Source organism: Novosphingobium album (ex Hu et al. 2023) (assembly GCF_022832385.1).
GTDB lineage: Bacteria > Pseudomonadota > Alphaproteobacteria > Sphingomonadales > Sphingomonadaceae > Novosphingobium > Novosphingobium album.
The window spans coordinates 1-56,118 of the sequence record NZ_JALHLE010000001.1; the positions used below are offsets into that span (position 1 = coordinate 1).

General features: G+C 62.9%; 58 protein-coding genes, 1 tRNA gene and 1 pseudogene (1 of these 60 only partly in view). 39 read left to right on the forward strand and 21 right to left on the reverse strand.

The window, feature by feature from the left end:
- Together MTR64_RS00005 and MTR64_RS00010 are read right to left on the reverse strand one after the other, a co-directional pair.
- On the reverse strand, positions 1–496 hold a 496-nt coding region (locus MTR64_RS00005; RefSeq protein ID WP_243989592.1), incomplete at its 3' end, for a biotin/lipoyl-binding protein.
- A 35-nt stretch (positions 497–531) separates the two neighbouring features.
- A complete protein-coding gene (locus MTR64_RS00010; RefSeq protein ID WP_243989594.1) occupies positions 532–867 on the reverse strand; it encodes a rhodanese-like domain-containing protein in 336 nt (111 codons plus the stop codon).
- A gap of 174 nt (positions 868–1,041) precedes the next feature.
- Between MTR64_RS00010 and MTR64_RS00015 the strand changes: the two genes are divergently transcribed.
- The 5 genes from MTR64_RS00015 to MTR64_RS00035 are packed head-to-tail and all read left to right on the forward strand — an operon-like array spanning position 1,042 to position 5,528.
- Positions 1,042–2,322, forward strand: a complete 1,281-nt coding sequence (locus MTR64_RS00015) for an NAD(P)/FAD-dependent oxidoreductase (RefSeq protein ID WP_243989597.1) — start codon at positions 1,042–1,044, stop codon at positions 2,320–2,322.
- Between the two features lie 12 nt (positions 2,323–2,334).
- Positions 2,335–2,538 carry a YgaP family membrane protein gene (locus MTR64_RS00020; RefSeq protein WP_243989599.1) on the forward strand — a complete coding sequence of 68 codons (204 nt, stop codon included), beginning with the start codon at positions 2,335–2,337 and terminating at the stop codon, positions 2,536–2,538.
- A gap of 12 nt (positions 2,539–2,550) precedes the next feature.
- The gene (locus MTR64_RS00025; protein WP_243989601.1) at positions 2,551–3,813 is read left to right on the forward strand and encodes a TolC family protein; all 1,263 of its coding nucleotides are present in this window, start codon (positions 2,551–2,553) and stop codon (positions 3,811–3,813) included.
- A complete protein-coding gene (locus MTR64_RS00030) occupies positions 3,813–4,736 on the forward strand; it encodes an MBL fold metallo-hydrolase (RefSeq protein WP_243989603.1) in 924 nt (307 codons plus the stop codon). Before MTR64_RS00025 ends, MTR64_RS00030 begins: the two co-directional genes overlap by 1 nt.
- Positions 4,737–4,745: 9 nt before the next feature.
- Entirely contained in the window at positions 4,746–5,528 is a 783-nt protein-coding gene (locus MTR64_RS00035; RefSeq protein ID WP_243989605.1) for a sulfite exporter TauE/SafE family protein, read from the forward strand.
- Positions 5,529–5,607: 79 nt separating this feature from the next.
- On the opposite strand, the gene MTR64_RS00040 is transcribed toward MTR64_RS00035, so the two are convergent.
- Positions 5,608–6,876: an amidohydrolase family protein gene (locus tag MTR64_RS00040; protein ID WP_243989606.1), complete on the reverse strand. Its 1,269-nt coding sequence runs from the start codon at positions 6,874–6,876 to the stop codon at positions 5,608–5,610.
- Between the two features lie 175 nt (positions 6,877–7,051).
- Complete coding sequence (locus MTR64_RS00045) at positions 7,052–7,990, reverse strand: LysR family transcriptional regulator (RefSeq protein WP_243989609.1); 939 nt, start codon at positions 7,988–7,990, stop codon at positions 7,052–7,054.
- A 141-nt stretch (positions 7,991–8,131) separates the two neighbouring features.
- Here MTR64_RS00045 and MTR64_RS00050 point away from each other — a divergent pair, with 141 nt between their 5' ends.
- The 4 genes from MTR64_RS00050 to MTR64_RS00065 all read left to right on the forward strand — a co-directional run bounded on the left by MTR64_RS00050 (position 8,132) and on the right by MTR64_RS00065 (position 12,207).
- On the forward strand, positions 8,132–9,355 hold the full coding sequence (locus MTR64_RS00050) for a CaiB/BaiF CoA transferase family protein (protein WP_243989611.1): 1,224 nt from the start codon (positions 8,132–8,134) through the stop codon (positions 9,353–9,355).
- Positions 9,352–10,119 (forward strand): enoyl-CoA hydratase/isomerase family protein, encoded by a 768-nt coding sequence (locus MTR64_RS00055; protein ID WP_243989613.1) that lies wholly within the window; start codon positions 9,352–9,354, stop codon positions 10,117–10,119. The genes MTR64_RS00050 and MTR64_RS00055 overlap by 4 nt, the downstream gene beginning before the upstream one ends.
- Before the next feature lie 113 nt (positions 10,120–10,232).
- Entirely contained in the window at positions 10,233–11,216 is a 984-nt protein-coding gene (locus tag MTR64_RS00060) for an LLM class flavin-dependent oxidoreductase (protein WP_243989615.1), read from the forward strand.
- 43 nt (positions 11,217–11,259) lie between these two features.
- Complete coding sequence (locus MTR64_RS00065) at positions 11,260–12,207, forward strand: SDR family NAD(P)-dependent oxidoreductase (protein WP_243989617.1); 948 nt, start codon at positions 11,260–11,262, stop codon at positions 12,205–12,207.
- Between the two features lie 64 nt (positions 12,208–12,271).
- On the opposite strand, the gene MTR64_RS00070 is transcribed toward MTR64_RS00065, so the two are convergent.
- The 5 genes from MTR64_RS00070 to MTR64_RS00090 form a co-directional block, all read right to left on the reverse strand.
- Complete coding sequence (locus tag MTR64_RS00070) at positions 12,272–12,649, reverse strand: SgcJ/EcaC family oxidoreductase (RefSeq protein ID WP_243989619.1); 378 nt, start codon at positions 12,647–12,649, stop codon at positions 12,272–12,274.
- A 34-nt stretch (positions 12,650–12,683) separates the two neighbouring features.
- Entirely contained in the window at positions 12,684–13,424 is a 741-nt protein-coding gene (locus MTR64_RS00075; RefSeq protein WP_243989621.1) for an SDR family NAD(P)-dependent oxidoreductase, read from the reverse strand.
- Between the two features lie 24 nt (positions 13,425–13,448).
- Positions 13,449–14,666, reverse strand: coding sequence for a cytochrome P450 (locus MTR64_RS00080; RefSeq protein WP_243989623.1), 1,218 nt, complete (start codon positions 14,664–14,666; stop codon positions 13,449–13,451).
- A gap of 114 nt (positions 14,667–14,780) precedes the next feature.
- The gene (locus MTR64_RS00085; RefSeq protein WP_243989625.1) at positions 14,781–15,167 is read right to left on the reverse strand and encodes a transcriptional regulator; all 387 of its coding nucleotides are present in this window, start codon (positions 15,165–15,167) and stop codon (positions 14,781–14,783) included.
- Complete coding sequence (locus tag MTR64_RS00090) at positions 15,160–15,771, reverse strand: hypothetical protein (RefSeq protein ID WP_243989627.1); 612 nt, start codon at positions 15,769–15,771, stop codon at positions 15,160–15,162. Before MTR64_RS00090 ends, MTR64_RS00085 begins: the two co-directional genes overlap by 8 nt.
- 313 nt (positions 15,772–16,084) lie before the next feature.
- Between MTR64_RS00090 and MTR64_RS00095 the strand changes: the two genes are divergently transcribed.
- The 6 genes from MTR64_RS00095 (at position 16,085) to MTR64_RS00120 (ending at position 20,943) form a co-directional block, all read left to right on the forward strand.
- Positions 16,085–16,161: transfer RNA gene (locus MTR64_RS00095), tRNA-Met, on the forward strand.
- A gap of 165 nt (positions 16,162–16,326) precedes the next feature.
- Positions 16,327–17,523 (forward strand): tyrosine-type recombinase/integrase, encoded by a 1,197-nt coding sequence (locus tag MTR64_RS00100; protein WP_243989629.1) that lies wholly within the window; start codon positions 16,327–16,329, stop codon positions 17,521–17,523.
- Between the two features lie 447 nt (positions 17,524–17,970).
- The gene (locus MTR64_RS00105) at positions 17,971–18,342 is read left to right on the forward strand and encodes a hypothetical protein (protein WP_243989630.1); all 372 of its coding nucleotides are present in this window, start codon (positions 17,971–17,973) and stop codon (positions 18,340–18,342) included.
- Positions 18,343–18,363: 21 nt separating this feature from the next.
- Positions 18,364–19,428 carry an alpha/beta fold hydrolase gene (locus MTR64_RS00110; protein ID WP_243989632.1) on the forward strand — a complete coding sequence of 355 codons (1,065 nt, stop codon included), beginning with the start codon at positions 18,364–18,366 and terminating at the stop codon, positions 19,426–19,428.
- Positions 19,425–20,009 (forward strand): GNAT family N-acetyltransferase, encoded by a 585-nt coding sequence (locus MTR64_RS00115; protein WP_243989634.1) that lies wholly within the window; start codon positions 19,425–19,427, stop codon positions 20,007–20,009. Before MTR64_RS00110 ends, MTR64_RS00115 begins: the two co-directional genes overlap by 4 nt.
- 163 nt (positions 20,010–20,172) lie before the next feature.
- Positions 20,173–20,943: an esterase/lipase family protein gene (locus MTR64_RS00120; RefSeq protein WP_243989950.1), complete on the forward strand. Its 771-nt coding sequence runs from the start codon at positions 20,173–20,175 to the stop codon at positions 20,941–20,943.
- Between the two features lie 98 nt (positions 20,944–21,041).
- Here MTR64_RS00120 and MTR64_RS00125 read toward each other — a convergent pair.
- Together MTR64_RS00125 and MTR64_RS00130 are read right to left on the reverse strand one after the other, a co-directional pair.
- Positions 21,042–21,262: pseudogene (locus MTR64_RS00125) on the reverse strand (transposase); the annotation flags it as partial.
- 48 nt (positions 21,263–21,310) lie between these two features.
- Positions 21,311–22,210, reverse strand: coding sequence for a LysR family transcriptional regulator (locus MTR64_RS00130; RefSeq protein WP_243989636.1), 900 nt, complete (start codon positions 22,208–22,210; stop codon positions 21,311–21,313).
- A 196-nt stretch (positions 22,211–22,406) separates the two neighbouring features.
- On the opposite strand from MTR64_RS00130, the gene MTR64_RS00135 reads away from it, so the two are divergent.
- The 4 genes from MTR64_RS00135 to MTR64_RS00150 are packed head-to-tail and all read left to right on the forward strand — an operon-like array spanning position 22,407 to position 26,909.
- The gene (locus tag MTR64_RS00135) at positions 22,407–24,317 is read left to right on the forward strand and encodes an FUSC family protein (RefSeq protein ID WP_243989638.1); all 1,911 of its coding nucleotides are present in this window, start codon (positions 22,407–22,409) and stop codon (positions 24,315–24,317) included.
- Positions 24,314–24,535, forward strand: coding sequence for a DUF1656 domain-containing protein (locus tag MTR64_RS00140; RefSeq protein WP_243989640.1), 222 nt, complete (start codon positions 24,314–24,316; stop codon positions 24,533–24,535). Before MTR64_RS00135 ends, MTR64_RS00140 begins: the two co-directional genes overlap by 4 nt.
- Positions 24,532–25,503: an HlyD family secretion protein gene (locus tag MTR64_RS00145; protein ID WP_243989643.1), complete on the forward strand. Its 972-nt coding sequence runs from the start codon at positions 24,532–24,534 to the stop codon at positions 25,501–25,503. Before MTR64_RS00140 ends, MTR64_RS00145 begins: the two co-directional genes overlap by 4 nt.
- Positions 25,500–26,909 (forward strand): efflux transporter outer membrane subunit, encoded by a 1,410-nt coding sequence (locus MTR64_RS00150; protein WP_243989645.1) that lies wholly within the window; start codon positions 25,500–25,502, stop codon positions 26,907–26,909. Before MTR64_RS00145 ends, MTR64_RS00150 begins: the two co-directional genes overlap by 4 nt.
- Before the next feature lie 43 nt (positions 26,910–26,952).
- Here MTR64_RS00150 and MTR64_RS00155 read toward each other — a convergent pair whose 3' ends face one another.
- Positions 26,953–27,801, reverse strand: coding sequence for a LysR family transcriptional regulator (locus MTR64_RS00155; RefSeq protein WP_243989646.1), 849 nt, complete (start codon positions 27,799–27,801; stop codon positions 26,953–26,955).
- A 178-nt stretch (positions 27,802–27,979) separates the two neighbouring features.
- Complete coding sequence (locus MTR64_RS00160) at positions 27,980–28,369, reverse strand: hypothetical protein (RefSeq protein WP_243989648.1); 390 nt, start codon at positions 28,367–28,369, stop codon at positions 27,980–27,982.
- A 362-nt stretch (positions 28,370–28,731) separates the two neighbouring features.
- Here MTR64_RS00160 and MTR64_RS00165 point away from each other — a divergent pair, with 362 nt between their 5' ends.
- The 10 genes from MTR64_RS00165 to MTR64_RS00210 all read left to right on the forward strand — a co-directional run bounded on the left by MTR64_RS00165 (position 28,732) and on the right by MTR64_RS00210 (position 39,005).
- Positions 28,732–29,166 carry a UrcA family protein gene (locus MTR64_RS00165; protein WP_243989650.1) on the forward strand — a complete coding sequence of 145 codons (435 nt, stop codon included), beginning with the start codon at positions 28,732–28,734 and terminating at the stop codon, positions 29,164–29,166.
- 811 nt (positions 29,167–29,977) lie between these two features.
- Complete coding sequence (locus MTR64_RS00170; protein WP_243989652.1) at positions 29,978–30,331, forward strand: PilZ domain-containing protein; 354 nt, start codon at positions 29,978–29,980, stop codon at positions 30,329–30,331.
- 684 nt (positions 30,332–31,015) lie between these two features.
- Positions 31,016–31,297: a hypothetical protein gene (locus tag MTR64_RS00175; protein ID WP_243989654.1), complete on the forward strand. Its 282-nt coding sequence runs from the start codon at positions 31,016–31,018 to the stop codon at positions 31,295–31,297.
- On the forward strand, positions 31,294–31,920 hold the full coding sequence (locus MTR64_RS00180) for a hypothetical protein (RefSeq protein ID WP_243989655.1): 627 nt from the start codon (positions 31,294–31,296) through the stop codon (positions 31,918–31,920). Before MTR64_RS00175 ends, MTR64_RS00180 begins: the two co-directional genes overlap by 4 nt.
- A gap of 129 nt (positions 31,921–32,049) precedes the next feature.
- Positions 32,050–32,775 (forward strand): response regulator transcription factor, encoded by a 726-nt coding sequence (locus tag MTR64_RS00185; protein ID WP_243989952.1) that lies wholly within the window; start codon positions 32,050–32,052, stop codon positions 32,773–32,775.
- Positions 32,775–34,100 (forward strand): ATP-binding protein, encoded by a 1,326-nt coding sequence (locus MTR64_RS00190; RefSeq protein ID WP_243989656.1) that lies wholly within the window; start codon positions 32,775–32,777, stop codon positions 34,098–34,100. Before MTR64_RS00185 ends, MTR64_RS00190 begins: the two co-directional genes overlap by 1 nt.
- A 131-nt stretch (positions 34,101–34,231) precedes the next feature.
- Positions 34,232–34,921 (forward strand): carbonic anhydrase, encoded by a 690-nt coding sequence (locus MTR64_RS00195; RefSeq protein ID WP_243989657.1) that lies wholly within the window; start codon positions 34,232–34,234, stop codon positions 34,919–34,921.
- A complete protein-coding gene (locus tag MTR64_RS00200) occupies positions 34,918–36,459 on the forward strand; it encodes a SulP family inorganic anion transporter (protein WP_243989658.1) in 1,542 nt (513 codons plus the stop codon). The genes MTR64_RS00195 and MTR64_RS00200 overlap by 4 nt, the downstream gene beginning before the upstream one ends.
- Positions 36,460–36,722: 263 nt before the next feature.
- Positions 36,723–37,562 carry a TorF family putative porin gene (locus tag MTR64_RS00205; protein ID WP_243989659.1) on the forward strand — a complete coding sequence of 280 codons (840 nt, stop codon included), beginning with the start codon at positions 36,723–36,725 and terminating at the stop codon, positions 37,560–37,562.
- Positions 37,563–37,889: 327 nt separating this feature from the next.
- Positions 37,890–39,005, forward strand: coding sequence for an acyltransferase family protein (locus MTR64_RS00210; protein ID WP_243989660.1), 1,116 nt, complete (start codon positions 37,890–37,892; stop codon positions 39,003–39,005).
- Positions 39,006–39,025: 20 nt separating this feature from the next.
- Here the strand turns inward: MTR64_RS00210 and MTR64_RS00215 are convergent, their stop codons facing one another.
- The 5 genes from MTR64_RS00215 to aspS form a co-directional block, all read right to left on the reverse strand.
- On the reverse strand, positions 39,026–39,574 hold the full coding sequence (locus MTR64_RS00215) for a 2'-5' RNA ligase family protein (protein WP_243989661.1): 549 nt from the start codon (positions 39,572–39,574) through the stop codon (positions 39,026–39,028).
- Positions 39,571–40,545 (reverse strand): endolytic transglycosylase MltG, encoded by a 975-nt coding sequence (gene mltG / locus MTR64_RS00220; RefSeq protein WP_243989663.1) that lies wholly within the window; start codon positions 40,543–40,545, stop codon positions 39,571–39,573. The genes MTR64_RS00215 and mltG overlap by 4 nt, the downstream gene beginning before the upstream one ends.
- A gap of 16 nt (positions 40,546–40,561) precedes the next feature.
- Positions 40,562–41,821 (reverse strand): beta-ketoacyl-ACP synthase II, encoded by a 1,260-nt coding sequence (fabF, locus tag MTR64_RS00225; RefSeq protein ID WP_243989664.1) that lies wholly within the window; start codon positions 41,819–41,821, stop codon positions 40,562–40,564.
- A 157-nt stretch (positions 41,822–41,978) separates the two neighbouring features.
- Entirely contained in the window at positions 41,979–42,215 is a 237-nt protein-coding gene (locus tag MTR64_RS00230) for an acyl carrier protein (protein WP_007013838.1), read from the reverse strand.
- Between the two features lie 101 nt (positions 42,216–42,316).
- Positions 42,317–44,101: an aspartate--tRNA ligase gene (gene aspS / locus MTR64_RS00235; RefSeq protein WP_243989665.1), complete on the reverse strand. Its 1,785-nt coding sequence runs from the start codon at positions 44,099–44,101 to the stop codon at positions 42,317–42,319.
- A gap of 192 nt (positions 44,102–44,293) precedes the next feature.
- Between aspS and MTR64_RS00240 the strand changes: the two genes are divergently transcribed.
- From MTR64_RS00240 to MTR64_RS00250, 3 genes are all read left to right on the forward strand, one after another.
- Complete coding sequence (locus tag MTR64_RS00240) at positions 44,294–44,518, forward strand: hypothetical protein (RefSeq protein ID WP_243989666.1); 225 nt, start codon at positions 44,294–44,296, stop codon at positions 44,516–44,518.
- Between the two features lie 70 nt (positions 44,519–44,588).
- Complete coding sequence (gene rnd / locus MTR64_RS00245; protein WP_243989667.1) at positions 44,589–45,809, forward strand: ribonuclease D; 1,221 nt, start codon at positions 44,589–44,591, stop codon at positions 45,807–45,809.
- Entirely contained in the window at positions 45,806–46,702 is an 897-nt protein-coding gene (locus MTR64_RS00250) for a hydrogen peroxide-inducible genes activator (RefSeq protein WP_243989668.1), read from the forward strand. Before rnd ends, MTR64_RS00250 begins: the two co-directional genes overlap by 4 nt.
- A 13-nt stretch (positions 46,703–46,715) precedes the next feature.
- On the opposite strand, the gene pgsA is transcribed toward MTR64_RS00250, so the two are convergent.
- Positions 46,716–47,309 carry a CDP-diacylglycerol--glycerol-3-phosphate 3-phosphatidyltransferase gene (gene pgsA, locus MTR64_RS00255; RefSeq protein ID WP_243989669.1) on the reverse strand — a complete coding sequence of 198 codons (594 nt, stop codon included), beginning with the start codon at positions 47,307–47,309 and terminating at the stop codon, positions 46,716–46,718.
- A gap of 122 nt (positions 47,310–47,431) precedes the next feature.
- Here pgsA and MTR64_RS00260 point away from each other — a divergent pair, with 122 nt between their 5' ends.
- Positions 47,432–48,745 (forward strand): MFS transporter, encoded by a 1,314-nt coding sequence (locus tag MTR64_RS00260; RefSeq protein WP_243989670.1) that lies wholly within the window; start codon positions 47,432–47,434, stop codon positions 48,743–48,745.
- 7 nt (positions 48,746–48,752) lie between these two features.
- Here MTR64_RS00260 and MTR64_RS00265 read toward each other — a convergent pair whose 3' ends face one another.
- Positions 48,753–48,980: a hypothetical protein gene (locus tag MTR64_RS00265; RefSeq protein WP_243989671.1), complete on the reverse strand. Its 228-nt coding sequence runs from the start codon at positions 48,978–48,980 to the stop codon at positions 48,753–48,755.
- Positions 48,981–49,236: 256 nt separating this feature from the next.
- On the reverse strand, positions 49,237–49,650 hold the full coding sequence (locus tag MTR64_RS00270) for an EVE domain-containing protein (RefSeq protein ID WP_243989672.1): 414 nt from the start codon (positions 49,648–49,650) through the stop codon (positions 49,237–49,239).
- Positions 49,651–49,714: 64 nt separating this feature from the next.
- On the opposite strand from MTR64_RS00270, the gene MTR64_RS00275 reads away from it, so the two are divergent.
- From MTR64_RS00275 to MTR64_RS00300, 6 genes are all read left to right on the forward strand, one after another.
- Positions 49,715–50,650, forward strand: a complete 936-nt coding sequence (locus MTR64_RS00275) for an isopenicillin N synthase family dioxygenase (protein ID WP_243989673.1) — start codon at positions 49,715–49,717, stop codon at positions 50,648–50,650.
- Positions 50,651–50,772: 122 nt separating this feature from the next.
- Complete coding sequence (locus MTR64_RS00280) at positions 50,773–52,491, forward strand: putative bifunctional diguanylate cyclase/phosphodiesterase (RefSeq protein ID WP_243989674.1); 1,719 nt, start codon at positions 50,773–50,775, stop codon at positions 52,489–52,491.
- A gap of 53 nt (positions 52,492–52,544) precedes the next feature.
- Positions 52,545–53,387 (forward strand): diaminopimelate epimerase, encoded by an 843-nt coding sequence (gene dapF, locus MTR64_RS00285; RefSeq protein ID WP_243989675.1) that lies wholly within the window; start codon positions 52,545–52,547, stop codon positions 53,385–53,387.
- Entirely contained in the window at positions 53,384–54,562 is a 1,179-nt protein-coding gene (locus MTR64_RS00290) for a MiaB/RimO family radical SAM methylthiotransferase (RefSeq protein WP_243989677.1), read from the forward strand. The genes dapF and MTR64_RS00290 overlap by 4 nt, the downstream gene beginning before the upstream one ends.
- A complete protein-coding gene (gene ftsY / locus MTR64_RS00295) occupies positions 54,559–55,509 on the forward strand; it encodes a signal recognition particle-docking protein FtsY (RefSeq protein ID WP_243989679.1) in 951 nt (316 codons plus the stop codon). Before MTR64_RS00290 ends, ftsY begins: the two co-directional genes overlap by 4 nt.
- Positions 55,509–56,118 carry the 5' portion of an inner membrane-spanning protein YciB gene (locus MTR64_RS00300; RefSeq protein ID WP_243989681.1) on the forward strand. 38 nt of this gene lie beyond the right edge of the window, so only the first 610 of its 648 coding nucleotides appear in the window; its start codon is at positions 55,509–55,511; its stop codon lies beyond the right edge, outside the window. Before ftsY ends, MTR64_RS00300 begins: the two co-directional genes overlap by 1 nt.

Sequence of the window (56,118 nt, forward strand, 5' to 3'; positions counted from 1 at the left end):
TCGCAGGCGCCACGACAGCGCCCTGCCCGGCCACAGCCGTCGCAGCAGCGTATTGCGCGCGCGAGGCGGCAGCCGCGGCCTGCGCCTGCTCCAGCCGCGCATCGGCATAGACGCCGTTGTCATGCAGGAACTTCACGCGCTTCAACTCGGACTGGGCCTGCGCCATCTGCGCCTGCGCGGCCGCGGCCTGCGGGCCAAGCTGGCTGTCGACGATTCGTCCGATCGCCTGACCCTTGCGGACCATGTCGCCCTCATGCACCGAGAGCGACGTGAGGATGCCGGGGATACGCGCCATGACCTGCGCCTGATCGACGGTCGCGATCTCGGCACTAACGTCCTGCCAGTCGGCCGTATCGCTGGCCTGCAGCACGAGTCGCGGGCCCGAAGGCGCCTTGGCTTCCTGCGCCACTTCCTCGCTGCTGCCGCAGCCTGCCAGCGGCAGGCCCAGCACCGACAGTCCGATGGCGGACAGGACCAGGACTTTTGCGCGCATCATGACATCCCCTGCTTGTAGTTCTTCTGTCGAACGACTCAGCGCTCAACCGGCAACCGCGCCGCCGTCCACGCACCGAAACCACCAGCAAGGTGCGTATCCACCTCGGCCTGCGCAACACCGCACTTGTCCAGCGCCATGCCCGAGCGCTTTCCGCCCAGACAATTGAGAATCAGCGTCTTGCCTTCCGGATGCGGAAGCTTCGACGGCTGGAAGCTCGAAAGCGGCATGTTCACGGCACCGGGTATGTGCCCCGCAGCAAACTCGTCCACTTCGCGAACATCGACCACCAGCGCTTCTCCGGCCTTCAGCATCGTATCGAGCTGTTCAGCCGAGATTTCCTTGTGACGCGGCTTTCCGAAACCGAACACCATTTGATTCACCTCATTGCCATCACGGGATACGCGCCGGAACATCCGGCCGTACATTGCCACTTGCATATATTCTAATGTACTTATATTAGTCAAGTCAGATGCAGCCTATTCTATCGGGGCGCTCCCGGTGAAAGACTCACCAGATGCGGGCACCTGACAACGGGAGAGCTAGAGATGTCTTTGCCCCAGATCATAATCCTAGGTGCTGGCCTTGGCGGCACCATTGCAGCCTACGAGATTCGCGATGCCGTGAAGGGCAAGGCGGAAGTGACCGTGGTGAACGACCAGGACGATTACTGGTTCGTCCCCAGCAACCCCTGGGTGGCCGTGCGCTGGCGCGAACCCGAGGCAATCAAGGTCCACCTGCCCCCGATCATGAAGAAAAAGGGCATCGGCTTCACCTCCATTGGCGCGAAGAAAGTCCACCCGTCTGAAAACCGCGTCGAGCTCAACGACGGCACGTCGTTGAACTACGATTATCTGGTCATCGCGACCGGCCCTGAACTCGCCTTCGACGAGATCGAGGGCCTCGGCCCCCATGGCCACACCGTATCGGTGTGCAAGACGGATCACTCGGCCGAAGCGGCGGATGCGTTCGATCGCTTCTGCGCCGATCCCAAGCCGATCGTAGTCGGCGCCGTTCAGGGCGCCTCCTGCTATGGTCCAGCCTACGAATTCGCGCTGATCCTCGACACCGAGCTCAAGCGCCGCAAGATTCGCGACAAGGTGCCAATGACTTTCGTCACCGCCGAACCCTATATCGGCCACCTCGGCCTGGACGGCGTGGGCGACACCAAAGGCCTGCTCGAGAGCGAGCTGCGCAACCGCCACATCAAGTGGATCTGCAACAACCGCGTCACCAAGATCGAAGTCGGCGTGATGCACACCGAGGAACTGGCCGAGGACGGCTCGGTCAAGGCCACGCACGATCTGCCGTTCGGCTATTCGATGTTGCTACCTGCATTCCGCGGTATCGATGCGGTGATGGGCGTGGAAGGCCTCGTCAATCCGCGCGGTTTCATTCTCGCCGACAAGCACCAGCGCAATCCCAACTTCAAGAACGTTTATTCACTCGGCGTGTGCGTCGCCATCCCGCCGGTCGGCCCGACGCCAGTACCCGTGGGCGTGCCCAAGACCGGTTTCATGATCGAATCGATGGTCACCGCGATCGCCGCGAACCTGAAGCTGGAACTGGCCGGCAAGGAACCCGCCGAGGAGGCCACCTGGAACGCGGTTTGCCTCGCCGACTTCGGCGATGGCGGCGTGGCCTTCGTGGCGCAGCCGCAGATCCCGCCGCGCAACCTCAACTGGTCGTCGAGCGGCAAGTGGGTCCACCTCGCCAAGGTGGGATTCGAAAAGTACTTCCTGCACAAGGTGCGTCGCGGCACCAGTGAACCGTTCTACGAAAAGCTTGCCATGCATGCCCTCGGCATCCGCAAGCTGCGTTTCAAGTAAAGGAGAGGATCGATGAATCTCGATGCTGCCGTTCTTCGCTTCGCCGGCGTGGTCGTCCTCGCCAGCGTTCTGCTCTCGATCTATGTACATCCCTACTGGATCGGCCTGACGATCTTCGCCGGGCTCAACATGATCCAGGCGAGCTTTACGGGTTTTTGCCCTGCCGCAATGATCTTCAAGATGCTGGGTGTGAAACCCGGAAACGCCTTCCGCTAAGCGAGACCGACTATGCGCCGTGCCCTGCTTCCCCTGCTGCCCCTGTCCTGTTTCCTGGCGTCCCCCATCGCGTCGGCGCAGGATCTGAACGCGGCCATCGCCGATGCCCTGGCGCATGCGCCCGCGCTGGAGGCAGCCAAGGCGGAAGAGGCAGCGGCGCAGGCCCGTCTCGATCGCGCTAAGAGTGAGAGCAATCCCCTCCTTCGGGTCGAAGGGTCGGTCGGGACGGGCCACATAGACAATGGCGGGTTCTTCGGAATTACCGCCGACGATACGACGCCGCTGGCACTGCAAGGGACCGCGGAAATGCCGCTCTATGCAGGCGGCCGGATTTCCGCGGCGATCGATCAGGCCAGAGGCGGCGCAAAGATCGCCGGCTTCCAGGCCGAGCAGACGCGCCTGATGACCGTGATACAGGCCATTTCCGCCTACACCGAGGTGCTGACCGCACGGAAGCTTAACGCCCGCTTCGATCAGCTGGTCACCGAACTCACCGAAGTCGAGCGTCAGGCCGGGCTGCGGTTCAAGGCGGGAGAAATCTCAAGCGCCGATCTCGCGCAGGCCAAAGCCCGCAAGGCGCAGGCGGATGCCGGGAAAGCCCATGCGCAAGGCCGCCTCGCTTCGGCGGAAGCTGCCTATCAACGCCTGACCGGCACTCCGGCCGGGGATCTTGCGCCGCTGCCCGATTTGCCCCGCACGCCGCCCACGCTCGACGAAGCGCTGGACCTCGCCCGCGCTTCCAATCCCTCGCTGCGTCAGGCCAAGACCGCCGTCGACGTGGCCAAGGCCGGCGTGCGCGCCGCGAAGGCCGAAGGCATGCCGCAGGTCGGCGCCTATGCCGAAGCGGCGCATGTCCGCGACCAGTTCTTCCCCGGCTACAAGGCGGATTCGTACTCCGTCGGCATCCGGGGCAAGTGGACGATTTTCGCCGGCGGGCGCGTCGCCACCCAGATCCATGCCGCCGATGCCGGGGTCGATGCCAGCGAGGCCCTCCTACGTCAGGCCGATCAGGCGCTGCAAGGCATGGTGATCGATGCCTGGACCGGCCTCGCCACTGCCAATCGCATGGTCGATGCCACAAACCTGCAAAATCAGGCCGCCATGGAAGCCCTGCGAGGCCGCAAGCTGGAAGCCAAAGTCGGCTCCCTGCCGGTGCTCTCCGTGCTCGATGCCGAGCGCGAGGCGATCGCCGCCGAAGCCGCGCTGCTGGAAGCCCAGGGCCAGCGCCTTGTCGCCGCCTGGCAGCTCAATGCCCTGACCGGAAATATCGACTGATGACCGACACCCATCTCGAAACCGCCGTGGCCCAGGTGAACGCGGCCATCGCCGCGAAGCGCCAGCCGGTGGTTCGTACCTTCTTCGACGAGGCAACGTTCACAGCCACCCACGTCGTCCACGACCCGGAAACCAAGCACGCGGCCGTGATCGATTCCGTGCTCGATTTCGACCAGCCCTCGGGCCGCACCACTCATGACTCGGCCGATGCCGTGATCGCCTATGTGCGCGCGGAAGGCCTGACGGTCGACTGGCTGCTCGAAACCCACGCCCACGCCGACCACTTGTCCGACGCGCCCTATATCCAGCAGGAACTGGGCGGTACGCTGGTGATCGGCAGCGAAATCCGCACCGTGCAGGACGTGTTCGCGAAGGTCTTCAACGAACCCGAAAGCTTCGTGCATGACGGCTCGCAATTCGACCGGCTTATGCACGATGGCGAACGTTTCTCGTTGGGCGGGATCGACGCTGTCGCACTGCATGTGCCCGGCCACACGCCAGCGTGTCTCGCCTATGTGATCGGCGATGCCGTGTTCGTCGGCGATACGCTGTTCATGCCCGATTATGGCACCGCCCGCGCGGACTTTCCCGGCGGCGATGCCCGCACGCTGTTCCGCTCGATCCGGCGCCTGATGCAGCTGCCTGACGCGACGCGCGTGTTCCTGTGCCACGACTACAAGGCGCCCGGCCGCGACGACTACGTCTGGGAAACTACGATCGGCGCGGAAAAGTCCGGCAACGTCCACGTTCACGACGGCGTGACCGAGGACGAATTCGTAGCCATGCGCGAGGCCCGCGACGCGACGCTGGGCATGCCACGCCTGATCCTGCCCTCGATTCAGGTCAATATCCGCGCCGGGCATTTCCCGGAACCGGAAGCCAATGGCGTCAGCTATCTCAAGCTGCCGCTGAACCTGCTCTAGGCCGGTTCGGTGACCGAGCTTCAATACCTGCTGGGCGGCCTGAGCGGCATCCTGGTCGGCTTCACGCTCGGACTGGTTGGCGGCGGTGGCTCAATCCTCGCCGTGCCGCTGATGGTCTATTTCGTGGGCGTGAAAAGCCCGCACCTCGCGATCGGCACGAGTGCACTGGCCGTCGCGGTCAATGCACTCTCCGGAGTGTGGAACCATGCTCGTGAACGCAACGTCAACTGGCGCTGCGGCGCCGCTTTTGCCGCAGCAGGGATCATCGGAGCACTCGCCGGATCGACGGCGGGCAAGGCTTTCGACGGGCAGAAGCTGCTGTTCCTGTTCGCCTTGCTGATGCTGGTGGTCGCCTTCGCCATGTATCGCGGACGCAAAGATGCAGGCGTCGAAGGCGTCACCTGTAACCGCGACAACCTGCCCAAGGTCCTGAGCTTCGGCTTCGGCACCGGTGTATTGTCAGGTTTCTTCGGGATCGGCGGCGGATTCCTGATCGTGCCGGCGCTGGTCGCTTCCACCTCCATGCCGATCTACCGCGCGGTGGGAACCTCGCTGATCGCGGTGGCGGCATTCGGCCTGACGACGGCGGCAAACTATGCCTGGTCGGGGCTGATCGACTGGCCGCTGGCCGCAACCTTTATCGGCGGCGGTGTCATCGGAACCGGCCTCGGCGCGCTGTCAGCCCGGCGTCTCGCTGCCTCCAAGGGGCGCCTCAACACGCTATTCGCCGCCCTGATCGCCTGCGTGGCGCTCTACATGCTGTACCGCGCAGGACTTGCCCTCATGGCCTGAAAAAGCTGTCTTCCGGCTGGCCGAATCCCCTTATGCGGAAAGAAGACAGGCCAGCCGGAAGCGGCATTCGGACTCTGCTCTAAAACGGCAGATTGTAGAGCCTCGCGGGATTGTCCTGCAGGATCTTCTTGCGAACCTCGAAGGGCTGGTCGCCGAGTGCCTCCACGATGTGCGACTGCACGTCGGGATAAAGTGACGTCGGGTGCGGAAAGTCTGTTTCGAACAGGATATTGTCCGCGCCAACCACGTCGATCTGCGTCTTCGGTCCAAGCTTCTCGAACCAGAAGGTAGTCCAGAAGTTCGAACGGAAATACTCCCAGGGCCGCTTGCCGGGCAGACTGGCCGGATCGGGCAACATTTCGTCGAACTGGTGCTCCAGCATTTCCAGCGCGAAGGGCACCCAGCCCATGCCCGCCTCGATCAGGCCGATCTTGAGCTTGGGAAAACGGTCGAGCAGGCCCGAGACCATCCAGTTGCCCAGCGTCGCCGCGCAGGCCAGCGAGTGCATGATCGGCTGGATCGTCAGACGCTTCTGGAAGGTGAAGCCGTCCCAGATCACCGTGCCCGGATCGATCGCGGCGTTGATGTGGAAGTTGATCGACATGCCGGTCTCGTTGCACATCTCGAGCACGTCGACCCAGTGATCGGTCATGTAGCCCGGAATGCCGAACATCTCTGGCTTGTCGGGCAGGACGAAACCCCTGAGCCCGCGATCGATGCAGCGGCGGGCTTCTGCATTCATGGCGGCCTTGTCCCAATAGGGCAGGTGCGCCATGTTGAAGATGCGCTGGCCGGATTCCTCCTGGTATTCCCACGAGGCGTCGTTGAATATGCGCAGGATGTCGACGGCCAGATCGTTGTCGCCCAGCGACATCAGCATGCCCGGCTGCGTCACGCCCGAGTTCTGGAAGCAGATATGCGCCCAGACGCCCATGTCATCCATGATCTGCAGGCGCGGCTTCACCTGATAGGCGCCGGGGAGGGATTCCTCGAGTGTCGGGAACGCCAGCTTGCCCAGCAGCTTGTTGTAGTCCTTGCGGATCACGTTGCCGCCGGTCGAGCCGCAGTTGCGCTCCCCGATATACCAGCGGTCGACGCCGTCGCTATCGCGCCGCAAGTAGGGGACCTTGCCCTTATACTTCGCGGGTGCGCGCGAGGTGAACAGATCGGGCGCTTCGGTGAAATGCGTGTCACAGTCGACGATCTTGATGCCTTCCAGAAGCGGGTGGATCCCGCCGTTCTGGGTGGAATAGTCGACTTCGCGGATCGTGCCGCCCGGTGTGTAGCCTTCTGCTGCCCAATACATTCTGGCAGTATCGGCGAGTTCCTTTGCATCGGCGTCGGCCATGGCAGTGCTCCTCTCTCATCCCGCTTTCGGGTGTTCCTGCCGAGCGGTGTCGGCTAGGCCTTCTGGCTAACGGCCGCCTTTCCATGTCGCCAATGCAAATAGGAAAACGCGTTATAGAGGATATAAATACGACCCTCTTTCTGACGGCTTCGGGTACAGCTGCCGGACGTGCCTGTCAGAACAGCAATTGCACGTGCGACGGGTGGGCCTCGGCCAGTTCGACGATCTCCGCCTTGATCATCTCCTTTACGCGCTCAAGCGCACGCGGATATTGGCCTCCGGGATAGGTTCCGAGGACCATGTGCCGGGCAAGGCGGTGCCCCGACACGGGCGCGTAAGCCAGCACACCTTTCTCTTGTTCATGCAGAACCGCAGAATAGGGAAAGATCGAATAGCCAATCCCCGCCTCGACGTAGGACTTCGTGAGCTGGAACGAGTCTGCATAGAGCGGGAAATTGCAGTTACCGCCCGTCAGGCCCGAAAGGATGTCGACCAGCTCCCGAATTGGGGGCGGATGATTGGGCGGGCTTGGCAGGACGAGCGGAAGCTGTGCCAGCTCAGCGACACTCACAGGCCGATCGGCGGAAAGACCGGAGTTCGCAGGCCCCGCGAGGACCAGTTCCTCGACGAACAGTTCTTCGGTCGCGCAGCGCCACTTGGCGTCGGAGGGCGGCGCGTTCAGCAGTGCAATGTCGATTTCACCGCGTTCGAGCGACTTCAGCATTTGCCCGGCCGACCCTTCGACGATGTGGACTGCCATATTGGGAAAGGCCCTGGCTCGCCGGGCCAGCGGACTGGCCAGAGCATCGATCGCGCTTGAAGGCATTCCGAGAACGACCGTACCGCCAATCTGGCTGGAGTGAGACTTGATCTCGTCCAGTACCATTTCCAGCTGGCGCAGCGGCCCCATGATGCGGGTCCGCAGCTCGAGCCCGTCGCGGCTCAGCACCATGCCGTCCCGGCGCCGGGTGAACAGCGAGACACCGAGTTCTTCCTCCAGCAACCGGATCTGGCGGCTCAGCGACGGCTGGCTGAGGTTGACCTGCTCGGCGGTCGCATTGAGCGAGCCGAATTCAGCCACCTGCAGAAAGTAGCGCAAACGCCGGATGTCCATCGCGATCCTCGATCCTATAGAACTATCGTATATGTGGCGGCCGATTTTGACATTGTCGATGCCTGCCCCTCCTCATTACGACACAATCTGCAGTCCGGGCGCCTTTCGCGCGCCCGAGGGACAGACAAGCGGGAGACCAGGATGACACGCGTGATGGAGGGCATTCGCGTCCTCGAAGTGGCACAATATACCTTCGTTCCGGCCGCAGGCGCGGTCATGGCAGACTGGGGCGCGGACGTAATCAAGGTGGAGCATCCCGTGCGCGGCGATGCCCAGCGCGGCTTCCTGCGGGTAGGCGCCGTGCCGGTCACGCCCGATCGCAACACGGTGATGGAGCACCCCAACCGCGGCAAGCGCAGCGTCGGCATCGACGTCTCCAGCGCCGAAGGCCGCGAACTCATCTACCGCATCGCGCGCACCGCCGACGTGTTCCTGACCAATTACCTGCCCGGCGTGCGCCAGAAGCTGCAAATCGACATCGAGCACATTCGCGCCGTCAATCCGGACATCATCTACGCGCGCGGCAGCGCCTTCGGCGACAAGGGCCCGGAACGGCAGCTAGGCGGGTTTGACAGCACGGCGTTCTGGAACCGGGGCGGCATCGGCTTTGCCCTCACGCCCGAGGAGCTGCCCGGCGTGATGTCGCAGGGGATTCCCGCCTTCGGCGACACCATCGGCGGCATGAACATCGCGGGCGGCATTGCCGCCGCGCTGCTCCACCGCGAGCGAACCGGCAAGGCCAGCGAAGTTGATGTGTCGCTGATGAGCACGGCCGCATGGGCCATGGCCTCCAGCCTGTGTCTGACGATGGAAACCGGCGCCCAGATCCGCTCCCCCTACCCAGGTTCGGGCGCGACGCCGGGCAACCCCTTCATGGGCAATTTCCGCACTTCGGATGGCGGGACGATCAACCTGACCATGATCACGCCTGGGCCCTACATCCGCGACACCTTCGAACATCTGGGGCTGGCGGAATGCGCCGACGACCCCCGGTATTCCGATGTAAAGAGCCTGCTCGCCAACTGGGAAACCGCCGGGACCATGGTGCGCGATGCCATCGCCAGCCAGCCCTTCGCCTACTGGCGCCAGCACCTCAAGACGCTGAAAGGCCAATGGGCCCCCGCACAGAGCCAGAGGGATGTGGTGACCGATGACCAGACTCTGGCGAACGACACGATCGTCGAAGTCGAAGGTTCGGGCGGTGAACCGATCCGGCTGATCCGCAATCCCGTGCAGTTCGATCATGCGCCGGTTGAGACCACACGTGCACCGCAGGCCTCCGAACATACCGAAACGTTCCTGATGGAACTCGGGCTTGAATGGGACGAGATCGAAAGCCTTAAGGCATCGGGAGCGATCGCATGACCCGGCTGCCGGACTATGCCGGTAAATACACCGGCATCCGCATGACCCGCGAGGACGGCGTGCTGGAAATGACCATCCACACGCGCGGCGGCCCCGCCAAGTGGGGCTCCTCGCCCGACTGCCTCCATGCGGAACTGGGCGATGCCTTCCTCGACATCGCGCGCGATGTCGAAAACAAGGTGGTAATCCTGACCGGCACCGGCGAGAGCTTCATCGACGGTTTCGATCCCGCCTTCGCCTTTCCCGAACCGGACATCGCCTCTATGTGGCCGCGCATCTACGAGGAAGGCAACAGCCTGCTGCAGGCCCTGCTCGCGGTTCCGGTGCCGATGATTGCCGCGGTCAATGGCCCCGCGCTCATCCATGCCGAAATCGCGGTGCTGTGCGACATTGTCCTTGCCAGCGAAAACACAGAGTTCGCCGACCTCGCGCACTTTCCCAACGGCACGGTGCCGGGGGACGGCGTCCACGTTGTGTGGCCCATGCTGCTGGGCCCAAACCGCGGGCGTTATTTCCTGCTGACCGGGGAACGGATCGGCGCGCAGGAAGCGCGGCAACTCGGGATTGTGGGCGAGGTCATGGCTCCCGACGCCCTGCTGCCCCGCGCCCGCACACTCGCGCGCAACATCGCCAGCGTCCCTGTACCTGCGCTGCGCTACACCCGCTCGCTGCTGGTGCGTGAACTGCGGCGCCGGATGCTGGAGGAATTGCCGGGCGGGCTGGCGCACGAGGCGCTTGCCACGCTCGTTACGATGCCCCGGTAACGGCTCCAAAAACCGTTTGACTAAGGCCGCCACACACTTACTTTGCAATGCAAAGTAAGTGTGTGGCGGTTTTGCTTGTGCCGCCCGGCCAAATACCTGGGAGAGAAAGCCTCGTGTTCAAAACGGTCATCAGCTTCGATATGCGCGCGCCCGAATTCGGCGCGCCCTCGGCCGAACTCTACAAGGCCGCACTGGAGATGTGCGCCTTTGCCGACGAGATCGGCATTGATGCCGTCGTTCTGCCGGAGCACCATTGCTCGGAAGACGGATACAATCCGGTGCCGTCGCTGATGGCCTCTGCGGTCGCCGCCCGCACCGATCGGATCGCGATCATGCTTGGCGCGCTGGTGCTGCCACTGCACGATCCGGTGGAACTGGCTGAGACGATCGCGGTGACCGACATCATCAGCGGCGGCAGGCTCTACACCACGCTCGTGCCCGGCTATGTCGACGCCGAATTCAGCATGTTCGGCAAGTCGCTCAAGGACCGCGCGCGGCTGATGGACGAGGGGCTGGACGTCATTGCCCGCGCCTTGTCGGGAGAGCGCTTCCAGTATGGCGAGCGCGAAGTCTTCGTGCGCCCGCTGCCTGTCAACCGGCCCCCTCGCCTGCTGGTCGGCGGCGGCGTTCCCGCTGCCGCGCGGCGCGCTGCAAAGCATGGCTTCGGGTTCTGGGTGCTGCAGCCGAGCATGATGCCCGAGAGCCAGAGACTCATCGCCCTCTATGAAGAGGAATGCGCGAAGAATGGTCATGCGCCGGGGCCGATCATGTCGACCCATCCGGCCGTTCACGTCACACATGATCCCGATGCGGAATGGGAAAAGATCGGGCCGCATATCGTCCACATGGTCAAGAGCTACGCGTCCTGGGCGAGCGACGTCGATACGACGACCTCGCCGTTCTATGGCCTCGACAACGTGGAGGCCATTCGCAAGGCCGGAATCATCAATGTGATGACGCCGGCAGAGGCTATCGCCTTCGCCAGCAAGACCGACATTTCGCTGACGCCGCTGATCGCAGGCCTCGCACCCGAGATCGGCTGGAACATGCTCAGGCTGTTCGCGTCGGAGGTGCTGCCACACCTGAAGAACACCTGAGAAGCCACGACACACAACGGCAAAAATGCCGAAAGGGAGAGGTATGGAACAGATTTCATTCGAAGGCCGCGTGGTCATCGTCACCGGCGCGGGCGGCGGCATCGGCCGCGCGCATGCGCTGGAAATCGCACGCCGTGGCGGGCGCGTGGTGGTCAATGACCTCGGCGGTGATGTGGCCGGTCGCGGCGGCTCAGCCTCGATGGCGGAGAAAGTGGCGGAAGAAATCCGCGCGGCCGGGGGTGAGGCCGCCGCCAACCACGATAGTGTCGCCACAACCGAAGGCTGCAATGCCATTGTCGCTCAGGCCGTCGCCGAATTCGGCAAGGTCGATGTGCTGATCAACAACGCCGGGATCATGCGCAACGACACTCTGGCCGAAACCTGCGACGAAGACTGGGACGCCGTGATCGCCACGCACCTGACGGGGAGCTTCAAGCTGACCCGTGCCGTCTGGCCGCACATGGCGGCGCAGGGGTACGGCCGCATCGTCTATACCGCATCGAGCGCGGGGATCTTCGGTAATCCGATGGTCGGCGGCTATGGCGCGGCCAAAGCCGGAATTGCCGGACTGATGCATGTGGCAGCAATGGAAGGGCAAGCCCACGGCATCCTGTGCAACGGCCTGATGCCGAATGCGGTGAGCCGGATGGCAATGCAGGCCGCCGCCGACTGGGCGGGCAAGCTGGAAGGGATCGAAACCGCCATGCCCGCGTCTATCGGCAACGCGATGCAGGTCGAATTCAACACGCCGCTCGCCGTCTATCTCGCCAGCGAGCACTGCACGGTGACGCATGGGCTGTACTCCCAGTGCCTGGGACGCATGGCCCATGTCTTCATCGGCGCGACGCATGGCTGGCAAGGCCCCCGCGATGTTCCGCCCAGCGTCGAGGACGTCGCCGCGCACTGGAATGAAATCTGCGATGCGGCCAAAGGTTACGACGTGCCTCTCGGCGCGACGCAGGAGCACGCGCTGGTCATGTCGCGCGATTGACCCGGAACACCAGCCAGACCGCAAGCACAAGGCTGGTGGGCTGGGCGGCGGCCTTTACCAGTGGTCAGCCCATCCCCAGTTCGGCAACGGTTTTGCGGTCGTAGTAGTCGCGGAACATCACGATCTTGCCGTCGACGATGCGGATCGCGCCCATCACCGGCAGCACCATGTGCCGCTCTCCGATCACGTGATCGTCGAGCCTTTCGCACAGCACCCATTCGCCGTTGACGGCAACGTTCAGCAGTTCGACGTCGATGCGCGTCAGGTGCCCGAAACACATGTCGAGCCATGTGCGGATCGCTTCGCGCCCCTCCATCGGCTTGCGTTCGGGAACGTTGTCATAGACCCCGTCCTCGGCGAAGCATTCCACCATCGCCGCGGCATCGCGCGTGGCCCAATAGCCCAGAAACCGGCGCAGCAGCGCCTCGTTGGTTTCACTCACAGTCCCTCTCCCTCTTTGTGTTTGAAGCGGCCCTTCAGCCGCTGATCGTGATGCCGCCATCCACCACCAGGCAGTGCCCGTTGACGTAAGCCGAGGCCGGGCTCGCCAGAAACAGCGCGGCCCCGGCGATGTCGCGCGGCTCGCCGATCCGCCGGCTCGGCGCCTTCGCGGCGATCATGTCGAACATCTGCTTCGCCGCGCCCGAGGTGCCCTCGGTGTGAATGAGCCCCGGCAGGATCGCATTCACGCGGATGCCCTGATCGGCGAAGTCCACCGCCGCCTGCCGCGTCAGGGCATTGAGCGCCGCCTTGGTGGCGCTGTAGTTGGCAATGCCCGGTCCGCTGGGGCGCAGCGATTCCATGGACGACACATTGATGATCCGCCCGCCCGGCTGCATGTGCCTGCCCGCCTCGATCATCGCGCGCAGCGGCCCGAACAGATTGACCGCGCAGGTCCGCTCGAACAGGTCCCAGTCGAGATCGGGCAAACGTCCACCGGGCCGATATATCCCTGCATTGTTCACCAGCACGTCGATCCGGCCAAATGCCTGTGCCGCTGCGGAAACGATCGCTTCACCGGCATTCGCGGTGCCGAGATCGACTTCCACGGCCTTGGCCCGGCCACCGGCCCCGGTGACTGCAGCGACTGTGGTCTCGGCAGCCTGCAGCGACAAGTCCACGGCGACTACCGCCATCCCCGCAGAGGCGAGAGTGGTGGCAATCGCCCGGCCCAGACCGGCCCCTGCGCCCGTGACGACAGCAACCTCGCCGTCCATACGGAACATCTCTTCCGGCACGGCTCAGCCCCAGACCAGCGGCAGGTAATCGAGACCGAAGGTGCGACCAGTGTGGTAGCGCGGCATTTCACCCGGCTTGATGCGGATGTTGACGAAGGCCTTTAGGAATTCCTCGATCACGATCCGCATTTCGCGCTTGGCAAGATTGACGCCGACACAGTTGTGCGTGCCGGTGCCGAAGGCGATGTGGCGGGGCTTGCGGTCGATGTCGACCGTGTGCGGATCCGCGTAAACCGACGGGTCGCGGTTGGCGAGCATGATCGGCATGTTGACCTCATCACCCTTCTTCATCGGCACGCCTTGGAAGGTGAAATCCTTGGTCACCGCGCGGTGGGTGATCACCACTGAATAGGCGCGGCAGAATTCCTCGACCGCCTGCGGCAACAAATCCGGGTTAGCGCGCAGACGCTGCTGCAGCACAGCGTCCTTTGCCAGATGCTGCATGATCCAGCCGATTGTCGAATAGACCGTATCAAGCCCGCCGACGTAGAGCACATAGAACATGCCCATCATCTCGTAGTAGTTCATCGGCCGGTCTTCCACCTGCCCCGTCACAATGCCGCGAAGGAGATCGTTCGTCGGATTGGCTTGTTGCGCTTCCATGTGCTGTTTGAGGTAGCCATAGATCGAGCGGGCAGCGGCTATACGCACCATGGGATCGGGCGCGCGCATCAGTTCATCCTGCCAGCCCATGAACTGATCGAGCAGCGCGCGCGGCATGTCCATCAGGTCGAGGAAAACATACGATGGAAACGGCACCGCGAACTCATCGACGAACTCGCATTCCCCCCGGTCCCTGAACTTGGCGATCAGTTCGCGGCAGATCTTCCGCACCGGCTCGTCATAGCTGCGGATGGCGGCTGGCGTGAAAAAGGGATTGAGGATCTTGCGGTACTGGTGGTGCCGGGGCGGATCGATCTCGATCGGATTGAGCAGGATCGGCTCGCCCAGCATGTCGGCAATCATGCCAGGGCGTTCGGACGAGAAGTGCTCGTAATCGATGAACGCCTCGCGGATCACGTCGTCGCGCGTCAGAATCCAGCCGGGACGCTTGAAATTGGCTTCGGTCCCCCAGATCACCGGCGCTTCCTGATAAAGGCGGGCAATCGAAACGAAGGGGTCGTCGCCCTCAAGGGTAAAGGTGTCGAAATCCCGGTCCCACACAAGTTCGGACGGCACGGTCTCTGGGACACGTTCGGCAGTGGCGAACGGTGCGCTCATAATTCCTCTCCTCTTGAAAACAGTCAAACCGGCACATCTGAATCCCCGTCCGGATCTGCTGTTCCTCCTTACAATTTACTCTGCATTACAAAGCTTCAACATACAAAAACGTACTCACGTCGGGCGTTCCCGCAGTCGCCGGGAAATGTTGGATACGGACTCCTTGCCTTCCGTCGCGCGCGTCGCCTTCAGCAGCGCGCTTTCAAGAGCGGCCAGGTATTGTCCGAAATCACCGCGCCCCAGCTCGGAAAGCCGGCAACGGGTCTGCGGGCGCTTGCCCTCGAAACTCTTCTCGATGATCACGTAGCGGGCCTCCTCCAGCACGGTCAGGTGCCGGTTGAGATTGCCATCGGTCAGACCGCAAAGCTGCTTGAGCTGGGCGAAGGACAACCCTTCCGGCTGCCCCGCGAGCGACGTGACGATGCCAAGCCGTGCCCGTTCGTGGAAGATCCGGTCGAGACCGTTGAAAGCGAAAGGTGTATCTGCCCGGGTTTCAGCCATGGCCCCGCTCCTTACGTTCCCGCAGCGCCCAGGCAATCGCGAAATGGCCGATAACGAAAGGCGCACCCGCGACGAGCGGTGTCAGGCCGCCGTGCGCACCTGCCAGAAACAGCCCTGCGCCGCCCGAGAACAGGAACCATGCCCCCGGCCAGATAATCTTGCGCGGCATCATCGAATAGCTGGCGAAGGCCACCAGACTGATCTGCATCTGCCAGAACCCGGGCACGATCCATGCGGCCTGCGGTGCATAGACCAGCACCGCAGCGGGGATTACTGCGGCCATGACAGTGGCCGGAATGACGGTGCGCATTGCGGAGATCAGCATGGGATGCGCCATGCGATCGCTTGTCCGGTACGTCCTCAGAATCGCCTCGCCCGCAATCAGCAGGCACCCCGCAGCCATCAGCAGCCCCCAGATCAGCACATATTGCTGATCGTTGGCCGCATAGCGATCAGGCCAGACAACCTGCATCACGGTGATCATCAGCGACAACAACCCCACGACACCAACGGCTTCTGGCGCATAGCCGCGAAAACGCGTGCTTGCTGCCAATTGCGCGCGAATGTCGGCGATCTGGGCAATTGCCTGCTCGACTTCAGACATTACAGACTCCAAAACTTTGCAATACAAAGTTACTCAAGGCCGCGCGCCGGTCAAGGCAAATCGCCAGAGGCTGAGGCGCCGGACTGGCTCTGTCACTGGTTCAGGCCGTTCCCCGCCTACGCGGCGGAACCGTCGCGCTCAACCATGCCCGACCGGGCCTCGCAACGTCGATGGAATTGCCCCTTTGGATCTTTCCGTATCCACCTGCTTTTTGGGTGTTGACCGGAACCAGCCTCCCCCCTAAAGGACGCGGCCTGCACCGGCCATCCGGTGCATCGGATCAACCCAGCCTGATGCGGGTTGGCCTTGGTATGGCGGAGTAGCTCAGCCGGTTAGAGCAGCGGAATCATAATCCGCGTGTCGGGGGTTCGAGTCCCTCCTCCGCTACCAACATCCTGTTTGGCGACAGTCGCCAAAGGTTGAAAAAATCCCACTTTTCCGATAGTTTAAGGGCAATCGCTGGTTGTCAGCGACTGCCCTTGTTTGCCTGCAATTGCGGTCGATCAGGGCATAATTTGGGGGCCTCGGAGAGCCCTCTGCAAAAGCGAGGCCCCCATGGCGCTCACCGACACCGCAATCCGGAACTGCAAGCCTAAGGAAAAGCCCTACAAGGTCACGGACTCGCAGGGGCTGTATCTGTTGGTCAATCCGGGAGGCAGCAAGCTTTGGCGTGTCCGATACCGCAGGAACGGCGTGGAGCGGAAACTGGCTATCGGCCCATATCCTCAATTCACATTGGCCGAAGCCCGCTCGGCGCGGGATGAGGCCCGCAGACTGCTCGCTCATGACATCGATCCCAATGCCGCCAAGCGGCAGGCGCGGATCGAAGCGAGTATGCGGGCGGAAAACAGCTTCGCCAAGGTGGCAGAAGAGTTGCTGGCCAAGCGGGAAAAGGAAGGGGTCTCGCCGCGTACGCTGGAAAAGTATCGTTGGCTGATCAAATTGCTTGGCAACGAATTTGGCCGGAGGCCGATTACGGAGATCAGTCCCGCCGAATTGCTGCACGAAATCAGGCGCCACGAACGGCGTGGACGATATGAAACCGCAAAACGGCTTCGCTCCTTTGCCAGTCGGGTTTTCCGGTACGCGGCTGCGACCGCGAGGGCGGACCGTGATCCTGCACAATTGTTGATCGGCGCGCTCATCCAGCCGAGGGCTAAGCACTTCGCCGCAATCACCGATCCGGTCGCATTCGGCGGGCTGCTGCGGGCTATTGAGGACTACGAGGGCGATCCGGCAGTCATGCATGCAGTCAAGCTTACGCCGCATGTGTTCCAGCGCCCGGGTGAGCTCAGGCACATGGAATGGGCGGAGATCAACTTTGAGAAGAAAATCTGGACGCTTCCGGCAGAGAAGATGAAAATGAGGCAGCCCCACGCAGTCCCATTGTCACGGCAATCGCTAGGCATTTTGGAAAGTATGCGCGGCCTGACCGGGAAAGGGAAATATGTCTTCCCATCGGTTCGCACGCGAGCACGCCCGATCTCCGAGAATACCGTCGCCGCCGCGCTGCGCCGCATGGGCTACACAAAAGAGCAAATGACCGCGCACGGTTTCCGCACGTCGGCGTCATCGCTGCTGAATGAATGCGGCAAGTGGAACCCCGACGCGATCGAGCGCGCATTGGCGCATACTGTTTCAGGTGAGATACGACGCAAATACAACCAGTCGGCCTATTGGGCCGAACGTGTTGAAATGGCGCAATGGTGGAGCGACTATCTGGATGAACTGCGAGACGGAGGAAACAGATGACAGGTTCTGGCCGCGCGAGGAGTAGCAGGGTCTGAGCATGGTGGCAGCGATGTTCGCTGGCAAAGCCGGGGTTCGTGAGGCGGAAACGACGTTCCGAAACCCGTCTTGCATTCGCCGCGCTTTCGTTTGAGCGAAGTGATCGAACCACGATCATTTCACCGACCCGGCAGCACTTTGTCCCAGTGCGCCATCAGCTTCGCTTAGCCGGCGTAGCGGCGCCCGATCTCTTTGAGCCCGCAGGTTAATTCCTGTCCTTCGGCGAAGAGAGCGCAACGGTCTGTCTGGTTGATCGCGATGCCGAAGGAACGGCAGCGACAGAAATCGTCGCCGGCGAAGCGGACACTCCAAGCCACTTAGGGTCAGGGCCCTAAGTCGTCGCCAAAAGCGGCAGTCGCCATAGCAGAAAGGACAGTTGTATCCGGCGAGATGCTTGGGAATTAGTGGAGCATGACGATTAGTGCCTTTGATCCCATCGCCGCTTGGCAGAAAATGATCCAGGACTGGGAAGCAGAGATCAACGCCTGGTCTGGTCGGCTAACGGAGAGCGAACAATTTAGCGCTGTCTTGGGGCAGACGTCCAAGATGATAGTGGTCGCGCAAAAGGCGATGACCGAACAACTCGAAGGCCTTCTGCAATCACTCAATCTGCCGTCGAAGACGCAGGTTGAGGCACTGGCGGACCGGCTTGATTCCATCGAGGACTCGATCGCGCAGCTCCGCATTGCGCTCGACAAACTGGCCAACGACGGCACCCCCACCCCCGTAAAGACTGAACCGCGCCGAACACGGGTGCCCGCAAACAAGGCACGCAAGGACTGACAACGCAAAGGGATTGAGGGCGTGCCAGAAAATGAAGACATTGCGCGCCGGATCGAGCTGGAAATTGACCGCGCCCTCAAACGCAACATCCGCGGCCTCGATTTCCTCATTGCCGATCGTGAGCCGGTGGGCACGATGCCCAAGTCCGCCATCTACCGCAGCGGCACGGCCGTTCTTTACCGTTACGAACCGGTGCTCGACGAGGTCTACCGCAAACCCCTGCTGATCGTCTCACCGCCCTCCAACCGCGGCTATATCTTCGACTTGGCCCCCGGCCAGAGTTTCGTCGAGTACATGCTCAGGCGCGGCTATGACATCTACAACCTCGACTGGAACCCGCCACGGCGTGACGAGGCGGAACTGGGCCTGTCAGACTACGTCAACCGGTTCCTTCCCGAGAGTCTTGCGGCCATTGCCGGTATTACCGGCGAGAAAGGCATCTCGCTTGCAGGATACTGCATGGGCGGAACGCTCGCAGTCATGCACGCTGCGCTTCACCCGAAGGCGATCCGCAACCTGATCGCCTTCGCCACGCCGCTGGACTTCAACTTCATGAAGCTGTTCCAGTCCTGGGCGGATAAGCGCTATTTCGACGTGGAACTGCTGGTCAGCAAGCTCGGCATCATCCCCGCCGACGTGATGCTGGGCGCCTTCGACCTATCGCGGCCGGCGAACCGCACCGCAGGCCGCATGACCTTGTGGAACAACATGTGGAACGACGACTTCGTCAAATCCTACCGCATGTTCGATCGCTGGGCAGCCGAGACCCTACCGCTCCCCGGTGCCTATTTCCGCGAGCTGATCACCCAGTTGATGTGGGAGAACGCGCTCGCCAACGGCACGATGGAAATCGCCGGGCGCCGCGTGGACCTGTCCCGCATCACCTGCCCCATCCTCAACATCGTCGCCCAGCACGACCATATTGTCAGCCACGAGGCCACCCGCCCCCTGATGGAAATGACGGGATCGAAGCAGCGGCACGAAATCGTTTCGAAGGGCGGCCATGTCAGCCTTGTCGCCGGCCCCGCGGCCGTCAAGCGCCTGTGGCCGCTCATCGATGAATGGCTTGGAGAAAAATCGACATGACGACCGGCACCGGCATTGCGCCCACGCAGTTGGAACTTGATGGCGTGCGCGTGTCGCTGCGCCCGATGCACGCCGCGGACAAGGACGCGATCCTGACATTTGCGCGCGAACTGCCTGCGCAGGACCTGCTGTTCCTGCAACGCGATATCCGGCTCGAGAAGGTCGTCACCGCCTGGATCGAGCAGACGGCCGAAGGCGGCTCGATCTCGAGCCTCGTCGCCGTTGACGGCGATGGCCATCTGCGGGGCTGCTCCGCGCTCGTGCGGGATCGCCTGAGCTGGTCCAGCCACGTCGCCGACATCCGCATCCTCGTCGGCGTGGACAGCCGCTCCATGGGCCTCGGGCGGCTGCTGGCGCTGCATTGCGTCGACCAGGCGCTGGCCGAGGACGTGGAAAAGCTCACTGTCCACACGACCCCCGAACAGGAAGGCGCGCTGCGCATGTTCGAGGAACTGGGATTCCGGCCCGAAGCCCTGCTGCGCGACCATGTCCGCGATGCCGAGGGACAGACCAGCGACATCGTCATCCTCGCGCTCAGCCTCGCCCGCTACAGCGCCACGCGCACCGCCTACAGCCTGTGAGCGGGCGCGGGCACGCGGCATCCGCGCATAGCCAAAGGGCTAGGATGACGCGGCGAGGAATATGCTGGAAAAACTCCATTCCTGCACTGCGCAGCTGAGACAGGCGAACCCTCTGAATGACACACGATCACCGCGCCGTGCACAAGGGGCCGGCAGCTTGAAAATGGCCCGCATCGAAAGCCCGATCCAGGCGCCTTTCCTCGGCCTGGCCTTCCTGGAACTTGGCCGCAGCTTGATGGAAGCGGCTTCCACTCTTGCCCTCAGCCCGGTGCTGGCGATGGCCCCGCGCGGCGACGGGCATCCGGTGGTGGTCCTGCCGGGCTTCGCGACCAGCGACTCGATGACCGTGCTCTTGCGCAGCTTCCTCTCGCTGCAGGGCTATGACGTCCACCCGATGGATCTGGGCTGGAACTTCGATCATCACACCGTTGGCGAGAATGGTGAGCACATCGCCGAGCGCATCCGCGTCATCCGCCAGGAGACGGGACGCAAGGTCAGCCTGGTAGGCTGGAGCCTTGGCGGCGTGATTGCCCGCGAGGCAGCACGGCGTGACCCCGAAGACCTGCGGCAGGTAATCTCGCTTGGCAGCCCCTTCTCGGGCGATCCGCACGCAACCAATCTCAAGTCATTCTACCAGTTCGCCACCGGCAACGACTTTTCGTCCGAGAAGATGCAGGAACGCTACCGCAACGGCCCGCGCGTGTTGCCGATCCCGTCGACGGCCGTGTTCAGCCGCACCGATGGCATCACCGCCTGGGAAAACTGCATCGGCGACAGCGATGAAATTAACGAAAACGTCGAGGTCGTCTCCAGCCATTTCGGCTTCGTGACGAACCCTGCCGTGTTTCAGATCATTGCCGACCGCCTCTCCCAGCCCGAGGGGAAATGGCAACGGTTCGTGCCGCGTACGCCGTTATCCTCGGTCCTGGACTGAACTTGCGCCCCATCCCCGGCCTATTCCCTCTGTCCGGGCTACGAGTGGACGTGAGTCCGGCTTCGATTGCCCGCACGCTATCGCAATCATGCGAACACACGTTTCCAGCGGTTATACAAGGCCTTGTGCGGCCTGTATTGTCTGGGTGAATCCCGCCAACGCAGGCCATTCCGGTTGACGGACATTGTCCCGCCCAGGACCGCTGGTCATCGACCCGCCGCTTTCCATGGCTATTGCGAAAATACGGCGACAGACACGCCATCTGCTCGCCCATCAGCCGATACAGCCCCTCATGTCCAGCCTCCTCGCGGAGCCTCATTCATGCAAAGCCGGCAACGTCTCGCGACATGGCATTCTAAGACAAGGGTTACGCAACCAACACCTGCAGCATGCTGAGTATCGCTGCACGCGCAACGGCAACGCGCGGTTCGCGCAGGGCTGCCGGGGCCCAAACCAGAAAATAACGATTGACCGGCGCCGCCACCGGAGCCGGGATTTCCACCAGTTCGCCGCTCTCGATCTGCGCCTGGCACAAGTAGCCGGGCAAGGCAGACCAGCCAAAGCCTTGCATGAGGATGCCCCGCAGGCAGCGCAGGTCCTGTCCGATCATGGCGGCGCGCATGGGCTGGCGGTACAGCGCGTTGGCATTCAGCCAGTCATCGACAAGCTGCTGTTCCAGATTGAAGGCCAGTACCGGCTCCGCAGCCAGCGCTGCGGCCAGATTCGGCGCGGACATCAAACGTCCGGCCACTTCGGGCGATGCCACGGCGTGCAGCTTTTCTTCGTGCACTTTCTCACTGCGCAATTTGGGATCGGTGACCGGGTAGGCGGAAATGGCGAGGTCGCAATCGCCCTCATGCAGCGCCGAGCGGATGTCTTCGCGATCGCCGGTCAGCAGCCGCAGGCGCATGCCCTTTTGCAGGAGCGGCAGCAGGCGCGGAATCACGAGTTCGGCCATGAAATCGCCGTGCCCCATGATGCGCACCATGCCGGTGAGGTCGCTGGACCGGGCCCGGACTTGCGCCAGCGCGGCTTCCGCCATTTCCAGCCGGTCGCCAAGGCCTGCGGCGAGTTCGTCGGCAGTGGGCGTCGGCACCACGCCTTTGGCATGACGGTCGAACAGGGGATGGCCAATCGCCGTCTCCAGCGCGGCAATGTGCTGCGAAACGGCGGGCTGGGTCAGCCCGAGCCTGCGGGCGGCGCTGCTGAGAGAGCGCTGACGGTAGACCTCGACAAAGCTGCGCAGCTGCAGAAGTGACATGGCCATTTCTATAATAGGAATTATGGGAATGGCTAATTCTCATTATATGTAAGCGGGAGAAAACAGGCATATTTGCGCGGCGGTTTTCTGTTGCCATGTCACCGCCACACACTCTCCCGCTCACCGGCCTGGGCATTGCCCGGAACAGCGCCGCAATCACCGGATCTCCCCCATTTGCGGGCACCGGGCAAGAGCGCTGCGCATGACATCCGCCCGGTGGCAGGCCGCGCTGTTCTCAGCCAAGACGGCCCTGGCGGCGCTGATGGCGCTGTGGATCACGCTGTGGGCGGGTCTGTCGATGCCATTCTGGGCGATGACAACGACCTATATCGTCGCCAACCCTCTTTCGGGCGCGACCCGCTCCAAGGCGATCTACCGGGTCATCGGCACACTGGCGGGAGCCGCTATCGCCGTAGGACTGGTGCCTGCGCTGGTGGACTGGCCTTTGCTGCTGTGCCTCGCGCTGTCGCTCTGGGTCGGCGGCACGCTGGCGGTGTCTTTGCTGGACCGCTCTCCGCGATCCTACACCATGATGCTGGCAGGCTATACGGCGCTGCTGATCGGCTTTCCGGCGGTGGACCGTCCGGAGGCGGTGTTCGATATCGCGGTGGCCCGGGTCACCGAAATCGTGCTCGGCATTACCTGCGCCACGCTGACGCACAGCTTGCTATGGCCGCAGCCAGTCGCCACCACGCTTGGTGCACGGTTGAATGCATGGTTGCGCGACGCGCGGGCATGGCGTGATGATATCCTTGAGGGCGCCGGCGCCGGCGCGGGGCGCAACAGGCTGGCGCAGGATGCCATGGAGTGCGTGGTACTGGCCACGCATGTGCCTTTCGACACTTCGCATTGGCGCGATGCGAGCGCGTCCGTGCAAGCGCTGCTGCGGCGCATGCTGCTGCTGCTGCCCACGCTTTCCGGACTGGCCGACCGGCACCGGGCGCTGGTGAGGCACACCGGGAGCAATGCCGGAGGCCAAGATGACTGGGGGCGGCTGTTGCAGCAGAGCCACGAATTCCGCACCCAGCAGACCGCTCAGCTTCTGGACGAGTGCGGCACGCTGCTTGCGCATCTCGACGATCGCAGCGTTCCGACACCGCTTTCGCCCGAAGAACGGCGCCATGGCATCGCGCTGCATGCCGATGCCGGAGCCGCGCTGCTGTCGGGACTGGCGGCGGCGATCGCCATTCTCGTCTGCTGTGCGATCTGGATCGGCACCGGCTGGGCCGATGGTGCGGTGTCGGCGATGATGACCGGTGTTTTCTGCTGCCTCTTCGCGGCGCATGACAATCCCGTCCCGATGATGCTCCGTTTTGGCGGAGCGCTGCTCGCCGCCTTGCCGGTGGCCGGGTTCTACCTCTTCGTGCTGATGCCGCTGGTCGATGGCTTCGTGCCGCTGGCCTTGCTGCTGCTGCCACCGCTGCTGCTGGCGGGGGCGATCATTCCGCATCCGCATTGGGGCATGACCGGGGCGGCGGCGATGATGGGCTTTGCCAATGCTCTGGCGCTGCAGGAGAGTTTCCACGCCAATTTCGCGCGGTTCATCAACGCCAACATCGGACAGGTGCTCGGCTTGCTGGTGGCCGCTGGCGTGACGGCCGGTCTTCGGACCGCCGGTGCCGATGCCGCAATAGCGCGCGTGAAGGTCCGGCTGCGGGCCGATCTGGTGCGTCTGGCCAGTGCCGCCACACCACCCGGCCGCACCGCCGTGCTGGGCCGCACGACCGACCGGCTGGCCCTGATCACCCAGCGGCTCGGCGATGCCACCGAAGAAGCTGCGGCCAGCCTGCGCGAGGTGCGCATCGCAATGAACATCGTCACCATCCAGCACCTGCAGGCCCAGGCCGAAAGAAAGCTCAGCCACGCCCTGCGCCGCGTCTTGCGCGATGTCGCGCGGCTCTACGGCGGGAAGCACGAAGCCCTGCCGCCGCCTCGGCTGCTCGCCCGGATTGACGTGGCCCTGCGACTGATGGTGGCCGATCCTTCACGTTGGGAGCGCCTTTCCGGCGAGATATTGGGCGGCAATCCGGCTGAAGGTCTCGCCGCACTCGTTGCCCTGCGCCGCAACCTTTACCCGGACGCACCCGGTTTCAGCTGTGGGGACCGGCCATGATCCCGGACTATCTCATTGGCAACATCTTCATGGCCGCCGCCCCCGTCGATGCCGTCATCGCGCTGGTCTTGGCCCTGCTGGCGCATCGCCTGCTGACCGTCCTGCGTGCCTATCGCTGGATATGGCATCCGGTGTTGTTCGACACGGCACTCTTCGTCCTGATCTGGGCCGCGCTCGTGGTCTTCGTCCCTTCGCCCAATTCCGGAATGCACCCATGAGCCTGCAAATGTCCTCACGGCGCCAGAAAACCGTGTCCATCGCTGTGACCGGCATGATGGTCCTGGCCTCCGTTCTGGGCGGAAAGTCCCTGTATTCCCATTATCAGGACGACCCCTGGACACGCGATGGCCGCATCCGCGCAGATGTTATCCGCATCGCGCCCGATGTGGCGGGGCTCGTGACCGCCGTCCACTTCGACCATGACCAGACCGTCCATCGCGGCGACGTCCTGTTCGAAATCGACCCTTCGCGTTACCGCCTCGCGCTCGACGATGCCCGCACCGGGGTGCAGCAGGCCACCGCCGATCTCGACCGCGCGCGGGCGGCAGTGGCGCGTGCTCAGGCAAGCATGGCCGAAGCACGGCGCGAGGCTACGCGTGACCGCTCGCTGGGCGAACTGCTCGCCAGCGAGACGGCCCAGCAGTCGGAAACCCGCGCGCAGGAAACCGCAGCGGGACTGGCGGAGGCGCGCGCAGAGGTCGAGCAGGCACAGGGCCGCCTGGCCGCCGCGCACAATGTGGAGGATCTGGCGAAGCTGAACCTTGCCCGCACCAAAGTCGTCGCCCCCGTCGATGGCTTCATGTCGGACATGTCCGTTCGTCGGGGCAATTACGTCAGCGCAGGAAGCCCGGTGCTCGCGCTCGTCGACACCTCCACGCTGCGGGTCGAAGGCTATTTCGAGGAAACCAAGCTGCCGAACGTGCGGATCGGGCAGAAGGCGGTAATCCGGGTAATGGGCGAGGACAAGACATTGCACGGGCACGTTTTCTCGATCGCCCGCGCAATCGAGGATCATGATCGCAACGGCGCTGCCGACCTGCTCCCCGCGATCAACCCCTCGTTCAGCTGGGTCAGGCTGCCCCAGCGCGTGCCGGTGCGCATCACGCTCGACAATCCGACGGCCGGCATTGCCCTGATTTCGGGCCGCACGGTCTCGGTTTCGCTCGAAAGGGAGACGCGCAAGTGACGCATCCACTGCTCCGTCTGGAAGGTGCCCTGCTGGCGGTTGCCGCGCTGGCGGGCTGTACTGTTGGCCCCGACTATCATCTGCTCCAGCAAACCGCGATCAACCGTCCTTCGGCGCAGGCGCCGTTATCGCAAAGCGTGCTGACAACGGTCGAACCGCTGCCACCGCGCTGGTGGGCGCTCTACGACGATCCTGTCCTCGACGCCCTGGAGGAACAGGCGCTGACCGCCAACACCGACTTGCGGATCGCGGGAGCCAATCTGGCCCGTTCGGCGGCCATAGTGCGGGGCGCGAAGGGATTGGCCGATCCGCAGCTGGCGGTGGGCGCTTCGGTTGAACGGGCGAGGCTTTCGGGAGAATCATTCCTGAAGTTCGAAACCATCCCGATCACCAATCTCGGCATTGGTGGCGGGCAGGCTTCCTATCAACTGGACCTGTTCGGCCAGATCCGCCGCCGCGTCGAGGCGGCAAAGGCAGAGCACGAGGCCACGGAAGCGCTGGTCGAAACCGTGCAGGTGACAGTAGCTGCCGAAGTCGCGCGCGCCTACATTTCGGTCTGCAGCGAGAACGAGGCGCAGGAACTGGCCGAGGAAGTATTGGCCACACAGGAGCGCCTGGCGGACACCGCAAGGCGTCTCCATGCAGCAGGCAAGACGGGCGCCCTCGATGTGACCCGTGCAGTCGGTCTGGTCCTTGCTGCACGCTCACACCTTCCCGTCCACCGGGCGGCGGCCCGCGCGGCTCTCTACCGGTTGGCGTTCCTTTTGGGGCGTGCCCCCTCGGAATACCCCCGCCAAGCCGAAGCGTGCCACGCGTTGCCGCAACTGAAGCGCCCTCTCCCCATCGGCGATGGCGCCGCGCTGCTGGCGCGGCGTCCCGATGTGCGGGTGGCGGAACGGATGCTGGCGGCCTCCACGGCCGAAATCGGTGTCGCGAAGGCCGATCTATACCCCCATATCTCGCTCGGGCTCGGCGGCGGCTCCTTCGGGCTGCTGGCAGATGTCGGTTCTGCCATGGCGGGCCATTGGTCGCTGGGCGCAATGATAAGCTGGATATTCCCGACCCGCGCGCAGTTCGCTCGCGTCGATGCGGCCAGAGCCGGTGCGGACCGCAGCCTTGCAGACTTCGACGGTACTGTCCTGCGGGCGCTGCGCGAGACGGAAACGGCACTCTCCTGGTACCGCGAAAATCACAATCGCGCGGTCGACCTCACGCAGGCGCGCGAACAGGCCGAAACGCTGGCGGACCTGAACCGTCGGCTGTTTCAGGCGGGCAAAGCGGGTCTGCCTGCTGATCTGTCCAGCCAGCTCGATCTGGTCAAGGCCAAGGACGATGAGCGGGCAGCCTGGGACGATGTGGCGCAGAGCCAGATCACCCTGTTTCTGGCGCTCGGGGGCGGCTGGTAACGGCGTGCGCGGAACGGCAGCCGCCGTGCCATCCCGATAGTGGCTAGGCCAGCTTTGCCGCCGATGCGCGCAGCCCTTCGCGCACACATGCCATCACCGCAGGGTCCAACCTTGCTGAATGCACGATATAGGCAGGATACGGGAATTCAGGGCTGCCGGGCACGAGCCGCAATTGCCCCGATTCCAGCCACGGACCGATGAAGCCTTTGCGGAAATAGGCACTGCCGCCCTTGGCCAGCAGGTATTCCAGAGCCAGCGGCCCGTAGCTGATCGAGACTTGTGCTTCCCCTTGCTCGGGGAAAGCAGCCCGGTAGCTGGCGTCAAATTCACGCCCCCAATCGACCTGCACGTGCCGGGCTTCATCCATTGAATCGGATTCTGGCCCTGTTGTCACGAGCACCAGCCGCTCCTCGACCAGCAGTTCGGTCACGACGCCCGGCCGTTGCGGGGCGCCATAAAGGACCGCAACGTCGATCGCGCCTTCCTGCACCTGCTGCATCAGGACGTCGGGTGGCGCAATGCGCACGCGGAGCGCAAAGCCCGGATGTTCCTGTCGCATCCACTGCAGCCAGTGGCCCAGCAGCGGGTTCCACAGACTCAGTTCGGCGCCGACGGTGATGACCGTCTCGCTTCCCGGCGGCAGAGCGACGGCGCGCCGGGCGTTTTCCCATGTCTGGATCAGCGAAGTTGCAAAGCGCATGAATTGCTCACCTGCGCGCGTCAGCGTTACGCCGCTTTTGGCGCGCACAAAGACCGGGTGGCCAAGCTGCTCTTCCAGCACGCGAATACGTGCGCTGACGGCTGCCTGGGTGAGATTTAGCGCTGCTGCGGCATTTACGAAACTGCCGGTTCGCGCCACCTCAAGGAATGTCTTGGCCGCTGCAATGTCCATCACGTCCGCCCACGGGGACCTCTGCAGGTTGGATTGGGGCTGAGGTCAGGAAGATGACATTGCGCTTAACGCCAAAACGCCGGAAATGTCTATCTCGATCGTCGCGTGCCTTGTCTGCCGGTGACCGGGTTTTCAGTGAGACCGGTGCAGACCAGCTCAGCCGATGGACAAGGCACGCCTAGCTGTGTTGCCGGGTGGTACGCTCCACGGAAACGGTGGAAACCTTCCCCCCATCGAGGTCGAGATGGATATCCCACGTCGAATAGGTGTTCACGTAGTCGTCGATCGACAGCAATTCGCTGTAAAAGCAATTGATGCTGTTCCTTTGGGGTTTGGGAGACTGGCAATGTGCTCCTGCGTGACGAAGAATGGCGACAGCATTTGCAACGTCACTCCCGACCGGCACGGCTTCGCGCACACGATCATACCCTGAAACGGCTAGTCCGCCTGACACATAAGCTCTCTCGAATCCATGCAGATCAAGCGTCGAATATTCTAAGTCATCAGCCCTGGCAGGCATTCCGGAGAGAACTGCTGCTGCCAAAATCATACCTGAAATTATATTCATACTTCCTCCGCACCGACATCTGCCGGAACGAAGGCTCATTTAATAAATCAAGACACTACTGCAACGACATAAATTTAATGATTTCCATAAGATATTTTTATGGATTGATGGCACCTGCCTGAATCGAAAGGGTGGCGAAAAATCACATTGGAGCACCACTGACACTACCTGCCCCGCGATGTTCCTTGGGGAGAGGCGCCGCCCGCGTTTGATGTGCTTCTTAGAACAGGCCTGCGCACGACGGGAACTTAATGCAACAAATTGCGTTCACAATTGTAGCGCCTGACTGGGCGCTGGCTGCATACTAAGCATTTTCGATCCGCCGCAAGAAAGGCTTCAGCTGTTGGGAACGTCCCGCAGCCATGAATCTGGCGAAGATTGCTCACGCGCAGACCTATTTGGGAGAGCCGAACATGACCAAGCCAGCAATAGTCTTGCTCGCTGCGGTTACGGCCTTCGCCGGACTCGTTCCGACCCAGGCAGCCGCACACGCAGACGATCTCGACACAATGACACCTGGCGCACCTGCAGACATGATCGTCCATCACAATGAGGCTGCAGGGCCCTTCCGCAGAGTCAACCTGGCAGACCTGGATCTTTCGCAACCTGCCGACGTTACCAGGCTGCGCCATCGCCTTGCTCAAGCAGTCGAGTTCGTGTGCGGGAATTACGCAACGACAGAGCAATGGCAGATCGAAAAAGTTAACAACTGTCGTGCCGTTGTTGTCCCCAAGGTAAAGGCGGCTTTTTCTGCAGCAACGCATGACGCCCGGACGCTGCACGTTGCCCGACGCTAAGTGACCGTAAAGCCCGGCGCGGGAAGTGGCCAAGCAGTAGTCCCGCTGCCGCAAGCGCCAGCAACCGTAGCGCGTGTCGTGTTGCGGGTCGCTGCTGGAACTTTGCTCGCGCGAACCTAACCATGAACAACGTTGCAGGCCTCCACTTGATGCTCCGTGCCAGTCGGTGCCGCGTGCAGCATTTCCGGCTCTTCGCGACAAAGGATCGCGAGACTGGGAATGGAGCGCCTGCACTCACTCATCAAACGTCAGCTGGGCCACTTCCGGAGCTTGGCACCGCCTCGCCACACAATGCGGCTACTACTCGTCTCATTCCTTTTTCGCGCCGCCACAGCCATCTTCCGGCTGTTTTCGGCGCGCCGCCAGCCCAGTGGAACTCACCGTCGCCCATGATCAACATGCAACATTAGGGGCAAGACCTATTACTCGCGCCATCGAGGCTTAAAGCAAAAAGGCTCAGCGCAAGGAGAGAAGGCGAAGGAATATGTCGATATTTCAAGACTTCTCGACGCAGCGCTGGGGCTTTTTGGTCAAATCCCTTCGAGGCGTCCGAATGGCTTCCATCTCGAACCAAATTGCCCTTGGAAAGGCAACCAGCCTTGCCGGCGGGCAATTTGGCCCGATATGTTCGCCATTCGGACGCCTCGATGGCGCGAGTAATAGATCCTGACCCTAAATCTCCATCCAACTGGTGCGAAATCCCGAGAAGTCGACTGCAAAATTGTTTCTTGCACAACCCCAAACGCAACACTTGCTCATCATTGATTTACATTATTTGTCTACGCCTCTCCCAATCAAAGGGGACCAGACAATGGATGAACGCAATTACGAGCGCTTTGTCGTAGACAAGGATATCGAGTGCTATGTCGGCGAACGGCGATACAACGTCATTCTCTATGACCTTTCATCGGGCGGATGCATGATCGAGGCGCCTCAGGCCCCGCTAACGGATGGGGTGGTCATTCACCTGAGGATGAACAAGTTCATCGAGACGAGCGGGCAGGTTGTATGGCTGGCCGCGGGCAACGCAGGTGTACGGTTCGGTGAGTTGCTTCACGAAGCGGCAGTAAGGCACCTGGGCTTCACACCAAGTGACCTGCCATTCGACGAAATGACGCCGACTGACCGGTTCGGCCGCCGACTTCCGGCTTTGCCGCGACACTGAGGTGGGGATTTCCAGTATCGCCGCTCATGGCAGGTCCGTCGCCGACGGGAAGGCGACGCCGGATTAATGGCTGGTGTTTCAAAGTTGCGGGGCCGTGCTGTCGTATTTGACCGCTTGCTCCTCCAGCGGCCGCGCCAGATCGGCATCATTGATTTTCGCCACACCACGCCTGCCAGTTGCTCTTATTAAAGCACATCACGATCCTCACCGGTTCAGGCTGGAGCAGGTTTTCGCCAGCCTGCATGGCCAGAACAATGCCGTCACAACACGCCCCCACGGGGCGCTCTAATTTTACACACGGGGCGTTCGAATATTTTCGTGCATCGCGCCAGATCGTGCTAGTTTGCACAGGGCGACTCTGGTCGGTCTGATGAATCCCCCGCCGCCAAGAGTCCCTTGGAGCCCGCTGGCAACCAGTTCCGCACACTTGCCAGCGGGCTCACCTCTTGCGGGCCATCTGTAGCACTATCCTCATGCAGCGCGCAGTTTTGCGTCTTCGTCCAGCCTGCAAGCCGCAGCAACGAGGCCTCTGGTGCCAAAATCCCCACCACTGGCCATCGTTGCGAGTTGCCGCTTCAAAGCTGCAAAAATACGGCCTGGCAACATTTCGTAACGGTTTCGAACAAAGCGCGAAATGGAGCCATCCTTATCTGGCGGGAAGATAACCACACAATGGAGACCGCTATGATCTCGGCATTCCTTCTGGCCATTGCAGGCCTTTCCGCTACCCCCGCCAGCGCGTACCCGGCCTACGGCACCGACACGGTGCGAAGCCTCAAGGGACACCCGTCGCTTCCTGTTGCAGCCAAGGCAGAAAAGTCGGCAGCGACGCAGGCGAAGTGTCATCCCGAGCCAAGCAAAGGCCGCACTTGCCGCCATCATGTCGCGCAAACCAAGCAGGAACGGCAGAACGCGCCCGCACTCGCGGAAGCCTCGAACGTGACATCGGGGGAGTCCATGCAGTGACGCGCCTGCGCGCGATCCTTGCGAGCTGTCTCGCTTTGGGTTGGGCCAGTTCCGCGGCAGCCTACGACGAGCTGCCGCGCGGGCTCGCGCAATTAACGCCGGTCGAGTTCGCCGAGCGCATCCAGATCGACGACGAAGCGCTCGAACCGCACATCGTGGTCTCTACCCACAAGGCCTGGGATCGCGGACGCAGCATCGAAGGAGCCCATGCCAGCGACGTTCACATGCGTGCCCTCGTGGACCGGCAGAGCGGCGCGGTGCGGTGGCAGGTTTGGCATGAGCTGGTCCACCCCAGCCGCCGCCCCGAAATGATCGGGGTAAACTATCGGACTGAAGGACGCCTGGAGCAGGCCGACATCCTCGTAGCCGAACACTGGTCCGGCGACTGCCCCGGCGTGGATAACGTCCCTGTGTCCTGCAACAAGTATGCACGCTTGATTTTTGAAATCCCGGGATCCGTGGTGGAGGAAATCGCGGAAACCTATCGCCCCGAGAGCCGGGTTCCCTGGCGGATCCGTTTCAAGGACGAAAACGGTGGATCAATCACCGGCGGTCTCGCGCCTGCAGAAGCCGCAGGGCTGATAATGGCCGTGAAGCAGCTGCGGGCCGGCAACGGCGATTGACCTCTTGCCCGATGAAAAAAACTTGCTGGGGGGCGGTTTGCCGGACCGCCCCCTCGCCCTATATGATTGCGAACCAGTACAAAGACGATGACGCTCGCCCCCACACTCAGATCGCCTTACGATTCCATGATGACGCCGCCTACAATCCTTCTCGTTGAGGACGACGGCGCGTTGAGGACGTTGACCGCCCGTGCCTTGCGGCAGAGCGGCTTCAATGTGCTGACCGCTGCAACCGGCGCGGAGATGTGGGTCACACTCAAGGAAACGCCCGTACAACTGATCGTGCTCGACATCATGTTGCCGGGCACGAGCGGCTTCGATCTGTTCCGCAAGCTGAGGCGTGAAAGCGACGTTCCGATCATTTTCGTAAGCGCCAGGGGAAGCGAGGAGGACCGCGTGCTTGGCCTCGAACTCGGCGCGGATGATTATCTCGCCAAGCCCTTCAGCACCCGCGAACTGGCCGCCCGTGTCAGCGCTGTCCTGCGCCGGGGTGGCGGTAGCGAGACCGGAATGGACACAGGGGCCGATGGGCGGGCTACCGACGTAATCCGATTTGACGGATGGCAGGTTTCTCTGGCGCGCCGCGAACTCCGTTCATCCAGCGGAGCCATCGTGGACCTTACCGGAGCAGAATTCGACCTGCTCTCCACGTTCCTCGGCTACCCCCAGCGCGTTCTGGGGCGTGAGCGGCTGATGGAGCTTTCGCGTTCACGGATCGGCGACAGCTCCGACCGCAGCATTGACGTTCTGGTCAGCCGCCTGCGCCGCAAGTTGCAGGCAGAAGGCGGCGAACCACCGATCATCACGGTCCGCGGCGTGGGCTACATGTTCAAGGCGGAAGTGACCCGCGACTGATGGCCGGTCGTGTCGTCGCGATGTTCCGCCGGCTGGGGCTGCCCGAGCGCCTGCTCGGCATCCTCTTGCTGGTTATCGTCGTCGATTTTCTTGCAAATTCACTGCTGTTCGACCGAGCCAACTCGTTCGAACTGCGGCGTGACGATGCGCAGCGCATCGCAGAGAACCTCGTACTCTCCACCCGCATGCTCGAACGCGCCGCCCCCGGTGAGCGCGCTGCTCTTGCGGGAGCCCTCAGCACAGATCACTTTACGCTCGACTGGACTGGTCCCGAAGACCGCCGGCGCGGCTCGCTCGGCCTTGCCAACCTGCGCGCGCAGGTAGTCGAGATCGAACCCGAACTGGCTTATGCAGACCTGGAACTGCACCTCGAGGAGCTGCCCGGCAAGGGTAATATCGGCGGCTCGCTCAAGCTCGTTGATCGTAGCGTCCTGCGCTTCCACACCCATGCCCATGCGGCCTGGACTCTGACGGCCGGACGCATCATCAGCATGCTTCTGCCCACCCTGCTGCTGATCGTGCTCGCCTGGATCCTGCTTCGCGCGACCCTGAAACCGCTGCGCAATCTGATTGGCGCGACCCGGCATCTTGGCTCTGGGCCGCTCGAACCGGTACCCGAGCGTGGCCCGGACGAACTGCGCAGCCTGATCCGCGCGCTCAACGAAATGCAGCAACGCATTCATCAGTCCCTGGTCGACCGCACCCAGACGATGCTGGCGATCGGCCACGACCTCAAGACCCCGCTGTCACGGATGCAGCTGCGGCTCGACGACGTTGCGGTCGCGCCTGAAGTGCGCGAGGGGTTGGCGCACGATATCGATGAGATGCGGATGTTGCTCGAATCGCTGCAGGCTTATGTCGACAGCGACGGGCGCAACATCCGGCCCGAACGCATCGATATCGCCGTCATGGCCGAGACACTGGTCGATACCGCTGCGGACCACGGTGCCGATGCGGTCTATTCAGGCGCATCCCATCTGGAGGTCTATGTGCGGCCGGTCGCGATCCGCCGGGCTCTCTCGAACCTGATCGAAAATGCCATCCATTACGGCGGCGGCGCCAGGGTTCATGTGCGCCAGGACGGCGGTGCGGCAGAGATCGTTGTCGAGGACGACGGCCCGGGAATTCCGGAAGACCGGATCGCCGATGCACTTCAGCCTTTCGTGAGACTCGACACATCCCGCGCCCGGGATACGGCCGGAATGGGGCTGGGCCTTCCCATCGTACGCAAGGCCGTACGCATGGAACATGGCACGCTGGACTTGCGCAACCGGCCTGAAGGCGGCTTGCGCGCGACGATCAGGCTTCCGCTGGCCGCAGATTGAGCGCCTGCTGCGACGCAGCAAGAATTCGTTACATTCGCGAACGATAGAGGAAAACACCGGCACCTAACTTTCGGGATAACGCAGCGGCATCGGGCCGCATGCGGATTGTGACCCAAAGAAAGGTGACCGACGTGAACGAATTGATCGGCCGCGTTTTCCATTTCGAAAAGTCGATATTTCCCGCGCACGGCGAACTGTTCGGCAAGCTGACCACCCACGGCCAGGAACCCAAGGCGCTGATGATCTCCTGCGCGGATTCGCGCATTGTGCCCGAACAGATCATGCAGGCGCAGCCCGGAGACCTGTTCGTGTGCCGCAATGCCGGTAACATCGTCCCGCCCTACGCGACGATGAACGGCGGCGTGACCTCCACGGTGGAATATGCCGTCGCTGCCCTTGGCGTGCGCGACATCATCGTATGCGGCCATTCCGACTGCGGCGCGATGAAAGCGCTCAGCGACCCGACCGGGCTGGAAGCCATGCCGAACGTCGCTGCCTGGCTGCGCCACGGCGCGGCGGCCGAACACATCGTCAGCACCTGCCATGGCGAGCTCGAAGGCAAGGAGCGCGTTCGTGCGATCAGCCTCGAGAACATCATTGCCCAGATCAGCCACTTGCGCACGCACCCTGCCGTGGCAGCCGCCATCGCGCGCGGCGAAATGACACTGCACGGCTGGTTCGTCGATATTCACGCCGGGCAGGTGCTGGGGCTCGACGGCGATAGCGGCGAATTCGTGGCGCTGCGCGAAGACCGCGATCTGCCGGTTGCGCTGGCTGCCCGCACGCGGATTGCGACCGAATTCGCGGAGGCCGCCGAATGAGCGCATCTCTCGCCGCTACGGGCGAGGCGCGCAGTGGTCTCTTCGCCCATTTCGGGCGTGATTTCACCGCGTCCATCGTCGTGTTCCTGGTGGCGATGCCGCTGTGCATGGGCATCGCCATCGCCTCCGGCGTGCCGCCGGAAAAGGGCCTTGTCACCGGCATCATCGGCGGCATCGTCGTGGGCTTGCTCGCAGGTTCGCCGCTGCAGGTCAGCGGCCCTGCCGCAGGCCTCGCCGTCATCGTCTTCGAATTCGTGCGCGAGCATGGCCTCGAAGCGCTTGGCCCGGTGCTGCTGCTGGCCGGTGTGCTCCAGGTCGTCGCCGGAGCCCTCAAGCTCGGAGGCCTGTTCCGTGCGATCAGCCCGGCCGTCGTGCATGGCATGCTCGCCGGTATCGGCGCACTCATCGTGATCGGCCAGTTCCACATCCTGTTCGATGAAAAGCCGCTGTCCAGCGGGCTAGAGAACATGGCGATGATGCCTGCCCGTGTACTCGGACTCGACTTCTCCGATGTCGCCGCCACCGAACTCGCACTCGCGCTCGGCCTGCTGACGATCGGCGTGATGATCGGCTGGGAAAAGCTGCGTCCCAAATCGATGGCGCTCGTCCCCGGCGCCCTGCTCGGCGTAATGGCCGCCACCCTGCTTGCCTGGGGCATGAGCCTTGAAGTCGCGCGCATTCAGGTGCCCGAATCGATCGGTGCGGCCTTTGCCTTGCCGACATCCGCCAGCTGGTTCGCTCCGCTGGCCAACCCGTCGCTGATCGTTGCCGCACTTGCCATCGCCTTCATCGCCAGCGCCGAAACGCTGCTTTCTGCCGCTGCGGTGGACCGCATGCACGATGGCGTGCGCACCAAGTACGACAAGGAACTGAGTGCACAGGGCGTCGGCAACCTGCTGTGCGGTCTCGTCGGCGCGCTGCCGATGACCGGCGTCATCGTGCGCAGTTCTGCCAACGTGCAGGCAGGCGCCAAGACCCGGCTCTCGGCGATGCTGCACGGCGTCTGGATCCTGGGCTTCGTGGCCGTCCTGCCCTGGCTGCTTGCGGAAGTGCCGATGGCAGCGCTGGGCGGCGTGCTGGTGGTGACCGGCTGGAAGCTCGTGAGCCTCAAGCATGTGCGCCACCTGTTCAAGGCCCACGGTTTCCTGCCGGCAGCGGTCTGGGCGGTGACGTTCATCCTTGTCGTGACGACGGACCTGCTGACCGGCGTGCTGGTTGGCCTGGCGCTGACGGCGCTCGAACTTCTGCCGCACCTCAAGGAACTGCGCCTCAAGGTGCATCAGCATGACGACGACGAGGAAACCCGCCTCGAGATCCACGGCGCCGCGACCTTCGTCGGCCTGACCAAACTGAATGCCGCGCTTGAACGCCAGCCGGCGGGCCGGCCGGTCCACCTCGATCTCGGCAAGGTCAAGGCCATGGATCACACCACCGCCGAAACCTTGAGCGAATGGATCCACCGCCGCCGTCAGAGCGGTCATCAGGACCGTGTCACGGGCCATCCTTCGGTCCTGCGTCCGCTGCCTCTCGGCAACTGACCCAATTTACCTGGTGGCCGGACACCCTCACGTTCGGTCCCCCTACCTTCCGGGCGGACATGCGCATGCACGTCCGCCCGGCTTTCTGTCCGAGGGATCGCCGGGGCGCAGAAACATTTCGTCACACGCCAGAAAACGAACCGACAAGCCTTCCCGGTAGGCCGGATGGGCCGGCGCGAAACGCGCTCGCCACGAAGCAGAGTTCGGCGCGTCGGCCGCAGGATGGGACGGATAAATCACATCAACATGAGGGCGTTCCCAATATGAAAACTCGTCTGCTTGCCGGCGCCGCAGGTCTTGCTGCTGCCTGTCTCGCGTTTGCTGCTCCCGCCGCAGCGCAGGATATCCCCGAATCGATCACCGTCTCGGGCAGCGCTGCCCTGGTCACCGACTACCGTTTCCGCGGCGTCTCGATGACCGACAAGGAAATGGCGGTTCAGGCTGGCCTGAGCGTTTCGCACGAGAGCGGCGTCTACATCGGTACCTGGGCCTCGAACCTGTCGGGCTGGGGCACCTTCGGCGGTTCCAACATGGAACTCGACATCTACGGCGGCTTCGCCACCGAGATCGCCAGCGGTGTCACGCTTGACGTCGGCCTGACCTGGTACATGTTCCCCGGCGGCCTCGACACGACCGACTTTGCGGAACCCTATGTGAAGCTCTCGGGCGATGTCGGCCCGGCCAGCATCCTCGTCGGCGTCGCCTATGCGCCCAAGCAGGAAGCGCTCGGCACCTGGTACAACAGCGCCGCCTCGGTCGACTATGACAACCCGGGCGACAAGAACGACAACCTCTATCTGTGGGCCGATGCCAGCGTCGGCATCCCGGACACCGCCCTGACGCTCAAGGCGCACCTCGGCTACTCTGATGGCAACCCCGGCCTCGGCCCCTGGGGCACCAGTCCGGCACCGACCGGCAAGTACGTGGACTGGATGCTGGGTGCGGACTACGTTCTCGGTCCGGTGACGCTCGGCGTGTCGTATATCGACACCGACCTCACGAAGTCCGAAACGGCCTACCTGCAGCCGAACTTCTCGTCGACCAAGAACGGTTCGTCGATCGCGGGATCGACGGTTGTGTTCTCGCTTTCCGCAGGCTTCTGAGCCTTAGCGAGCACAGCCTTGGCGGCATGACCGCCATCCGAACGCCCGGCCATCTGGCCGGGCGTTCTTCGTTCACCGTTGATGCTTCGCACCATCTGAACGCTCCAAAGCCACGATGCCACCATATGGGGCCCGTTCACCGCTCAACCGCGGAAGCGAGAGGCAGCGGGATACTGCACGAACTGAAGCTGAGCCTGCGATGCCCATGCCGGACGCATCTCCCTGTATGAAACAGATCTTTTTTGCACCGCAGCAATTTGGGCCCTGCGCACTGTGCATGGGATCGGGTATGCCGCACTTCTGTCAGGCTTGCAGGGGGATCCGGGAATGCACAGGACCACAGCTTCGCGCGGCACGGTTGCCCGGGGCACCGCGGCGGCAGTGGCCAATGCGAAGACCGGTTCTCTCGCAGCAGGGCACAGCGTCGCACCTTCTGGCTATCGGCCGCAACTGGACGGCTTGCGGGCGCTGGCGTGCCTGGGCGTTCTCTACTCGCACCTGTGGGTGGAGGAATCGATGCTGGGCCACGCAGGCGTCCGGCTGTTCTTCACGTTATCCGGCTACCTCATCACGCTCATCCTGCTGGACGACGCTGACAAGCGTGCATTGGGTCTTCCCCGGCAACCCCTCTGGCATTTCTATGCGCGCCGCGCCTTGCGGCTCTGGCCCGCCTACTACGCAGCGCTGGCCATTGCGCTGATAACCAATGTGCATGACCTGCGCGACAGCGCGACGTGGCACATCCTGTATGCCACCAACATCTATTTCGCCGTGACCAATAACTGGTGGCCGCAGGTAATCGTGTCCTGGTGGTCACTCTCCGTCGAAGAACAGTTCTACCTTGTCTGGCCCATTCTGCTGCTGGCCGTTCCGCGCCGCTGGCAAGCTGCCTCGGCAATTGCATTCTGCCTGGGCGGCCTGATGCTTCGCGCGCTCTTCCCGTCAGACAGCGTAGCCTACTACACCTTGCCATTCGCATCATTGGACTCGCTCACAGGCGGTGCCTTGCTGGCCATGGCCGAGCATCGCGGCCGTCTGAGCAAGTGGTTTCCGCTGATCGCGCTTCCGGTGCTCGCACTGCAACTGTGGGCCTGGGAGCTTCCCCCCGCGCTGGCGACACAGTGCTACGAAACATCGTTCGCCGTGGTCTTCACCTGCATCGTTGCCGTGTTGAGCAGGGGCTATGCAGGGCCATTGAACTGGATTTTCGGCAGCCCGCTCGCACGCTATCTCGGCAAGATCAGCTATGGCATCTATCTCTACCACATGTTCGTGCGTGTGCTGCTCCAGGAATTTTCCTACCCCCTCGCCCCATCGCTGATGACGGTGGGTTTCCACATGTTTGCCGTGGGAACGCTGCTCACCGTCGCGCTGGCTTCGCTATCCTGGTACGTGCTGGAAGCCCCCATGAACCGCTTGAAGCGACATGTCTCCTATCCCTGAGACGCGGATGGCGAAGGGGTTCAGCCGCGAAAGGCAATGACGCGGATCGGCCGCCACAACCCGTCTTCCCAGGCATAGAGACCAAAGCCACGGAAGCGGAACGATGCCGGGCGGACTTCTGCGGCAAGACGGGTCTGAAGCGCGCGGGCCTCTTCCGGCCTGACCTTGTTCTGCACAGTCACGTGAAGACGCAGCGGGCGTGTGTCCTGATCGGTCATCAGGCCGTGCATTCGCTCGGCGATGCGAGCGTGCAATTCCACCATCGCCGGACTGTCGACTGCAAGCGCCGTTCCGCGATCAAGCTTCATCAGCCCTTCGATACGGGCGTGCGGTGCAGGACTGCGCGCCAGTTCGCCCAGAACCTGCAGCAGTTCCCCCTCAACCGATGGCGGCAAGGCGTGGAACAGGGTGGCGTGCGCCCGCAACCGGTTACGCTCGGGCGGATAGTGGGCGCGCCGCAAGGCATCCGTCCACGCCAGCACGTCCGGCGGCAGTTCCGCCGTGATCAGCAAGGGGGCACCGGGCTTCCGCGGCCCTTTCGCGATCCAGTCGCTGGCGGTGGCGCTCACAGTTCCCCGCGCTCGCGCCGGATGGCGAACCACCTGGCGACGTTGGCGTTGTGTTGTTCGAGGGTATCGGCAAAAGCATGCCCGCCACTTCCGTCCGCCACCATGTAGAGCGCACCAGTCCTGGCGGGATGGAGCACGGCTTCAATCGACGCCTTGCCCGGATTGGTGATGGGGTGCTTGGGCAGGCCAGTCATGGTGTATGTGTTGTAGTCATTGACCGCCTGGATTTCGGACTGGCGTATCCGGCGCCCCAGCGGCTTGCCCTGGGTAATCGGATAGATGATCGTCGGATCGGCCTGTAGCAGCATGCCTTTCCTGAGGCGGTTCGAATAGAGCCCGGCGACCTGACGCCGTTCTTCGGGTTTGCCGGTTTCCTTCTCGACGATCGAAGCGAGGACCACAGCCTCTTCCGGGGTCTTCACTGCAAGATCCGGTCCACGTTTGGCCCAGAGTTCCTCCAACGTGCGGCGCATCGCTGCCTGCATCCGGCGCAGTACCGCCTCGCGCGGTTCGCCCGCGTCGAACGCATAGCTGTCCGGCAGTACAGAGCCTTCCTTGGGCACGGCGACATCGCCCGTGAGCTGCGGCACGGCCATCAGCCGCTCCTGAACCATGATGGACGGCATGCCCTCGGGGATCATCACGAAGCGGCGGATGACATCATCGCTGCAGATGATCGACAGCACCCGGCTGGGGCTGGCGTGGGCAGGAATCTTGAACTCGCCCGCCTTGATGCCACTGCCGCCGCCAAAGATCCGGGCGCGCAGGGCGAACCCGCTGGCGGAGCGGACCACGCCCTTTTCCTCGAGCTGCCCGGCGACAACCGCCAGGCTCGCACCATTGGGGACGACGAAGTTCTGGTCCTTCTCCAGCGGGCCGGACGCATACCAGCCACCGAAAAAACTCCAGAGGGTCAACAGCACGGCTACGGCCAGAACCGCAGCCAGTCCGCACCCGCGCCGGGACATCATTGTCCTGCTCCGGCTCTCAGTCGATCTTGCGCATGATCAGGCTGGCATTGGTGCCGCCGAAGCCGAAGCTGTTGTTCAGCACCGCGCGCACTTCACGCTTGCGGGCCACCTTGGGGACAAGGTCAACGCCCTCGCAGCCCTCGTCAGGATTGTCGAGGTTGAGCGTCGGCGGCACGATCTGGTCGCGCATAGCCAGGATGCAGAAGATCGCTTCCACCGCACCGGCGCCGCCGAGCAGATGGCCAATGGCCGACTTGGTCGAACTCATCGAGACATTGTCCATGGCATCGCCGAACAGGCGGCGAACCGCGCCCAGTTCGATGGTATCGGCCATGGTCGAAGTGCCATGTGCGTTGATGTAGTCGATATCGGCAGGCGTCAGGCCGGCCTTCTTGAGCGCGGCGGACATCGAGCGGAACGCGCCGTCCATTTCCGGATCGGGCGCCGTCACGTGATAGGCATCGCCCGAAAGGCCATAGCCGATGACTTCTGCATAGATCTTCGCACCGCGCGCCTTGGCGTGTTCGTATTCTTCGAGCACGACGACACCGGCGCCCTCGCCCATCACGAAGCCGTCGCGATCCCTGTCGTAAGGGCGGCTCGCTTCTTCGGGGCGGTCGTTATAACTGCAGTTGAGCGCGCGCGCCTGCGCGAAGCCGGCAATACCGATCGGGCAGATGGTCGACTCCGCGCCGCCTGCGAGCATGATGTCAGCATCATCGTCGCGGATCATGCGCGCGGCATCACCGATCGAATGCGCGCCGGTCGAACAGGCCGTCACAACGGCATGGTTCGGGCCCTTGAGGCCATACTTGATCGAAACCTGGCCCGAGATCAGATTGATCAGACGGCCATGAACGAAGTGCGGCGAAACTCGGCTAGGACCACGATTGGCCAGCACAAGCGATTCACTCTCGATGCCCGGCAGTCCGCCGATACCCGAACCGATCGAACAACCCGCGCGCAGCTTGGTCGCTTCGTCCATGTCTTCCAGACCAGCGTCCTCGATGGCCTGACCTGCCGCATCGATGCCGAAGATAATGAAAGGATCGACCTGGCGCTGGATCTTGTGATCGACGCGCTTGTTGGGGTCGAAGCCATATTCATGATCGGCAGGCTTCACTTCGCAGGCGATCTGGCACTTCTGGTCCGACGCATCGAACTTGGTGATTGGACCTGCCCCGCTCTTGCTGGCGAGGATGTTCTTCCACGTCGTTTCCACATCAGCCCCAAGCGGGGTGACGAGACCAAGACCGGTGACAACAACACGACGCATTATGCTCTCCGAAAATCGGCCAGCCGAACCAGATCGGCCTAAACGGCAACAGGCCCGCCCCCTTAGAGGTCGAGCCTGCCTATTTCAATGCAAGTTTACGCCCGTTTCCGCGCCCGGCCCAGAGGGCCGGACGGCGGTCAGGAACGCAGGGCCTTGCTCAGCCCTTGTTCTCTTCGATGTACTTGATGGCATCGGAGACGGTGCTGATCTTCTCGGCTGCATCGTCCGGAATCTCGACGCCGAACTCTTCCTCGAAAGCCATGACCAGCTCGACGATGTCGAGCGAGTCAGCGCCCAGATCGTCGATGAAGCTTGCTTCTTCAGTGACCTTGTCGGCTTCCACGCCGAGGTGCTCGACGACGATCTTCTTAACCCGATCGGCGGTATCGCTCATTCTTTGACCCCTTCACAAATCCGGAGGATTAAATCTCGCCAGCCGCCCTAATGACTGCTTGGCGTGCTGGCAAGTGCCATGCGCTACTGGTTTCCAGAGGTTCAGCCCTTCTGGGGTTCGACCACCCGCAAGTGCAGTTCGCGAAGCTGTTTGAGCTCGGCCGGTGACGGCGCACTCATCAAGAGGTCTTCCGCGCGCTGGTTCATCGGGAACAGCGTGATTTCGCGCAGGTTCTGTGCGCCGCACAGAAGCATGACGATGCGGTCCACGCCGGCCGCCATGCCGCCGTGCGGCGGTGCGCCGTACTGGAACGCGCGGTAGAGACCACCGAAACGCTCCTCGACGTCCGCCTTGGACAAGCCAACCTTCTCGAAAGCGGCGACCATCAGTTCGGGCGACTGGTTACGGATAGAGCCCGAGGCGATTTCGAAGCCGTTGCAGACGAGGTCGTACTGGAACGCCTTGATCGTCAGCGGGTCCTGCCCGGTCAACGCATCCATTCCGCCCTGCGGCATCGAGAACGGGTTGTGTGCGAAGTCGACCTTCTTGTTGTCCTCATCCCATTCGAAGAACGGGAAATCGACGATCCAGCACAGGTCGAAGCGGTCCTTGTCGATCAGGTCGAGCTGTTCTGCCACGCGGGTGCGGGCGAGGCCGGCGAGCTTGGCCGCCTGCTCTTCCTTGCCGGCAGCAAAGAACACGCCGTCGTTGGGGCCAAGCCCCAACGCTTCGATCAGCGCGGCGGTCTTTTCCTCACCGTGATTCTTGGCGATCGGACCGCCGGGCACGCCATCCTTGATGTTGATGTAGCCGAGACCCGAGAAGCCCTCGCCACGCGCCCAGTTGTTCATCTCATCGAAGAACTTGCGGCTGCCAGCGCCCGCGCCCGGTGCCGGAATCGCGCGGATCACACCACCGTTTTCGACGATGCCCGCAAAGATTCCAAAACCCGAGCCCTGAAAGTGGCTGGTGACGTCCTTGATGATCAGCGGATTGCGCAGGTCCGGCTTGTCCGAACCGTAGTCGAGCATTGACTGCGCATAAGGAATGCGGCGGAACTCACCCGCGGGGGTCACCGGCTTGCCTTCAGCGAACTCGGCGAACACGCCCTGAAGCACCGGCTCCATCGTCTCCCAGATTTCTTCCTGGGTGACGAAGCTCATTTCAAGGTCGAGCTGGTAGAACTCGCCCGGCAGTCGGTCCGCACGCGGGTCCTCGTCGCGGAAGCACGGGGCAATCTGGAAGTACCTGTCGAAGCCCGCGACCATCAGCAGCTGCTTGTACTGCTGCGGCGCCTGCGGCAGCGCGTAGAACTTGCCCGCGTGGATGCGGCTCGGCACGAGGAAGTCGCGCGCGCCTTCGGGCGAGGACGCGGTGAGGATCGGCGTCGAATACTCGGTGAAGCCGATGCCTTCCATGCGGCGGCGCATGTCCGAGATGATCTTCGTGCGCTTGACGATGTTGGCATGCAGCGTGTCGCGACGCAGGTCGAGGAAGCGGTACTTGAGGCGGATGTCCTCCGGGTACTCCTGCTCGCCCGCCACCGGCATCGGCAGCTCCTCGGCCTTCGACAGCACCGTGGCACTCCGGGCATAGACCTCGATCGCGCCGGTCGGCAGGTTCGGGTTCACGGTCGCCTCGGTGCGCGCCTTCACATTGCCCTCGATGGTCACGACACTTTCGAGCCGCAGCGAATCGAGCAGTTCCAGCGCAGGGCTGTCGGCATCGGTAACGACCTGGGTGATACCGTAATGGTCGCGCAGGTCCACGAAGAGAACGCCGCCGTGGTCGCGCTTGCGGTGCACCCAGCCGGACAGGCGGACCGTCTGGCCGACGTCGGCCGCGGTCAGAGCGCCGCAGGTGTGGGAGCGATAAGGATGAGTCATGGCGGTCTGGCGCTTCTTCAGTGAATACAGATGTGCAAGCCGAGCCCCCTAGTCGAGTGGCGCAGCGATTTCCAGATGCCGATTTGCGCTATTCCCGAAAGCGCGTGGCCTGCGCGCGTCGGGATGCTCCGGTAACTCCAAATAAACCCATACCGGTTATTCCTGATTCACCGGGTCACATGGAGTCAGGAAATGTCGGCGGATTTCACGCACGGCGAGGACGAATACCTCCTTGAAACCGCATCAATGGTGGGCAGCGACATGCCCGATCAGGACGTCCGGGACGAACAGCTTGCGGCTGCCGATCACACCACCGGAAGGCAGCTGCGCCACCGGCTCGTCACTCCGGAAAGTATCGCGCAGCTGGAAGCGAACGAAAAACCCAGCCTGCTCCAGCGGCTGCTGCGGCGCAAATGACATTCAAACCCGCATAAACATTAATGCGGGCGTTGATCCCCTCTCCCGTTAGGCGTAACGCCCCTCTTCAATGAAAATTCACCCTCTGATCACCAGTTCCCAGGATCTCGCCGACCTTTGCGCACGTCTCGCGAAGGCAGACTTCGTTGCTGTCGACACGGAGTTCATGCGCGAAAATACCTATTGGCCTGAACTCTGCCTCGTCCAGATCGCCGACACCAACGAGGCAGCCGCAATCGATCCGCTCGCAGACGGCATCGACCTTACCCCGCTCTACGACCTGTTGGTCAACAATGAGGAGGTGCTCAAGGTCTTCCACGCGGGCGGTCAGGACGTGGAAATCATCTTCAACGCCACCGGACGCACGCCACACCCGATCTTCGACACGCAGATCGCGATGATGGCGATCAGCCAGTCCGAACAGATCGGTTATTCGAATCTGGTCGAATCCTGGCTTAACCTCACTATCGACAAGGGCGCACGTTTCACCGACTGGTCGCGCCGCCCGCTCACCGAGCGGCAGATCGACTATGCCATCGGTGATGTCACCCATCTCTCCAAGATCTTCCCAAAGATCCTCAAACGGTTGATGAAGACCGGACGCGGCTCCTGGCTCAACGAGGAAATGGAAAAGCTCGCCGATCCGGAAAACTACCGGAACGATCCCACCGAAGCGTGGAAGCGGATCAAGGCGCCCGGCCGCAATCCGCAGATGCTGGGCCGCCTCAAGGCGATCGCAGAATGGCGCGAGATGGAAGCCCAGGGCAAGAACATCCCGCGCGGCCGCATCGCTCGTGACGAGACACTGGCCGACCTTGCCGGGCATCCGCCCAAGCAGCAGGCCGATCTCGCCAAGGTGCGCGGCCTCTCGCAAGGCTGGAAAGACAACGAGATCGGCAAGCGGCTGATGGCGACGATCGCCGGTTCACAGCCGCTGTCCGACGACGAACTCCCGCCGCGCACGCCGCGGGGCGCGCCACTGGGCAAGGAAGGTGCGCTGGTCGCCGATCTGCTCAAGCTGCTTCTCAAGATCCGCTCGCGCGAGATCGACGTGGCCGCCCGCCTGCTCAGCCGCAGCGACGAACTGGAGATGCTGGCCGCCGGCGTGCGCAAGAATTTGCCGATTCTGCAGGGCTGGCGCCATGACGTCTTCGGACAGGATGCGCTTGACCTCGTCGAGGGCAAACTCGCTTTCGCTGTGGAGAACGGCAAGCTGAAGATGACCCACGTCGACGATGCCGAACCGACTACTCCCGCAACCGAAACTTCCGAAGACCAAACCCCTTCATGACGGTCTACCAGCCCACGCTCAAACAGCTGCAATACCTTGTCGCGCTGCATGAGCATGAGCATTTCGGCCGCGCGGCAGAAGCCTGCTTCGTCTCGCAGTCGACGCTTTCGGCAGGCCTGCGCGATCTGGAAACGCTGCTGGGCGTAACGCTGGTCGAGCGTACCAAGCGCGCGGTGCGCTTCACGCCGCTCGGCAATGCCGTTGTCGCCAAGGCGCACCGCATCCTGCGCGAAACCGAAGAACTGTCCGAACTCGTCCAGTCGAGCGGCAAGCCGCTCTCGGGCGAAGTGCGCATGAGCGTGATCCCGACGATCGCGCCTTTCCTGCTGCCGCGCATGCTGCCGCGCCTGCGCCGCGAGCGGCCGAACCTGAAGCTGTTCCTGCGCGAGGAGCCGAGCCAGCAGGCGATCGAATCGCTCCATCACGGCCGTGCCGACTGCGTGCTGCTGGCGCTGCCCTATGCCACCGGCGAAGTGGAGAAGGAAACCATCGAACTGGACGCCTTCTTCGTCGCCTTCCCGCATGACGACCCGCGCAATCCGCCCGAGGAAGTCCTGCCGGAAATCATCGACGAGAACCGGCTGCTGCTGCTCGAAGACGGGCATTGCCTCAAGGACCACGCCCTTGCCGCCTGCAACAGGCCTGAACTGCGTGCCAGCGCGACGATGATCGGCACCAGCCTGCACACGCTGGTGCAAATGGTAGACAACGGCCTCGGCCTGACCATGCTGCCGGAAATGGCGCTCGATGCCGGCATCCTCAACGGCACCAATGTCGTGGCGCGCCCCCTGCTCTCGCCCAACGCCAACCGCGAGATCGCCCTTGTCTGGCGCAAGAACTCGCCGCGCTCGGATGAATTCCGAATGCTGGCGGATGAACTAAGGGCGGGATAACTCCCTTGCCGTCTCAATCCATATGCTTGAGACCGACGCGCAGGTAGTCCCAGCCGGTCACCACGGTCAGGACCGCCGCGCCCCACAGCGTCGTCAGTCCCACCGTGTGCGGCACGTTCATTTCAAAGCCCGCGAGCGTGATGTTCCACCACGGCATCGCCCCGCCCAGGATAAGGGCTCCGAGGCAGATCAGCTGGAACGTGGTCTTCCACTTGGCCAGTTTGCTGACCGGCACAGAAACCTGCAATCCGCCGAGAAACTCCCGCAGGCCCGAAACGGCAATTTCGCGAATAAGGATAACGAGGCCCGCAATCACGTGCATGTCCCCGACATAGGGGCCGGTGAGGATACCCTGTGCAGTGAGCACTAGGATCACCGCTGCCACCATGATCTTGTCCGCGATCGGATCGAGGAAGATGCCGAGTTTCGAGACCGTGCCGCTCGACCGGGCAAGGTAGCCGTCGAAATAGTCGGTGATCCCCATCAGGCAATAGAGGCCAAACGCGAGACCGTATCCGAATTCCCATTTCGGCCACCACAGCAGGAATGCCAGCAGCGGCAAGGTGAGGATTCGTGAAAGGGTGAGGATATTCGGCAGGGTCAGCATGTCTCCCTGCCCATAGCCCCGAAGGCATGACAGAATAAAGTGCCGATCAGGGGTTGTGCCTCCGGCACACCGCATTAAACGTCCGCCCAACAAAAAACGGCAGGCCGGTACCACGATCCGACATGACCACGACGACCCAACTCATCCGGGCGCGACGCTTTCTCCCTCTGTTCGTCACCCAGCTGCTCGGCGCGTTCAACGACAATCTGTTCAAGAACGCCATGATCCTCTTCGTCGTGTACGAAGTCTATCACTCCGAAGCGCAGGAGGCGCGCTTCAGCGCGCTGGCTTCCGCGATCTTCATCATTCCGTTCTTCCTGCTTTCGGCTCTGTCCGGACAGCTCGCGGACATGCGCGACAAGGCGCGCCTCATCCGGATCATCAAGGCTTGCGAGATCGGAATCATGCTGGTGGGCGGCTCAGGCCTGATACTGGCATGGCAGGGTATCGCACTGCACGCAGTGGCCATTCCGCTGATGCTGTTGGCGCTCTTCGCGATGGGCATCCATTCCACCTTCTTTGGTCCGATCAAGTACGCGATCCTGCCCCAGCACCTCAAAAAGGACGAAGTCCTTGGCGGTACTGGGCTGGTAGAGGCCGGCACTTATCTGGCCGTTCTCGCAGGCACGATCGTGGCTGGCTGGATCAGTGTGGAAATGGCCGCAATCGCCGTCGTGGCGGTTGCCGGCCTGGGCTTCGTGGCCGGCAGCAAGGTTCCCCCCGCACCACCGCTGTGCACGCCCGAACCGCTCGACTTCCACGTCGTGCGCTCCTCGATCACGCTTGTGCGCACGACGATGCGCGATCGCCGCGTCTATCTCGCGATCTGCGCGATCAGCTTCTTCTGGGCGATAGGCACCGTGCTGTTCGTCCAGTTCCCGCCGCTGGCGAAGAACATCCTGATGGCCAGCAAGCAGGTCGCCAGCCTGTTTCTCGTGATCTTCTCGGTCGGCGTCGCGATCGGCGCCATGGTCATCAACGCCATGCTCAAAGGCACCGTATCCGCGCGCTGGTCGCCGATCTCGGTAATCGGCATGGGCGTGTTCCTGATCGCATTCCAGCGGGTCTGCGCGCTCTGGCCTCCGCATAGCGGCCCGGAAGAGCTGATGGATGTGGCCGTTTTCGTCGTCCAGCCGCTGGCCGTTCCGCTGCTGCTGACGCTACTGGGCATTGCCGTGTGCGGCGGCATGTTCGTCGTGCCGCTCTACGCGTTCCTCACCACATTCGTGGATAAGTCGCAGACGGCGCGCACCGTGGCTGCGAACAACATTGTCAACTCGGGCGCCATGGTGCTGGGTGCGGTCGTGACGGAAATGATGACGCTGCTGGGTGTGCCGGTAGTTCAGCAGTTGCTGGTTGTGGCCGCCAGTTGCGCCGCTTCCGCGTGGCTGGGCTACATGCTGTTCCGGGCGGAGCGTGAAGGAGCGCCTGCCTGACTGCACGTCAGGCGATAAAGATCGCCACCGCAACGAAGCTCGCGCAATACGCGGTGATGAAGCTGCGCCAGTCGCCGCCGCTCATCCGCCAGCGATGCGCCGCCTGCGCATTTTCCTCCGCTTCGACGTCCCCCCCCAAGGGCTCGGTAAAAACATGCGGCGGCAGCGAGCGGCGGAACGGGTGCCCGGCCGACTCCTGCGTGAGAACGAGTGCGCGACGTGTCAGTTTTCCCATGACGCGCATCTTAAGTTTTTGTTTACGATTGCGCAAAGCCGGTCGTGACCAGCATCCCAAATCGGGACGAGTGCCACGCGAAACCAGGTACTTCCCGCCTGTGAGACAAAGACTTGCAGGAAATGGGTCACCACCCGGCAGCCCTTTTCCCCGATGCATTCGCCGTCAACCGCACAGCTCGCGCTAAGGGATCAGGTTCGATCCACGAATGAGCCCTTCAGCTAAGCCCAGCCCTGTGACGCACCGTTGGAGCGGCTCACCCTTCCGATACAGAAAGAATGTGCGCCCACTCCTCGGGGGTGATTACGGCAACGGAAAGACGCGACAGCTTGACCAGTTCGATGTCGGGCAGCGACGGATCGGCCTTGATCTGCTTGAGCGTGACCGGATTTGCCAGCTTGCGCACCGGCCTCACCTTGACCGCAGCCCACTTGCCTTCAGGATCGGTCGGATCCGTCAGGCCGGCCTGGCTGATCGTGGCGATGCCGACAATCTCCTTGCCGATGTTCGAATGGTAGAAGAACGCCTCGTCCCCCACCTGCATCGTGCGCAGGTTCTTGGCGGCGCGGTGATTGCGCACGCCGTCCCAGGTGCCTTCGCCCTCGGCCACGAGGTCGTCCCAGCTGTAGGCGTCCGGTTCCGATTTCATCAGCCAGTAGCGCTTGGACATGCATTGCCTTTCCATTTGGACTATCGGTGGCCGCATAACGATTCACCACGGAATACACTACCCCATGGACCTAGCAGCAATTCCCGTGCTGAGCCTTGATGCCAACAAGGACGAACTGCCCGCACTGATCGGCAGCAGCTTCCGCACGTTCGGTTTCGCGATGATCCGCGACCACGGCATCGATCAGGACCTGATCGACCGCGCCTGGGCGCTGACCAGGCAGTTCTTCGCGATGCCGGTCGAAACCAAGATGAAATACTTCAACCCCGGCCAGGGCGGCGCGCGCGGCTATACGCCGTTCCGTACCGAAGTCGCCAAGGGCGCAACCGAGAAGGATCTCAAGGAATTCTGGCACGTCGGCCGCGATTTGCCCCCCGGCTCACCGCTCGCAGCGACGATGCCCCCGAATGTGTGGCCTAAGGAGATCGAGGGCTTTCGCGAGACTTTCAGCGAGCTCTACGCGCAGTTTGACGAGGTTGGCGCAAAGATCCTTTCTGCGATCGCGATTGATCTCGGTCTTGATGCCCACTGGTTCGATCCAGCCATCGAGGATGGTAACTCGGTGATGCGCCTGCTGCACTATCCTCCCGTCGGCGAAGGGGCCGGCGGTGCGATCCGCGCAGGCGCACACGAAGACATCAATCTCATAACCCTGTTGCTCGGTGCCGAGGAAGCGGGGCTCGAACTGCTCGGGAAGGACGGCACATGGCTTTCGATCGCCCCGCCCGAAGGCGCCATGGTCATCAACATCGGCGACATGCTGCAGCGCCTGACAAACCACTTGCTGCCTTCCACCACGCACCGGGTCCGTAACCCTTCGGGTGACCGCGCGGCACATAGCCGCTATTCGATGCCGTTCTTCCTGCATCTGCGCAGCGATTTCCGCTTCGTGACGCTGCCCGAATGCATCAGCGCGGACAATCCCGACCGCTATCCGGTATCGATCACTGCCGATGATTATCTGCAGGAACGGCTGCGCGAGATCGGTCTGAAGGCCTGACTCCATGCCACGCGCGGAATGTGTCTCGCGGACACATTCCGCCTAGGGTTCTCTACTTAACGGAAATTTCAGAGTAACGTCCTAGCATCGCCCCCCTAGAGGAATTCCTAGGGAGCTTGCGGGTGAAGGCACCATTTGCCGGGAATGTCGCAGCCGCGGATGAAGAAGGCGAGAACCGACGGCAGATCGACGTCGTCGCGCTGGGCATTGTCACCGCCGCAATCCTGCTGTTCGTAGCAACCGGCAGCCAGGTGGGCCCGCGTGTGGTCAATTCGCTGCTGCATCGAAGCGCCGGGCCCGACAACCTTATCCTCAACGCCTTTCTGCTCAACATCGCCATCATCATCTTCGGCTGGAGCCGCTACCGCCAGCTCTGTGAAGAGATCCAGCTGCGCAAGGCCGCGGAAAAGCAGGCGCGCCAGATGGCCGAAACCGACCCGCTGACCGGTTTTCTCAACCGCCGCAGCTTCAACGGGGGCGTCGATCGCCTGATCGGGAAGGCAGAGGCTCAGCGACAGATTGTCGTCCTGATGATGGTCGATCTCGACAACTTCAAGCAGGTCAACGACTTCAACGGTCACAATGCCGGCGACCAGCTGCTGCGCGAATGCGCGCGCCGGATTGCTTCGGCCCTCCCGAAACAGGCCCTTCTGGGCCGCATCGGCGGCGATGAATTTGCAGCAGCCTTTGCGTTCGACAAGAACCGCAACGACACAATCGAACAGATCGCCTCCGGGCTTATCGAAACGATCGGGCAAAGTGCCCAGATCAATGCCATCAGCATCGAGATCACAGCCTCGATGGGCATGGCTCGCTCCGACGCTGCGGGCGTGGATGGCAAGCGTCCTGATGCCCATGCCCTGCTGGAAATGGCGGACATCGCGATGTACCATGCAAAGCGTCAGGGCCGGAACGGCTACTTCTGGTTCGAAGGCATGATGGCGGATGAGATGCGGTTCCGTACGGAACTGGAGCAAGGTATCCGCCAGGGCATCGCAAAAGGCGAATTCGTACCTTTTTACGAGCAGCAGATCGACCTGCAGACTGGTAAACTGACCGGCTTCGAAATGCTGGCGCGCTGGAATTCGCCGCAGTACGGGATCGTTTCACCCGAGGTCTTCATTCCCGTCGCGGAAGAGATCGGCGCTATCAGCGATTTGTCCGAAAGCGTGATCCGTCAGGCGTTGGAAGACGCCAAGACCTGGGATGCGCGCCTAACGCTGGCCGTCAACGTCTCACCGCTGCAGCTGCGCGATCCATGGTTCGCCCAAAAGCTGCTGCGCCTGCTGGTGGATGCAAACTTCCCGCCGCACCGCCTTGAGATCGAAATCACCGAAAGCTGTCTGCACCAGAACATCGCCCAGGCCCGCTCGCTGATCACCAGCCTCAAGAATCAGGGCATCAAGATCAGCCTCGACGACTTCGGCACCGGCTACAGCTCGCTGGCACAGCTGCGCAGCCTGCCATTCGATCGCATCAAGATCGATCGCAGCTTTGTGACCAGCCTGCTGGAAGACAAGGACAATGCCGCGATCGTCCATGCTATCGCGATGCTTGGCAAAGGACTGCGCCTGCCCGTCACGGTCGAGGGAATCGAGAACGGGGAGGTTCTCGACCATCTGCTGCAATACGGGTCGATCAAGGGGCAGGGCTATTTCTACGGTCGCCCCCGCCCGGCCAGCGAACTGGCCGAATGGCTGAACGATCCGCGGCACGCCGGGTTGGCCATTTCATCCACGGAAACGCATCCTGTCCTTCTGCGCGCCGGATCGGACGAGGTTGTGCCCGCGAGCACGGCCGAACCAGCCGAATTTCTCGAAAAACACGCCCACCACGCCTGAAGCTGCGGCATCGGCTCTGGACCTGCCGCACGCGAGCACCTAGATCGCGCGGCATGCGGATCGACTTCACCAAGATGCATGGACTCGGCAACGACTTCGTCGTGCTCGACGCGCGCAATCCGGCGCTGGCGCAAGCCCTGCCTGCCATGGATGCCGCCTTTGCCGCCGCGCTGGCCGACCGTCACACCGGCATCGGCTGCGATCAGCTGATCCTGCTGGAACCGTCCCGGGCTGGCGATTTCCGCATGCGCATCTTCAATGCGGACGGCAGCGAAGTGGAAGCCTGCGGCAATGCCACCCGCGCGGTGGGGCTGCTCCACGGTGCGCCTGCGCGAATCGAAACGCTGGGCGGGCTGCTTTGCGCCACTCCGACCAATGCCGGCATATCCGTCGAGATGGGCCAGCCCCGGTTCGACTGGGACGCGATCCCGCTCGCCTATGCGATGGACACGCACACCATGCCGCTGGCCTGGGAGGACCTGACCAACCCGATCGCGGTCAATGTTGGCAATCCCCACGCGATCTTCTTCGTGGCCGATCCCTATGCGGTCGACATGGCCCGCCTTGGCCCACTGATCGAGACCGATCCGGTCTTTCCCGAACGCGTCAATGTGAACGTCGCCGCCATCACCGCGCGCGATGCTATCACTCTGCGGGTATGGGAACGCGGCGCCGGGCTGACCCGCGCCTGCGGCACCGGTGCCTGCGCCACGGCTGTCGGCGCAATGAAGCGTGGGCTGGTCGAACGCGCGGTGACGGTTTCGCTTCCCGGCGGCGAACTTGCCATCGAATGGCGCGAGGATGGCGAGATCGTCATGACCGGGCCGGCCACCGAAAGCTTTCGCGGCAGCTTCGATCCTGTCGATTACGGCATTCCTGCCGGGAGCCCGGATTGACCGTCGAAGTTCATTCGCTGGGTTGCCGCCTCAATCTGTCCGAGAGTGAGGATCTGCGCGCCCTGCTGGGCGCAGCTGATGACCTTGTCATCATCAATTCCTGCGCTGTCACCAGCGAAGCGGTGCGCCAGACCCGCCAGACCATCCGCCGCGCCCGCAAGGCCCGGCCCGATGCTCGCCTGATCGTCACCGGCTGCGCCGCCGAAGTCGAGCGCGGCATGCTCGGCGCCATGCCCGAAGTCGATGGGCTCGTGCCCAATACCGCCAAGCTCGATCCGCGATCGTGGAACGTGCCTGCTATCGGCGCGCCGCGCGAACGGCGGGCCTATACGCGCGGTTTCGTGCAAGTGCAGAACGGCTGCGACCATGCCTGCACCTTCTGCGTGATCCCGCAAGGGCGTGGCCCCAGCCGCTCGCGCAGCCTGCCCGATGTCTTGCAGGACGTTGCCGTTCATCTCGACGCGGGCGCGAACGAGATCGTGCTGACCGGCGTCGATCTCACCTCCTGGGGTAGCGACCTTCCCGGCAGCCCGGGACTGGGTATTTTGTGCGAGGCTATCCTGGCGCGCTTCCCGTCCCTGCCCCGTCTGCGCCTTTCCTCGATCGATGGCGCCGAAGTGGACGGAACGCTGTTTGACCTGCTTGCCGGTGAAACCCGCGTGATGCCGCATGTCCACCTGTCACTGCAGCACGGACACAACCTGATCCTAAAGCGCATGAAACGCCGTCACACCCGCGCCGATGCCATATCGCTCGTTGAACGGTTGCGTGCGCGCAGGCCGAACATCGCCATCGGAGCCGATCTGATGCCCGGCTTTCCGACCGAAGACGAAGGGGCTCACGCCGCGAACCTCTCGATCATCGAAGAGCTGGAAATCGTGCATGGCCACGTTTTCCCGTTCTCGCCCCGTCCCGGTACGCCCGCCGCACGCATGCCACAGGTCGATCCTGCCTTGATCAAGGCCCGCGCAGCCGAACTGCGGGAAAAGGCCGCCAGCGTGCGGGCCCGCTGGCTTGCCGCGCAACAGGACAAGCCGCTATGGGTGCTTGCCGAAAAGGGTGGAACCGGCCATGCGGAAAACTTCGCGCCGGTACGTTTGCCCCAGGGCACTAGGCCCGGTGCACTGATCCGCGTTACGCCCACCAGGGTAGTCGAAGGAATACTGGAAGCATGAGTGACGAAGGTGCGGCAACCGGCGCGGCGACCGACGCCTGGTCGGATCGCCTCTTCGGAGGCTTTCGCAAGACGTCGGAACGCCTGACCGGCAATCTCGCCGGTATCGTTGGCAAGACCCGCCTCGATGACGCACAGCTCGACGATATCGAGGACGCGCTGATCATGTCTGACCTCGGCCCCCGCGCCGCGGCTCGCATCCGTGAGCGCCTCGCCGAGGAACGATTCGAGCGCGATGCGGACGAGCGCGCGATCATGGAAGTGGTCGCCCGCGAGATCGCCGAAATCCTGCGCCCGGTCGCCAAGCCGCTCGACGTGGTCGCCTTCCCGCGTCCCCAGGTAATCCTCGTGATCGGCGTCAACGGCTCGGGCAAGACCACAACGATCGCCAAGCTGGCGCACTTGTTCCAGGAGCAGGACTATTCGGTGATGCTGGCGGCAGGTGACACCTTCCGCGCCGCAGCGATCGGTCAGCTCGCGGTATGGGCTGATCGGCTGGGCATTCCCATCGTCAAGGGCCCCGAGGGTGGCGATCCTGCCTCGGTGGTGTTCGACGCTGTGAAGGCCGCGACCGATCAGGGCATCGACGCGCTGATCGTCGATACGGCGGGACGCCTGCAGAACAAACGCGAGCTGATGGACGAGCTGGCCAAGATCCGCCGCGTACTCGGCCGCCTCAATCCCGAGGCACCGCACGACGTGGTGCTGGTGCTTGATGCCACCAACGGGCAGAACGCCCTGTCCCAGATCGAGATCTTCAAGGAAGTGGCAGGCGTGTCCGGCCTGATCATGACCAAGCTGGATGGCACCGCGCGCGGCGGCGTGCTCGTTGCCGCGGCCGAACAGTACGGCCTGCCCATCCATGCCATCGGCGTCGGCGAGAAGATCGACGACCTGCGGCCCTTCAACCCGGACCTTCTGGCCCGCGTCATTGCGGGAATTGCGTGATGAACCAGACCAATACCGAAAAACCCAAAAGTTCCTGGATCAACCTGGTGGTCGATTTCGGCCCTCTGCTGGTCTTCTTCCTGGCCTACAAGCACTATGCCCCGACCGGTGATGGCGATTCGCTGGGAACCGTAGCCGCGGTCATCAAGGGCACCATCGCCTTCATGGTGGCAACGGTCGTTGCGCTCGGAGTGTCCAAGTGGCGACTGGGCCATATCTCGCCAATGCTGTGGCTGACGACTGTGCTGATCATCGGATTCGGCATGCTGACTGTAGTGTTCCACAACGATTTCTGGATCCGCATCAAGCCTACTGCAGTCTACCTGATGTTCGCCGGAGTGCTGTTCTTCGGCCTTTGGCGCGGCAAGCCGATGCTGAAATACCTCCTCCAGTCCGCTTTTGAAGGGCTCAACGAGGAAGGCTGGATGAAGCTCTCGCGCAACTGGGCGTGGTTCTTCCTGCTGCTCGCCGTTCTCAACACCGTGCTGGTCTATACCGTAAGCTTCGAGACCTGGCTGCAGGCCAAGCTCTGGGGCTTCACGGTGCTCTCGTTCGTCTTCACCTTCTCGCAGCTGCCGATGGTGCTGAAGCACGGCATGGGCGAGGCGG

Bases quoted from the DNA above. Each gene is read 5' to 3' on its own strand.
- MTR64_RS00165 (WP_243989650.1), top strand. From the start codon at position 28,732: ATGAATCTGGCGAAGATTGCTCACGCGCAGACCTATTTGGGAGAGCCG.
- MTR64_RS00120 (WP_243989950.1), top strand. From the start codon at position 20,173: ATGGCCCGCATCGAAAGCCCGATCCAGGCGCCTTTCCTCGGCCTGGCC.
- MTR64_RS00075 (WP_243989621.1), bottom strand. From the start codon at position 13,424: ATGGACGGCGAGGTTGCTGTCGTCACGGGCGCAGGGGCCGGTCTGGGC.
- MTR64_RS00250 (WP_243989668.1), top strand. From the start codon at position 45,806: ATGACGGTCTACCAGCCCACGCTCAAACAGCTGCAATACCTTGTCGCG.
- MTR64_RS00040 (WP_243989606.1), bottom strand. From the start codon at position 6,876: ATGGCCGACGCCGATGCAAAGGAACTCGCCGATACTGCCAGAATGTAT.
- MTR64_RS00185 (WP_243989952.1), top strand. From the start codon at position 32,050: ATGACGCCGCCTACAATCCTTCTCGTTGAGGACGACGGCGCGTTGAGG.
- MTR64_RS00135 (WP_243989638.1), top strand. From the start codon at position 22,407: ATGACATCCGCCCGGTGGCAGGCCGCGCTGTTCTCAGCCAAGACGGCC.
- MTR64_RS00205 (WP_243989659.1), top strand. From the start codon at position 36,723: ATGAAAACTCGTCTGCTTGCCGGCGCCGCAGGTCTTGCTGCTGCCTGT.
- MTR64_RS00030 (WP_243989603.1), top strand. From the start codon at position 3,813: ATGACCGACACCCATCTCGAAACCGCCGTGGCCCAGGTGAACGCGGCC.
- MTR64_RS00270 (WP_243989672.1), bottom strand. From the start codon at position 49,650: ATGTCCAAGCGCTACTGGCTGATGAAATCGGAACCGGACGCCTACAGC.
- MTR64_RS00090 (WP_243989627.1), bottom strand. From the start codon at position 15,771: ATGTCTGAAGTCGAGCAGGCAATTGCCCAGATCGCCGACATTCGCGCG.
- MTR64_RS00275 (WP_243989673.1), top strand. From the start codon at position 49,715: ATGGACCTAGCAGCAATTCCCGTGCTGAGCCTTGATGCCAACAAGGAC.
- MTR64_RS00020 (WP_243989599.1), top strand. From the start codon at position 2,335: ATGAATCTCGATGCTGCCGTTCTTCGCTTCGCCGGCGTGGTCGTCCTC.
- MTR64_RS00260 (WP_243989670.1), top strand. From the start codon at position 47,432: ATGACCACGACGACCCAACTCATCCGGGCGCGACGCTTTCTCCCTCTG.
- MTR64_RS00130 (WP_243989636.1), bottom strand. From the start codon at position 22,210: ATGGCCATGTCACTTCTGCAGCTGCGCAGCTTTGTCGAGGTCTACCGT.
- MTR64_RS00085 (WP_243989625.1), bottom strand. From the start codon at position 15,167: ATGGCTGAAACCCGGGCAGATACACCTTTCGCTTTCAACGGTCTCGAC.
- MTR64_RS00175 (WP_243989654.1), top strand. From the start codon at position 31,016: ATGATCTCGGCATTCCTTCTGGCCATTGCAGGCCTTTCCGCTACCCCC.
- MTR64_RS00210 (WP_243989660.1), top strand. From the start codon at position 37,890: ATGCACAGGACCACAGCTTCGCGCGGCACGGTTGCCCGGGGCACCGCG.
- MTR64_RS00160 (WP_243989648.1), bottom strand. From the start codon at position 28,369: ATGAATATAATTTCAGGTATGATTTTGGCAGCAGCAGTTCTCTCCGGA.
- fabF (WP_243989664.1), bottom strand. From the start codon at position 41,821: ATGCGTCGTGTTGTTGTCACCGGTCTTGGTCTCGTCACCCCGCTTGGG.
- rnd (WP_243989667.1), top strand. From the start codon at position 44,589: ATGAAAATTCACCCTCTGATCACCAGTTCCCAGGATCTCGCCGACCTT.
- MTR64_RS00170 (WP_243989652.1), top strand. From the start codon at position 29,978: ATGGATGAACGCAATTACGAGCGCTTTGTCGTAGACAAGGATATCGAG.
- MTR64_RS00240 (WP_243989666.1), top strand. From the start codon at position 44,294: ATGTCGGCGGATTTCACGCACGGCGAGGACGAATACCTCCTTGAAACC.
- MTR64_RS00105 (WP_243989630.1), top strand. From the start codon at position 17,971: ATGACGATTAGTGCCTTTGATCCCATCGCCGCTTGGCAGAAAATGATC.
- MTR64_RS00115 (WP_243989634.1), top strand. From the start codon at position 19,425: ATGACGACCGGCACCGGCATTGCGCCCACGCAGTTGGAACTTGATGGC.
- MTR64_RS00155 (WP_243989646.1), bottom strand. From the start codon at position 27,801: ATGGACATTGCAGCGGCCAAGACATTCCTTGAGGTGGCGCGAACCGGC.
- mltG (WP_243989663.1), bottom strand. From the start codon at position 40,545: ATGATGTCCCGGCGCGGGTGCGGACTGGCTGCGGTTCTGGCCGTAGCC.
- MTR64_RS00190 (WP_243989656.1), top strand. From the start codon at position 32,775: ATGGCCGGTCGTGTCGTCGCGATGTTCCGCCGGCTGGGGCTGCCCGAG.
- aspS (WP_243989665.1), bottom strand. From the start codon at position 44,101: ATGACTCATCCTTATCGCTCCCACACCTGCGGCGCTCTGACCGCGGCC.
- MTR64_RS00015 (WP_243989597.1), top strand. From the start codon at position 1,042: ATGTCTTTGCCCCAGATCATAATCCTAGGTGCTGGCCTTGGCGGCACC.
- MTR64_RS00055 (WP_243989613.1), top strand. From the start codon at position 9,352: ATGACCCGGCTGCCGGACTATGCCGGTAAATACACCGGCATCCGCATG.
- dapF (WP_243989675.1), top strand. From the start codon at position 52,545: ATGCGGATCGACTTCACCAAGATGCATGGACTCGGCAACGACTTCGTC.
- MTR64_RS00200 (WP_243989658.1), top strand. From the start codon at position 34,918: ATGAGCGCATCTCTCGCCGCTACGGGCGAGGCGCGCAGTGGTCTCTTC.
- MTR64_RS00025 (WP_243989601.1), top strand. From the start codon at position 2,551: ATGCGCCGTGCCCTGCTTCCCCTGCTGCCCCTGTCCTGTTTCCTGGCG.
- MTR64_RS00230 (WP_007013838.1), bottom strand. From the start codon at position 42,215: ATGAGCGATACCGCCGATCGGGTTAAGAAGATCGTCGTCGAGCACCTC.
- MTR64_RS00050 (WP_243989611.1), top strand. From the start codon at position 8,132: ATGACACGCGTGATGGAGGGCATTCGCGTCCTCGAAGTGGCACAATAT.
- MTR64_RS00065 (WP_243989617.1), top strand. From the start codon at position 11,260: ATGGAACAGATTTCATTCGAAGGCCGCGTGGTCATCGTCACCGGCGCG.
- pgsA (WP_243989669.1), bottom strand. From the start codon at position 47,309: ATGCTGACCCTGCCGAATATCCTCACCCTTTCACGAATCCTCACCTTG.
- ftsY (WP_243989679.1), top strand. From the start codon at position 54,559: ATGAGTGACGAAGGTGCGGCAACCGGCGCGGCGACCGACGCCTGGTCG.
- MTR64_RS00100 (WP_243989629.1), top strand. From the start codon at position 16,327: ATGGCGCTCACCGACACCGCAATCCGGAACTGCAAGCCTAAGGAAAAG.
- MTR64_RS00080 (WP_243989623.1), bottom strand. From the start codon at position 14,666: ATGAGCGCACCGTTCGCCACTGCCGAACGTGTCCCAGAGACCGTGCCG.
- MTR64_RS00010 (WP_243989594.1), bottom strand. From the start codon at position 867: ATGGTGTTCGGTTTCGGAAAGCCGCGTCACAAGGAAATCTCGGCTGAA.
- MTR64_RS00145 (WP_243989643.1), top strand. From the start codon at position 24,532: ATGAGCCTGCAAATGTCCTCACGGCGCCAGAAAACCGTGTCCATCGCT.
- MTR64_RS00265 (WP_243989671.1), bottom strand. From the start codon at position 48,980: ATGGGAAAACTGACACGTCGCGCACTCGTTCTCACGCAGGAGTCGGCC.
- MTR64_RS00045 (WP_243989609.1), bottom strand. From the start codon at position 7,990: ATGGACATCCGGCGTTTGCGCTACTTTCTGCAGGTGGCTGAATTCGGC.
- MTR64_RS00140 (WP_243989640.1), top strand. From the start codon at position 24,314: ATGATCCCGGACTATCTCATTGGCAACATCTTCATGGCCGCCGCCCCC.